A 56,787-nucleotide genomic window follows, 5' to 3' on the forward strand; every position below is an offset into this window, starting at 1 on the left:
AGCACAACGTGGAGCCCGACATCGTCTGCAACGTCGCCGACTACCCGACCCAGCTGGCCTTCGTGGCGGCCGACCTCGCCGCCGCGCTCATCCCCCGGCTCGGCCGCGACCCGATCCCCCACGGGGCCCGCATCGTCGCGACCCGGCCCGCCATCCGCCGCAAGATCTACGCGGTGTGGCGGGCGGGGTCGGACCGGCCGGCGGTCCGGGCGTGCGTGGAGGCGCTGCGGGCCGCCGCCGAGCGCCTGCCCGGCGCGCAGCCCGCCTCATGAGCGGGCGCGCCGCCGGCCGAGGCGGCCGCGGGGCTTGAACACCGAGAGGGCGGTCGCGGCGAGCAGCATCGCGAGCTGGCAGGAGACCACCGCGACCTGCTCCCACTGCCGCCCGGCGGCCGCGGCCGCCCCGCCCTTGGTCGCGTCCGCCATCGCCTGGGGCGTGAACAGCAGCATCCCGGCGAGGATCACCAGGATCAGCAGCACCAGCTTGGCGAACACCCAGGAGTGCCGCGCGAGGCCCCACGCGCTGCCCGTGGCGAGCGCGACGCCGGTGGCCAGGGCGGTGAGGCTGAGCGGGATGCCTCCCCGAACACCAGCACGCCCATCAGGCGGTAGGCGGAGTGGGCGAGCACCCGGTCCGCGGTCAAGGTGGCGGTGAGGTTGAGCAGCACGAGGCCCCACACCTCCCCCAGAAGCGCGACGGAGGCGACGACGTGCACGACGGTGACGGTCTTGCGGACCGGCGGCCCCGGCCGCCACCACTGCCCGGCGGCCGCCGGCCGCGACTGGACGCTCGACATCTCGGCGCTCCCGGTTCTCTCGACGACGGCCCGATCGTCCAACGGCGGCGCCGGAGGCGTCGTCGGCCGCCCGGAGGCTTTCCGCCTGCCCCGCCCGGGGCAGGCGCCCGCCGGGCGCCTGCTCCCGGCGTGGTATCCGGACCTCCGCGCCCCGGGAGGCCGAGACTTGACCCGGCGATCAGGTGTAGAGGCGATTCGGCGGGAATGATGCCCTTCGCCCGGTCTTCCGATCGCTGATGGGGACACGATGCGTCTTCTTGCCCGCGCTCACCAGATGCCCGTCCGGCTGGCCGTCGGAGCGTTCGTCCTGAACTCGGGCCTGTCGAAGCTCCAGGGGCTGGACGAGGCCGCCGACCAGACCCACGGGACGGCGAAGGCCGCCTACCCCTTCCTGGAGTCGCAGGACCCTCGCGACTTCACCCGCACGCTGGGCAGGGCGGAGATCGCCCTCGGCGCCGCGCTGCTGGTGCCGCTGGTCCCCTCCCTCGTCGCGGGCGCGGCGCTCACCGCGTTCTCGGCCGGGCTGACCGGCCTGTACCTGCGGCTGCCCGGAATGCGGCAGGAGGGCGGGCTGCGCCCCTCCCCGCAGGGCATCCCGCTCGCGAAGGACACCTGGCTGGTCGGGATCGGCGCCTCGCTCGTCCTGGAGGAGCTGGCGAAGGCGCGGGCCGAGCGCCGCGGCCGCGCGTGACCCCTCCTTGACGCGGGGCCGCGGGCCCGGTGAGGATCGGCGCGTCCCCGAGGAGGCCGCGCCATGACGTCCGAGCCCCGTCCGTCCCCCCTCGTCCGCGTCGCGGACGGCGCCGACGCCGCACCGATCGCGGCCGTCCTCGGACGCGCCTTCGACGACGACCCGGTCTGGCGCTGGCTCCTGCCGGACGACGCCTCCCGCGTGCGGCGGATGACCGCGCTGTTCGGCATCCTGCTGCGGCGGGTCCACCTCCCCCACGGGGCCACCGAGACCACCGGGCGCGGGGACGGTCCGGAGGCCGCCGCGCTGTGGGACCCGCCCGGCCTGTGGAGCGTGCCCCTGCGGTTGCAGGCGGCCCACGCCATGCCGCTGCTGCGCATCCTCGGCGCCCGGACGGCCGCCACCCTGCGCGCGCTCGGCGCGATCGAGAAGCACCACCCGCGCGAGCCGCACTGGTACCTGGCGGTGCTCGGCACGGATCCGCCCGCGCAGGGCAACGGACTGGGCGCCGCCCTCCTGCGGTCACGGCTCGACCGCTGCGACGCCGAAGGTCTGCCCGCTTATCTGGAATCGTCCAAAGCGCAGAACGTGCCCTACTACGAGCGATTCGGCTTCCGGGTGACGCGTGAGCTTCCGCTGCCGGGCAAGGGGTGCCCGCCGGTCTGGCTCATGTGGCGCGACCCCGAACGGTGACCCGGAGGATCCTCCACCGCGATTCGGCATCTTCGGTTAAGTGCTTGTCATGGCCGGAAAAGGCCAGTCGCGCGCCGGTGCCCGCGCGCGGAACCGTCCGGGCCGCGACCGTCCGCCGCAGACCCGGGCCGGGATCCGCCAAACCCGGCTGGCCCCATGCGGCCATGTGTCCGGCGGGTTTCGGGCGGTCCGCCGCGCGCGGCCGCTTCCGGGCCCGCCGCTGCCGCCTACCGTCGTAAGCGAGCCATTGCACCGATCCCCTCTGGTGAAGGCGACAGGTGAAGCACCATGCCCATGGCCGGCACGAGGGCGCCGGAGACCCCGCTCGCCCTGCACAGGCCCGGTCCGGCGCGCGTCCAGGACTACCTCCTCGGCGGCAAGGACAACTTCGCGTCCGACCGCGACCTCGCCCAGCGGATCCTGCGGGTGCTGCCGCAGACCGCCCGCGCCGCCCGGGGCGCCCGGGCCTTCCTCGCCCGCTCCGTCGCGCTGCTCGCCGGACGCGGCGTGCGGCAGTTCGTCGACCTCGGCTGCGGCCTGCCGAGGTCCGACAACCTTCACCAGATGGCCGCCGGGCGCTCCGGCGGCGCGCGCGTCGTCTACGTCGACCACGACCCGCTCGTCATCGCCCACGCCCGCGCGCTGCTCATCGACGGCGGCAACGTCGCGGCGCTGCGGGCCGACATCCGCGACCCGGCCGCGGTCATGGGCAGCCCCGAGGTGCGGCGGCTGATCGACCCGGCCGAACCGGTCGCGCTGGTGTTCTCCAGCGTCCTACACTTCGTGTCCGGCGCCGGGGACCTGGTCGCCGACCTCGCGGCGGCCACGGCGCCCGGCAGCGCCCTCGTCGTCTCGCACGCCACCGCGGACTTCGCCCCCGGCGCCGTCACCGAGGCCGCGCGCCTCTACGGCGAGGCGACCTCGGTCCCGGTGCATCCGCGCGGCGGCGCCGAGATCGCGCGGCTCCTCGGGCCGTTCCGCCCGCTGCCGCCCGGGATCACGCCGCTCGCCGCCGAGGGGCCGGCCGGCCCCCGCGAGGAGCCGGTCATGTACGGGGTCGTCGGCGTCCGCTGACGTCGATGTGGGGTTGATCACATTCATCCGGCACGCCGGGCCCGGCGGCCACCTCCGGTTCGCCGCGCTCGCCCTGCTCTCGCCGCTCATCCGGCGTCCGCGCCCGGTGACGCTGCGTCAGACGGCGGAGCCGCGATTAAGAGAAATCTCATTTGCTCGTTAGAAACGGTAACGGTTCGGCCCCTAGGGTGGCCCGGATGCCGACGAACACCCTGACTCCGCCTGACGCGACGATCGGCGCTCCCCCGGCGAAGGCGCCGCGCATGGGCTGGCTCGACGCCCTGCGCGGGCTCGCCGCCCTGGTGGTGGTGTTCGAGCACTCCCTCGACGTGCTGCTGCCCGAGGTCCGCCGGGCGACCGGCCCGTGGTTCGACTTCGGCCGGTACGGGGTCTTCGTGTTCTTCCTCGTCAGCGGTTACGTGGTGCCGTTCTCCCTGGAGCGGCGCGGCAGCGTCCGGCAGTTCTGGGCCGGGCGGTTCTTCCGCCTGTACCCGGCGTGGGGCGTGGCGGTGGTGCTGGCGCTGCTGCTCGGCGCGGCCGGGCTCTCCTACGGGCTGCCGGCGGCGATCGGCGACCGGCCCTGGGCGTCCGCGCTGGCGCACCTGACGATGCTGCAGGACCTGCTGGGCGTCCCGAACGTCGTCAACGTCTTCTGGACGCTGTCCTACGAGATGGTCTTCTACCTGCTCGTGACCGCGATGTTCGTCGCCGGCGTGCACCGCGCCAGCGCCCGGGTCGCCCTCGGCTTCGGCGTGGGCGCGGCCATCCTCGGGGTCGCGCTGCCGTCCGGGCTGCTCGCCTCCCGCTGGCCGGGCGGGACGATCCTCGCCGCCGCGCTGCTGCTCGCCGGCGGGCTGGCCGCCATGGTCAGCCGCCGCCGCGGGCTGCGGCGGGCGGGCGTCGCGGTGGTGGCCGCGCTGGCCCTCATCCTGCTCGTCCTGAACAGCCGTATCGGCGCCATCGAGAGCCTGTGCATCATCGCCACGATGTTCGCCGGGACCGCGATCCGCGGCATCCAGGACGGACGCCTCCGCCTCGGACCCGCCGCGGCGATGGTGGCGATCGTCCCCGCCCTGACGCTGGCGGCGGGCATGCGCACCCCGACCAGCTGGGCCCTGCACGCCAACCCGAACCCCCTCGGGCTCGACTGGTCCATCGCCGTGGGAGCCGCGTGGCTGACGTTCCTGGCCGGGCTCGCCCTGCGGAACCGCTCCATGCCGCGCGTGTTCGTGTGGCTGGGCCTGGTCAGCTACTCGGTCTACCTCCTGCACCCGCTGGTCATCCAGGCGATCTGGCACGCCGCCGGACGCGACACCTGGGGGTTGTCGGCGCCGGTCCGGGCGGCCTGGGGCGTGGTGCTGCTGGCGACCGTCCTCACCTTCGCGGCGCTGGCGCACCGCTACGTCGAACGGCCCGCGCAGAACCTCGGCCGGCGCCTGACCGCGCGGCGGCGTTCCTCCGCGACCCCCGCCACCACCGCCACCGCGCCGCAGCCCGCCCATCCCTGACCGTCCCGTCCGTCGGGTGATGACAGCGTTCGCTTTCTTGCCTAGGGTGATTCGCCCGAGCCCACCCCGCCGATCGGACAACGGATGACCGAAGGGCCGATGCCCGCCGAGCTGCCCGACGTGCTGAGGCAGCACCTCCAGGCCGCCGTGGACGAGATGGAGCGGGAGATCCGCGACCAGGTCCCCGAGTACGCGAGCGCCGACGGGGGCGAGTACGCCCGGAAGGTGGAGCGGACGGTCAGCGACACCGTCGCGTTCTTCGTGGACTCCGTCGACCATCCGACCGCGGACCCGCGCAGGATCACCGAGCTGTACCTGCGGCTCGGCGAGGAGGAGGCGCGGCACGGCCGGAGCCTTGCCGCGCTGCAGAACGCCATGCGCGTCAGCAGCCAGGTCGCCTGCCGCCGGTTCATCAAGGACGCCTACCGGCTCGGCTGGTCGCGCGAGACGCTGGGCCGGCTGACCGACTCGCTGTTCATGCTGCTGGCGCGGGCCGCCGACGCCGCCGCGCAGGGCTACGCCCGCGAGCAGGGCCAGCTGGCGACCGAGCGGGAGCGCCGCCGCGACCGGCTCCGCGACCTGCTGGTCGCCGAGCCCCCGCCCGGGCACGACGCCGTCGCCGAGCTGGCGGTCGCGGCGCGCTGGGAGCTGCCGAAGAGCATCGCGCTGGTGGCGCTGCCGGCGGGGGCGCCCTCCGGGGCCCGGATCCTGCCGCCCGCCGTGCTGGCCGACTGGGAGGCGCCGATCCCCTTCCTCGTGGTGCCCGACCCGGAGGGCCCCGGGCAGGACCGCCTGTGGCCGGCGCTGCGCAGGCTCGGCACATCGGCGCTCGGCCCGACCGTCCCGATCGGCCTGGGCGCGGTGTCGCTGCGCTGGGCCCGGCACGCCCTGACGCTGGCGGAGCGGGGGCTGCTGCCGGGCGACGGCCCGGTCCGGTGCGTGGACCACATCGCGTCCCTGGCCACGCTCGCGGCGGACGAACTGGTCGGCGCGACCGCCGAAGCCGTCCTCGGGCCGCTGCTGGAGCTGCCTCCGGCGCGCCGGCAGCCGCTCGCCGAGACGCTGCTGACCTACCTGCAGTGCGGCGACAACGCGGTGATCGCCGCGGAGCGGCTGCACATCCACGAGCAGACCGTCCGGTACCGGCTGCGCCGCATCACCGAGCTGACCGGCGGCCGGTTCACCGAGCCGGACGGCCGGCTGGACCTCATGCTGGTGCTGAGCTGGCTGGTGCGGACGGGCCGCGCCGAACGGGCCGACCACGCCGAACGGACCGCGTAGCCGCGGCTCACAGGAACGCGGCGACGCGGGCGGCGAACTCCTCCGGCGTGACGATCTCGACGCCGAGCTCCCCGGCCCTGGCCTTCTTCGATCCGGCCTTCTCCCCCGCGACGAGCAGGGACGTGCGGGCCGACACCGACGAGGACGCCCTGCCGCCGGCGCGTTCGATCAGCTCGTTCACCTGGGTGCGGGACAGGCCGTCGAGCGGGCCGGACATCGCTCCGGTCGCGACGACGGACATCCCGGCCAGGGGAAGGGCCGCGGCGCCGTCCCCGGCCTCCCGCGCGGCGGGGCCCCCGGCACCAGGCTCGGCCATGGTGACCCCGGCGGCGGCGAGCTTGTCGATCAGCGGGGCCAGCTCGGCGATCTCGGCGACCAGGACCGCGGCGCGCTCCGGGCCGACGCCCTCGACCTCCTGGAACGCCTCGGCGTCCGCGGCGCGGATCGCGTCCATCGCGCCGAAGTGGCGGGCGATGCGGCGCGACATCGACCGGCCGGTGCCGCGCAAGCCTAGCGCGCAGAACACCTTGCTCAGCGGCTTGGCCTTGGCGCCCTCGATCGCGGCGAGAAGGGCGGTGGTGCTGGTCTCCCCCATCCGCTCCAGGGCGATGACCTGGTCGTAGGTGAGGGTGAACAGGTCGGCGAAGTCGGTGATCAGCCCTGTGGCGATGAGCTGGTCGATGCGGCCCTCGCCGAGGCCCTCGATGTCGAACTGGTCGCGGGCCACCGCGTAGCGCAGGGAGACGACGGCGTGGCAGGCGCGCCCCCGCACGCACCGCCAGCGCTGCTGGGAGGCGTCGATCCCCTCGCCGCAGCGCGGGCAGGCCGCCGGGATCTCGATCGGCCGCTCCTCGCCCGTGCGCAGGTGGACGACGGGCGCCTCCACGCGCGGGATGACGTCGCCCGCCTTGTAGACGGTGACGTGGTCGCCGATCATCAGGCCTCGGCGCCCGATGTCGGCGGCGTTGTGCAGGGTCGCGTAGGTGACGGTGGAGCCGTCGACCTCGACGGGCTCCAGGACGGCGCGGGGCGCGATGACCCCGGTGCGGCCGACGTTCCACTCCACGTCCAGCAGCCGGGTGATCTTCTCGACCGCGGACAGCTTGTAGGCGACGGCCCAGCGCGGGGCGCGGGAGGACAGGCCAGCGTCGGCCTGGTCGGCCGCCGCGTCCGCCTTGACCACGATGCCGTCGATGCCGAAGGCGAGTTCCGCGCGCAGCGCGGCGATCTCCTCGACCCGCTCCAGCACCCGCGCGACGGTCGTCGCGATGATCCCCGGGGCGGACGTCGCGGCGGTGGTGTTGGCGCCGAGGCCGGCGACCAGCTCCATGATCTGGCCGTGCGGCAGGCCGCGCAGGCGCGCGGCCGTCTCGTCGTCGGTGCCGTCCATCGGGAGCGCGCCGTAGGCGAAGAAGGTCATCTCCACCTCGTAGGGGTGGTCCTTGGTGCGCAGGGACCCGGCGGCGGCGCTGCGCGGGTTGGCGAACGTCGTTCCCACCGCGGCGGTGCGGGCGGCGTTGGCGGCCTCGAACTGGGTCCGCGTCATCAGCACCTCGCCGCGCAGCTCGACGGTGAGCGGACGGGCGAGGCGCCCCGGCAGGCCGCGGATCATGCTGGTGCAGTGCGAGACGTCGTCCCCAACGGCGCCGTCGCCCCGCGTCACCAGCCGGACGAGCCGCCCGCCGCGGTACCGGGCCGAGATGGCCATCCCGTCCAGCTTCGGCTCCACGCTCCACTCCGCGACCTCGCGGCCCAGCCTGCGGGCCAGGCGCGCCGCCCACGTCTCCAGGCCCTCGGCGGAGAACACGTTGTCGAGGCTCAGCATCGGGACGGTGTGCGGGACGTCGCCGACCACCGCTCCCCCGGCGACCTTGCCCGTCGGGGACTCGGGCAGCACCTCGTCCGGGTGCTCGGCCTCGTAGGCGGCGATGCCGCGCACCAGCCGGTCGAAGGCGTCGTCGTCGAGCGGCGAGTCGCCCTCGCCGTAGTAGGCGGCGGAGGCGGCGACGGCGGTCTGGACGGCGGCGGCGTAGGCCGTCCGGTCGCCGATCTCGGTGCTGGCCGGTGTGGCGCTCATGACGCCATCATGCCTGGTGCCGCCGACGTCCCCCGGTGCTCAGCGGGCGGCCAGGCGGTGCCCGAGAAACGCCAGCTGGCGGTGGAGCCGCCGCCGCCAGAAGGCCGCGTCGTGGCAGCCGTCCTCCAGCCCGCCCTCGGGGCGGACCCGGTCGCGGAACTCGCGCACCCGGTCGGCGAAGGGGTCGCTCGTCCCGCAGTCGACGCGCAGCGGGATCCCCTTCAGCTCGCCCAGCGCGCCGAAGACGTCGTTGCGGTCGTAGTCCGCCGCGCCGTCGAACGAGCGCCGGTTGGCGGCGATCGCGTCCTCGTAGGAGGCGAACAGGGCCGGGGACGAGGCGACCACGGCGGCCGTGCGCGCACGGCCGAGGCGGCGGGCGAGCACGAGGGCGCCGAAGCCGCCCATCGACCAGCCGATGGCGCCGACGCGGCCGGTGCGGGCGCCGCGTTCCCGCAGCCGCGGCAGCAGCTCCTCCACGATCATGCCGACGGGGTCGTCGCCGGAGGCGCGGGGATGCCAGTAGGTGGAAGACCCTCCGTCCACGCTCACCAGGGTGAACGGGGGGACGCCGCCGCTCGCGACGGCGTCGGGCAGGTAGTGGTCCAGGGCCAGCTTCCGCACGAGGGCGGCGCCGTCGTCACCCGTGCCGTGCAGCGCGACGACCACCGGCAGGCCGCGCGGCGACCGGTTCGCGGCGGGCGGGACGATCGTCGCGGTGACGATCGTGCGGCGGTGCGCGGAGCGCCAGCTCAGCGTCTCGGGCCGTACCGACGCGGGCGGCGGCGCGGGCACGTCCCCGCACCTGCCGAGCGCGCGGTCCAGCCGGACCTTCCCGGGGAGGGCCTCGCTCTCGACCAGCGCGTAGCCGGTGCCGCCCGTGGCCGCGACGGCGCCGACGCCGCCGAGCCCGCCGAGGACGAGGGCGCGTCGGGTGATCAAAGCGGATCCTTTCAGGAGGGTCCGGGCACCGTATCGCCCTCGCGGGTCGCGTGCGCGGACCGCGACAGCAGCGCGACGCCCCCTGTGAGCAGGAGCACGCTGAACGACAGGGCGGTGAACGCCGCGGCCGTCCGGGGCGGCAGCGTCTGGAAGGCGAAGGCGGCCACGAGGTAGGACGCGATGGGGTTCGTCATCGTCATCGCGGTCATCGCGGCGGGCAGCGATCCGGCCGCGAACGCCCGCTGCTCGATGACCAGGCCGAGCAGGGTGCTGCCCGCCAGCGCGTAGCCGGGCCAGTCCACCGCGGTGGCCGCGACCCCGCGGTCGACCAGGTCAGCGGTGGTGAGCTTGATCAGCACGGCGGTCGCCGCGAAGCACAGGCCGGCGCAGACGCCGAGGAGCGCGGCCCGCACCGGGCCCCTGCGCAGCCAGGCCGCCCGGGACAGCACCACGATGACCGGCGCGGCGATGAGCCCGGCGAGCAGGATCCGCGGCCGGGACGGCTCGCCCTGCGGCGGGATCGCGCCCGGAACCGTGAACAGGACGGCGAGGCCCGCGGACACCGCGATGCCGCCGAACAGGTCCAGCCGCGCGGGCCGGCGTCCCGTGCCGATCGTCCCGAGCACGATCGTGAAGACGAGCTGGGTGACCAGAAGCGGCTGCACGACGGCCGTCGAGCCGAAGTTCAGGGCGACGGCCTGCGCGCAGAACCCGCCGAGGTTGACGCCCCACCCGGTCAGCCACACCGGGTCGCGGACCAGCCGGCGGATCAGGCCGTGGGCGGCCGAGGCGTCCGAGACGCCGCGCACGGCCCGCCTCGCGGCCCGGTACTGCAGGGCCGCCGCGGCGGCGAACAGGAACGCCGCGAGCAGGCTGAAGCAGACCGACCAGGCCATCAGACCGTCCCGCCCCTCCCGCATCGCGCATCGCGCATCGCGCATCGCGCATCGCACCGCACCACATCGCACCGCCACCACAGATCATCCTTCCCGCCACCGGACAGAACGACCAGGGCGGCCCGTCCGCTCTTGACCTCAGCCCAAAACGGATCTAAAACAAGAGAAACCAACTCAAACAGAAGGGAAGCCACATGGAGCCGGAGGCGGTCGGCGCATGATCGTCACGGTGACGCTCAATCCGAGCCTCGACCGGACGATCGAGGTGGACGTGCTGACCCGCGGCGCGGTCATCCGGGCCCGGTCCGCGCGGCTGGACCCGGGCGGCAAGGGCGTCAACGTGTCCCGGGCGCTGCTGGCCAACGACGTCGCGTCCGCCGCCGTGGTCGCGGTGGGCGGCGCGGACGGCGACCAGCTGCGCCGGCTGCTGGAGGCCGAGGGCATGCGCGTGCACGCGGTCCGCGCCAGCGGGCGGACCCGGTCCAACGTCACGATCGTCGAGCCCGGCGGCGTCGTCACCAAACTGAACGAGCCCGGCGGCCCGCTGTCGCCCGCGGAGCTGGACGAGGTCGGCGCCGCGATGGCCGCCGCGGCCGGCTCCGCCCGCTGGGTGGTCGGCTGCGGGAGCCTGCCGCCCGGCGTCCCGGACGGCACCTACGCGCGGATGTGCCGCCGGTTCGCGGCCGGCGGCGTCCGCGTCGCGGTCGACACCAGCGGCCCGGCGCTGCGCGCCGCCCTCGCCGCCTCGCCCGACCTGGTGAAACCGAACCGGGAGGAGCTCGCGGAGGCCGCGGGCGGCCCGGTCGACACCGTGGCCGACGCGGTCGAGGCCGCCGGGCAGCTGCGGGCCTGGGGAGCCCGCGCCGTCCTGGTCAGCCTCGGCGCGCAGGGCGCGGTGCTCGTCGACGACGACGGCGTCCTCACCGGCGAGGCGCCGGTCGCCCTCCCGCGCAGCACCGTCGGCGCCGGCGACGCCCTGCTCGCGGGGTTCCTCGCCGCGGGCGCCCGCGGGCCCCGCGCGCTCGCCGAGGGCCTCGCCTGGGGCGCGGCGGCCGTGCGGCTGCCCGCCAGCCGAATGCCCGGCGCCGCCGACGTGCGGCGCGACATCGTCCGCATCCATCCGCGGCCCGACCTCGCCCGTCCCCTCCCGACCTGACCCCGCAGAGCACGACCCCCCACCCCCCGAACGACAGGAGGCCGAGATGGCCACCACCTACACCCCGGAACCCGCCGGGAGCGGTTTCCGCGCGAACGTCCAGCGGCTCGGCGGCCGGATGGCCGGGATGGTGATGCCGAACATCGGCGCGTTCATCGCCTGGGGCCTGATCACCGCCCTGTTCATCCCGACCGGCTGGCTGCCGAACAAGGAACTCGGCGAGCTCGTCGACCCGATGATCAAGTTCCTGCTGCCACTGCTGATCGGCTACACCGGCGGCCGGATGGTGCACGGCCAGCGCGGCGCCGTCGTCGGCGCGGTCGCCACCGTGGGCATCGTCGTCGGCGCCGAGGTGCCGATGTTCCTCGGCGCGATGATCGTCGGGCCGCTCGCCGCGTACCTGCTGCGGCTGTTCGACGGCCTCGTGCAGGACCGCGTCCGGACCGGGTTCGAGATGCTGGTCGACAACTTCTCCGCCGGGATCGTCGGCGCCGCGATGGCCGTCGCGGGGAACCGGCTCATCGGCCCGGTCATGAACACCTTCACCGAGTGGGCCGGGGACGGCGTGGGGTGGCTGATCGACCACGACCTGCTGCCGCTCACGTCCCTGCTCATCGAGCCGGCGAAGGTGCTGTTCCTCAACAACGCCGTCAACCACGGGGTGCTCGGGCCGCTCGGCGTCCAGCAGGCCGCCGAGCACGGCAAGTCCGTGCTGTTCATGCTGGAGTCCAATCCGGGGCCGGGCCTCGGCGTCCTGCTCGCCTACTGGTTCTTCGGGCCGCGGCGGCTGCGCCCGAGCGTCCCGGCGGCCGCCGTCATCCACTTCTTCGGCGGCATCCACGAGATCTACTTCCCCTACATCCTGATGAAGCCGCGGATGATCCTCGCCGCGATGGCGGGCGGCGTGACCGGCGTGGCGATCTTCGTGGCCACCGGCGCCGGGCTCGTGGCGACCCCGTCGCCGGGCAGCATCTTCGCCTACCTCACGCAGACGCCCCGCGGCGCCGGCAACTGGATCGGCGTCTACGCGGGCCTGCTCGCCTCCGCGGCCGTCTCCTTCGGCGTCGGCGCCGCCCTGCTCGGCTTCGGCAGGCTGGCCGAGACCGAACCCGAGGACGGCGAGACCGGCCCGCAGGACGGGGAGGCGCCGGCCGCGGAGGCGCGGAGCGCCGCCGAGGAGACCGCCCCGCCGGAGCCCGCCGGCGGCGCGGCACGGGAAACGACCGCCCACTGATGGAAGGCGCATCCACGATGAACGGCAAGGACATCCGCAAACTCGTCATCGCCTGCGACGCCGGCATGGGCAGCAGCGTCATGCTCGCCGGGCAGCTCCGCAAGGCGCTGCGCAAGCAGGACGTCGCGGTCGAGCACACGCCCGTCGACGCGATCCCCGGGGACGCCGACGTGGTCGTCTGCCACACCGGGCTCGCGGCCCGCGCCCGGCGCGGCGCCGGAGACGCACCGGTGATCCCGTTCGAGGTCTACCTCGGCGACCCCGCCGTCGACCGGCTGGTCAAGGCGATCAAGGACGGCGGTGAGGTCGGTGCCTGACGGCGCCGCCGGCCTGCTCGCACCGGAGGCGATCCGGCTGGACGCGCGGGCCCGCGACCACGAGCACGCCGTCCGCGTCTGCGGGCAGGTGCTCGTGGACGCGGGCGCCGTCGACCCCGGCTACGTCGACGCGATGCTGGAGCGCGAGCGCTCCGTCTCCACCTACCTCGGCGAGGGCGTGGCGATACCGCACGGCACGTCCCGCGGCCGCGACCTCATCCGCCGCGACGCCCTCGCCGTCGTCCGCTTCCCGGAGGGGGCGGACTGGAACGGCGAGACCGTCACCGTCTGCATCGCGATCGCGACGCGCGGCGACGGCCACATGGAGATCCTCGCCGAGCTGGCGCAGGTCCTCATGGACCCGGGCCGGGCCCGCGCGCTGCGCGAGGCCACCGCCGCCGAGCAGGTCCTCGCCCTGCTCGCCCCGCGGACCGAGGACGAGGAACCGACAGGACAGGGAATCACCGCATGAAGGTCGCCCGCTTCTACGCCCCCGCCGACATCCGGCTGGAGGACGCCCCCGAGCCCGAGCCCGGCCCCGGCGAGCTGAAGATCCGCGTCCGCAACTGCTCGACCTGCGGCACCGACGTCAAGATCTCCCGGTTCGGGCACCACCACATCGTCCCGCCCCGGGTGATGGGCCACGAGATCGCCGGCGAGGTCGTCGAGGCCGGGGCGGGCGCCGGGGACTGGGCCGCGGGCGACCGCGTCCAGGTGATCGCGGCGATCCCGTGCGGGCGGTGCGCCGAATGCCGCCGCGGCCGGATGACGGTCTGCGCCGCGCAGGAGTCGATGGGGTACCACTACGACGGCGGGTTCGCCGAGTACATGATCGTCCCGGCGAAGGTGCTCGCCGTGGGCGGGGTGAACCGGATCCCCGAGGGCGTCCCGTTCGCCGAGGCGTCGGTCGCCGAGCCGCTCGCCTGCGTGCTGAACGGCCAGGAGCTGGCCCGGGTCGGCGAGGGCGACGACGTCGTGGTGTTCGGCTCGGGCCCGGTCGGCTGCCTGCACGTGCGGGTCGCGCGGGCCCGCGGCGCCGCCCGCGTGTTCCTCGTGGAGGTCAACGCCGAGCGGCTGCACCGGGCCGCCGCGCTCGTCAAGCCGGACGCCGCCCTCGACGCGGGGGCCGGCGACGTCGTCGAGGAGATCCTCGAACGCACCGGCGGGCGCGGCGCCGACGTCGCGATCACCGCCGCCGCGTCGGCCGCCGCGCAGGGCCAGGCGCAGCGGCTCGTCGCGCCGGGCGGCCGGGTCAGCCTGTTCGGAGGGCTGCCCAAGGACGACCCCGTCGTCCCCGTCGACGCCAACCGCGTCCACTACCGGGAGCTGTCCCTGGTCGGCGCGAACGGGTCGAGCCCCGCGCACAACGCCCGCGCGCTGGAGCTGATCGGTTCCGGGCGGGTCCCCGTCGAGGACCTCATCACCCACCGGCTCCCGCTGGACGCCCTGCACGACGCCCTCGACCTGGTCACCCGGGGCGCCGCCATCAAGGTCACGATCGAGCCCTGAAGGAGACGCCATGCCCGAACGGAACGTCGTCGTCGCCGCGGCGCAGGGGCTGCACGCCCGCCCCGCGCAGTTGTTCGTCCAGGCGGCCGCGCGGCAGCCGGTGCCGGTGTCCATCCGGGTCGGGGACGGCGCGCCCGTCCCCGCGAGCAGCATCCTCGGGGTGCTGTCGCTCGGCGCGCGGCACGGCACGCAGGTGACCCTGTCGGCGGAGGGCGAGCAGGCCGGCGGCGCGCTGGAGGAGCTCGCCGACCTGCTCGCCCGCGACCTGGACGCCGGACCACCCGCCTGATCGCGGCCCCGCCCCGGCCGCGGACTCGGCACAATGGACGCACCGCGACGCGGACGGAACGGGGGACGACGGTCATGTACGCCGAGGAACGGCAGCAGGCGATCCTTGCGCTGGCGCGCTCGAAGGGCCGGGTGGACGTGGTCGCGCTCGCCGAGGAGTTCTCGGTCACGACCGAGACGATCCGCCGGGACCTGACCGTGCTGGAGCGGGCCGGGACGGTCCGGCGCGTGCACGGCGGCGCGATGCCCGTCGAGCGGCTCGGCTTCGAGCCGGAGCTCGCGGCGCGGGACGCGGTGATGACGGAGGAGAAGCAGCGCATCGCCAAGGCGGCGCTGGAGGAGCTGCCCGCCGACGGGTCGGTCATCGTGGACGCCGGGACCACCACCTCCCGGTTCGTCCAGCTGCTGCCCACCGACCGCGAGCTGACGGTCATCGTGAACTCGCCGCCGCACGCCGCGGTGCTGGCCACCCGCCCCAACCTCACGGTGATCATCCTCGGCGGGCGGGTGCGCGGCCGCACGCTCGCCACGGTGGACGACTGGGTGCTGCGCCCGCTCGCCGACCTGTGGGTGGACGTGGCGTTCATGGCGACCAACGGCTGCTCGGTCGAGCGCGGGCTGACCACCTCCGACCAGGCCGAGGCCGCGGTGAAACGGGCGATGATCGCCTCGTCGCGGCGGCGCGTGCTGCTCGCCGACCGCACCAAGATCGGGCATGACCACCTCGTGCGGTTCGGCGACCTCGCCGACATCGACGTGCTGATCACCGACACCGGTCTGGACACCGACCTCGCCGCCGACATCGCCGCGACGGGCCCGGAGGTCGTCCGCGCCTGAACGCCGCCCGCGGCGGGACCCGTCAGCCCGCGGCGGGGACGCCGTTCGCGGGCGCCTGCGGCTGCGGGGTCGTGTAGGGCCGGATCGGGCCGTCACCGTCGTCGGTGGTCAGCGGCCGCCCCTCGGGCACGACGTTCTGCCCCTTGATCGTGCCGATGACGGCCCCGGTGTACCCGGCGTGCGAGTCCGGGCCGTAGGCGAACGGGACGACGCCCGGCCCCGTGAAGCGCGACTTCTCCAGCGCCTCCACGACGCCCTTGCGGGTCGGGTTCTTCCCGGCCGCCTGGAGCGCCTGCACGAAGGTGTAGGCGACCGACATCCCGTAGACGATGTTGCCGTTGAACGGCAGCTTCGGGATGTACCGGTCGTGGACCTTCTTGAACAGCGCCGTCCAGCTGCTGGAGGCGTCGCCCGGCGCGGCGAGGTAGCCGTCGGTCACCATGCCCTGGATGAGAGGGCTGCCCTCGACCTCGCTGCCTCCCTTCTTGGCGAAGCTCTCCAGCAGCCCCGTGAGGGTGATGGGATCGGACCCGACGTTGCTGACGACGAACGTCGGCTTGTAGCCCAGCTTCAGCGCGGCGAGCCGGAACAGCGCCGTGTAGGTGGGGATGCTGAACAGCACGACGACGTCGGCCTTGGACTGCGCGATCGCCTGCGCCTGCGCGCCGATGTCGGTGCTGCCCGGCTGGTAGGACTGCCGGGACACGACCTGGTCCTTCGGCAGGTACTTGTCGAGGCCCTTCACCCCGTCCTGGCCGAAGTCGTCGTTCTGGAAGAAGTAGGCGACCTTCTTCCCCGCGTAGGCCTTCCTGACGTGGTCACCGAGGATCTTGCCCTCGCGGATGTAGTCGACCTGCCAGCCGAACGTCTGCGGATGCTCGTCCGGCCGGTCCCAGCAGCCGCAGCCCGACGCGACGAACAGGTCGGGGACGCGCTGGGCGTTCAGGTAGCCGACCACCTTGGAGTGCGTGGGCGTGCCCAGCCCGTTGAAGATCGCGAAGACCCTGTCCTGGAGGACGAGCTTCTGCGTCACGCTCACGGTCTGCGTCGGGTTGTAGGCGTCGTCGACGTACTTGTAGACGATCTTGCGTCCGTGCACGCCGCCGGAGGCGTTCACGTGGTCGAAGAACGCCTTGGACGCCGCGGAGTTGGCGCTGTATCCGGGCGCGGCCGGCCCGGTCAGCGGCTGGTGGCTGCCGATCGTGACGGTGGTGGCGGTGACGCCGGGCGCCGCCGACCCGCCGCCCCCCGCGTCACCGCCGCAGCCGCTCGCCGCGGCCGCCAGCGTCACCGCGGTCGTCAGGGCGAGCGCCCGCCTCGTCCGGGGTCGCTTCATCTGCTCCTCCTGGGTGCGTTGTGGTGGGCCCCGATGTGTCGCTCGACGCCGGACCGCGCGCCCCGGGAGCCCGGTCGCGCCTCCCGCGTGCGCGGCGCTTGGCGGCGCCGCCGATGTCGCGCAGCCCTCCCTGGACACCGCGCGGGAAGGCCAGCGTCACCACGATGAGGACGAGGCCGTAGAGGGCGAGGGGCAGGTTCGACGCGATGTCGTGCGAGAGGCCGGACGAGGACGACAGGTCCGCCGCCCAGGTCGGCACGTAGACCAGGATCAGCGCGCCCCACACGGCGCCCGGCAGGCTGCCGAGCCCGCCGATGACGATCGCGGCGACGAGCTGGAGGGACAGCGTGAGCGGGAACGCGCCCGGCGCCGCCAGCGTGGCGACCACGGCGAGCAGCCCGCCGGCGAGCCCGGCGCAGGCCGCCGAGACGACGGTCGCGGCGATCCGCAGCCGGGCGACGCGGACCCCGCTCAGCGCGGCGGCGATCTCGTCGTCGCGGCTGGCGCGCAGCGTCCGCCCGAACCGGCCGCGGGTCAGGTTCGCGAGAAGGAACAGCGTGACGACGGCGCCGAGGCAGCAGATCCACGCCTGCCAGCGCTCCAGCGGGAACGTCTCGCCGAGCGCGGCGGGCGGGACCGGCGGGACGATCGTCAGCCCGTTCTGGCCGCCGAGCACGCGGGTGAGCGGCTCGTAGTTGGCGAGGCCGGGCAGCCCGACGGCGAAGGCGAGGGTGGCGCCGGCCAGGTAGGGGCCGTGCAGCCGGGCGGCGACGGCGCCGACCACCGCGCCGGCGACGGCGGTGGCCCCGGCCGCCGCCGGCAGGACGGCCGCGAGCGGCCAGCCCCAGTGGCCGATGACCAGCGCGGCGGTGTAGGCGCCGACCGCCATGAACGCGCCGTGCCCGAGGGAGATCTGCCCGCCGAGCCCGGTCAGCACCGTCAGGCCCGCGACCGCGCAGGTGAGGTAGGCGGCCTGCGCGATCTGCAGGTCCCGGTAGGGGGAGGCGGCCGCGGTCAGCACGTACAGCGCGGCGAGCGCGAGGACGGCTCCGGCCGCGTGCCGGGTCAGGGTGGAGCGGCGCAGGACGCTTCGCACGGGCGCGGTCACGACTCACACCCTCCGTCCGGTGCTCGCGGCGAACAGGCCGTTCGGTCTGACCATCAGGACGGCGGTGAGGGCGGCGAGGGCCCCGAGGGCGACGAGCTCCGAGCCGAGGTAGCCGGACACGTAGCTGAGGGCGCAGCCGAGCAGCAGCCCGCCGGTGACGGCGCCCGCGGGGCTGTCCAGCCCGCCGATCACGGCCGCGGTGAACCCGAGGACGAGCATCGCGTCGAACTGGGCGGGCCCGACGAACACCGACGGGGCGATCAGCACCCCGGCGAGCGAGCCGACGAGCGCGGCGAGCGCCCAGCCGAGGGTCAGCATCCGGCCGACGCGCACGCCCTGCAGCCGGGCGATCTCGGGCGCGAACGCCGACGCCCGCAGCCGCAGCCCGAGGTCGGTGCGGACGAACAGCAGTGTCAGCAGCACCATGACCGCGGCGACGGCGCCGATGACGAACAGGTCGAACGGCGACAGCAGCAGCCGCGTCCCGCCCGCGGACAGGCCCTTGATGGTGAAGGCGGGCGGGTAGGAGTGCGGCGTGTCGCCCCAGATCATGCCCGCGGCCGCCTGCAGCAGCACGAGCAGGCCGAGGGTGACGATCACCGCGTTCAGCGGCGGCTTGTCCTCGACGGGGCGGACCACGACGCGCTCGACGACGGCGCCCAGCACCAGCCCGGACGCCAGGGCGGCGCCGAGCGCGAGCCAGTAGGAGCCGCCCGCGTCGATGACGCTCCAGGCGAGGAACGTCGTGAACATCAGCATGCCGCCCTGCGCGAAGTTGACGACGCGGGTGGAGCGCCAGATCAGCACCAGGGCGAGCGCGACCGCCGCGAACACCGCCCCGGAGGTGATCCCGGCGAGCGTGAGATTGAGGAAGCGCACCATCAGAACCCCAGGTAGGCGTGGCGGAGGCGGTCGTCGGCGGCGACGGCGGCGGCGGGCTCGTCCGCCACGACGGAGCCGAGGTCCAGGACGACGGCGCGGTCGGCGACCGACAGGGCGCTGCGCGCGTTCTGCTCCACGAGCAGCACGGTCCGGCCGTCCTCGTCGCACAGCCGCCGCAGCACGGCCATGAGCTGGGCGACCACCCGCGGCGCGAGGCCGAGGGACGGCTCGTCCACCAGCAGCAGCCGCGGCCCGCCCGTGAGCGCCCGGGCCAGCGCGAGCATCTGCCGCTCGCCTCCGGACAGGGTGGCGGCGGCGCGGGACCGGCGCTGCGCGAGCGGCGGGAACAGCGCGTACATCTCGGCGACCCGGCGCGCGAGGGCCGCCCGGTCCCGCCGCCACAGCCCGCCGAGCCGCAGGTTGTCCTCCACGGTCAGCTCGGTGATCACGCCGCCGTTCTGCGGGACGTGCGCGACGCCGAGCCGGACGATCTCCTCGACCGCCCGCCCGGTGATGTCCGCGCCGTCCAGCACGACGCGTCCCGAGCGCGGCCGCAGGAGGCCGGAGACGGCGCGCAGCAGCGTGGTCTTCCCCGCGCCGTTCGCGCCGAGCACGGCGGTGACCGAGCCCTCGTCGACCGACAGGTCCACGCCGCCGAGCGCGCGGACCGCCCCGTAGGCGACGGTGAGGTCCCTCACCTCAAGCATCGGCGACCTCCTCGCCGAGGTAGGCGTCGAGGACGGCCGGGGCGTCGCGCACCCGCTCGGGCGGGCCGCTCGCGATGACCCTCCCGAAGTCCAGGACGACGACCTGGTCGCAGACGCCCATGACGAGGTCCATGTGGTGCTCGACGAGGACGACGGCGGGCCCGCCGCGCAGCCCGCGGATCAGCCCGGCCAACTCGTCCATCTCGGCCGCGGACAGCCCCGCGGCTGGCTCGTCCAGCAGCAGCAGGTCGGGCTCGGCCACGAGCGCGCGGGCCAGCGCGACCCGCTTCTGCACGCCGTAGGGCAGCTGCCCGGGCAGCCGCGCCGCCTCGCCCGCGACGCCCAACTCCGCGAGCCGGGCCATGGCCCGTTCGCGCAGGGCCGCCTCGTCGCGGTCGGCGCGCGGAAGCGCGAGAAGGCCGGACCAGAACCCGGTCCTGGCGTGCGGGTCGGCGCCGACCATCGCGTTCTCCAGCACGGTCAGCCCGGGGAACAGCCCGAGGCCCTGGAGCGTGCGGGCGATGCCGAGCCGCGTCAGGTCGTGCGGCCGGTGGCGGCCGAGGACCCGGCCCCGCCAGCGCACCTCGCCCGACTCCGGCCGGACGAACCCGCACACGGCGTTGAAGAGCGTCGTCTTGCCGGCGCCGTTCGGGCCGATCACGCCGGTGACCCGGCCCTCGGGCGCCGTGAGCGACACCCCGTCCAGTGCGACCAGCCCGGCGAAGCGGACGGTCACCTCTCGTAGTTCCAGGATCGCGGAGGAGCCGGACACGTCGCCTCACCTCGCCGATGAATCAGCGCGAATCCCCCGAGGCCCGAAAACACATACCGACTGGTCGGATTTTCCGAAGATAGAATCAGCGGGCACTCCGGTCAACAGCCGATCCGCCCCGTCCTCGCGCCCGCCGCGGCGGAACTCCGCCGGGGGTAGGCTGATCGGCGATCTGCGGGCGGCCGCGCCGGGGCGGCACGAGACCCCGGAGGGCCTTCCCGGACGGAGGTGGAGTGATGGCGCAGGCGCCCGCGGGCCGGATCCGCACCCTTCCGCTGCCCGACCGGCTGCTGGCCGTGGCGACGCGGATGTTCGCCGAGAAGGGCTTCGAGAACACCTCGGTGCAGGAGATCGTGAACGCCGCCGGGGTGACCAAGGGGGCCATGTACCACTACTTCGGCTCCAAGGACGACCTGCTCTACGAGATCTACCACCGGCTCCTCGGCCTGCAGACGTCCCGGCTGGAGCAGATCGCGGGCGGCCCCGGCACGGCCGCCGAACGGCTCCGCGCCGCCGCCGTCGACGTCCTCAACACCTCGTTCCTCTACCTGGACGACTTCACCGTCTTCTTCCGCTCGACGCACCTGCTCTCCCGCGACCGCCGCGAGGCCGTCCGCGCCGAACGGCGCCGCTACCACGAGCGCTTCCGCGCCCTGGTCGAGGAGGGCCAGCGCGAGGGCACGTTCCGCACCGAGACGCCCGCCGACATCGCCGTCCACTTCTTCTTCGGCACCGTCCACCAGATCGGCGCCTGGTACCGCCCGGGCGGCCGCCTCAAGACGGCCGCCATCAGCGAGCACTACGTGGACCTGTTCCTCCGCGGCCTGGAGAAGTAGCGGGCCCCGCCCGGCGTCAGCGCTCCACGTGCTCGATCTCGAGCGCCGCCTCCCTGTGCCGGGCGCGCAGGGGCTTCTTGTCGAACTTGCCGACCGTGGTCTTCGGGATCTCCTCCAGGAACGTCCAGTACTCGGGGACCTGCCAGCGGGCGACCTTGTCCGCGAGGAACGACGCCAGCTCCGCCGGGGCGGCCGACGCCTCCGGGCGCAGGACGACGCAGGCCAGGGGCCGCTCGTCCCAGCGGGCGTCGGGGATGCCGATGACGGCGGCCTCCGCCACGGCGGGGTGGGCCATGAGGTGGTTCTCCAGCTCCACCGAGGAGATCCACTCGCCGCCCGACTTGATGACGTCCTTGGCGCGGTCGGTGATCTGGTAGAAGCCGCGGTCGTCGACGGTGCCGATGTCGCCGGTGCGCAGCCAGCCGTCGTCGAACTTCCCGGGTGCGGGGTCGCGGTGGTAGGCGCCGGTGATCCACGGCCCGCGCACCTCGATCTCGCCGACGGACTCGCCGTCCCACGGCAGCTCGGCGCCGGCGTCGTCCACGATGCGCATCTCGACGCCGGCGGCGACGCGGCCGGACTTCAGCCGCCAGTACATGTCCTCGCCGGTGCCGGGCTCGACGCCGGGCGGCGGGAACGCCATGCCGCCGAGCGGGCTCGTCTCCGTCATGCCCCACCCCTGGATGATGCGCAGCCCGTACCGCCGCTCGAAGCGCTCCAGCAGCACACGCGGCGCGGCGGCGCCGCCGGAGGTGCCCGCCCGCAGCGACGACAGGTCGATCTCCTCCTGCTCCCCCAGGGCCAGGATGCCGTTCCAGATCGTCGGGACGGCGGAGGCGAGCGTGCTGCGCTCGGCGGCGATGAACTTCGCGAGGTGCTCCGGTTACATGAACGGGCCCGGCATGTGCAGCGTCGCATCGGACAGGAACGCCCCGTACGGCAGCCCCCACGCGTTGACGTGGAACATCGGCACGATGGTCAGGACGCGGTCGGCCTCGGTGATGCCCACCAGGGACGCCGACTGCACGGCCATCGCGTGCAGGAACGTGGAGCGGTGCGAGTACACCACGCCTTTGGGGTCGCCCGTGGTGCCGCTGGTGTAGCACATGGACGCGGCGGAGCGCTCGTCCACGTCGGGCCACGCGTAGCCGGGCTCCTCCGCGGCGAGCAGCTCGCGGTAGCGCAGGACCGGCGCCCCGTTGCCGTTGGCCTCCAGGGCCGAGGCGTCGCCGTCCCCGACGACGACGAACGCCTCGACGGCGGGGAGCTCGCGCACGACCCGCGCCAGCAGCGGGACGAGGCTGTCGTCGACGATGACGACCTGGTCGCCGGCGTGGTTGATGATGTGCGAGAGCTGCTCGGGGAACAGCCGGATGTTCAGCGTGTGCAGCACGGCCCCCATGGCGGGCACCGCGAAGTACGCCTCCAGATGCTCCTGGTCGTTCCAGCAGAACGTCGCCACCCGGTCGCCGGGCCGGACGCCCAGCCCGGCCAGGGCGGACGCGAGCCGCTCGGCGTTGCCGGCGATCTGCGCGAAGGTCGCCCGCCGGGGCTCGCCGCCGCCCGTCCACGTCACGCACTCGCTGCGGCCGTAGACGCGCGCCCCGTGCCGCAGGATCGCGGCGACGGACAGCGGAAAGTCCTGCATCGTGCTGAGGATCATGGCGTTTCTCCGAGAAGGCCCGCGGCGGAAACAGGAAGGGCCGGCCGCACATGAATGCGCACATACCGACCGGTCGGTTCACCATATTTTCGACACCGCCCCGCCGTCAATGATCCGTAGTCCGGGGTGGAGGAGCCGAGGGGCGGGGCGTGCCCGCGGCCTCCGCCCCGGCAGCGCGGGACCGCCCAGGTCGCCACCGGTACGCGGCTGGTACCGGCCCCGCGACGCCTACGGCCGAAGCCCCCGCCGTGAGGTTGTGAGAGGACCTCGCGTCCTGCTCCGTGCCGGCCGCCGGAGCGGGCGGGCGCGCAGATCATCTGTGCGCGGCGACCGGCGGGCCCGGGTGCTCGGAGCCGCGAAAGCCGGGTGCGCCCAGAGCCCGGCGAGAATGCCCATGAAGGCGTGCCCGTTCTGCCTTGTACCGTCCGGTCGGCATGGGCGCGGGATGTCGATTCTTGCCTGCGGTTGGAGCACACCACGGAGGCACAGCGGACGCCATCGCCGTGCGGGTCACCGCACGCAGGAAGTGCCATACCGACTGGTCGGTTTTGCCAGTCGAAGTTATTGCCATTTCGACTTCGCGGGTTTACGTTGACCGGACGGCGGCGAGCGCGCGGCGCCGCGTGCCGCCGCCCGGCTGTGGCGCCGCGACCTGCCGCACTACCCGGAGACGGGACGCCGCTACGCCTGTCTCGCCATCGTCGTCGTCACGGTCGTGCTGTACTACCTGCTCTACATCCAGTACGCCGTCGCGACGTCGATCATGTCCCACTACGGGATGTCGTTCGGCTTCTTCATCCTGCTGTCGGTCGTCGGCAACGCCATCGGCGCGTTCGCGTCACTGCTCGCCGGGCTCGCCGACCGGTGGGGCCGCGCGAACCTCGTGGTGTACGGCCTCCTCGTCGCCGGCCTGCTGGTCCTCGGGCTGCCGCACGCGCCGGACAAGAACACCTTCCTGGCGCTGTTCGCCCTGCTCAGCTTCATCGAGGGCATCGTGCTCGTCGCCACGCCGGCGCTGATCCGCGACTTCTCGCCGCAGCTCGGCCGCGCCACCGCGATGGGCATCTGGACGATGGGCCCGGTCCTCGGCAGCCTCGTCGTCACCACGGTCACCAGCGCGACCCTCGACACCTCCGGCCGGCAGGACGAGCTGCGCTACGCGGGATTCGCCGCGCCGGCGGTGTTCGTCGTCGCCCTGTTCGGCCGGCGGGAGCCGTCCCCCGCGCTGCGCGACCAGATCATGGTCAGCCTGCGGGACCGCGCGCTGGTCGAGGCGCGCCAAGGGCATCGACCCCGGCCGGCAGGCGTCCGGCCACTGGCGGCGGATGATGCGGCAGGACGTCGTCGGCTCCGCCTTCGCGATCAGCGTCCACCTGCTGCTCTACTACGCGGCCGTCGGCAACTTCGTCATACGTCGCGGTCGGCGTGTTCGGCGGCCTGGCCTACGCGCCGTGGATGGCGAGCTTCACCGAGACCGCCGAACGGCACGACCCGGCGGCCACCGCCACCGGCCTCGCGGTGTGGGGATGGATCCTGCGGATCGTCGTGGCGTGCTCGGCGGCGTTCGTCCCGGTGGTGGTGACCTCGGTGACACCGCTCGTGGAACACGGCCACGAGGTGCGGGCGGCGTCCGAGCAGGCGGCTCCCGCGCTCGCCGTCGTGAACGCGCATCCGCAGCTGTTCGCCGAGCTGGGCCGGTACCCGGAGGGCTCCGTACCGCCGGAGCTCCAGGCGCGCGCCGCCAAGGAGGTGGGCCTGCCGGGCCTCGCGGCCGTACAGAAGGCGCAACCGCAGCTGAAGGTGCTGGAGGAGCACGGCGCCGAGGTGAAGAAGGCCTCGGAGCAGGGCCCCGGCCAGTGGCGGAACCGGTGGTAGGTCTGCCTGGGCGGCCGGATCGTGTTCCTGCCGTTCGTCTTCGTCATGACCGCCGCTGGAGCCCCGGGCGCGCCCGGGAGGACGCGGAGGCGCACCAGCGCGCGATCGACAAGGAACTGGCCGCACTCGCCCGGGACTGACCGCGGTCCCGAAGATATTTAGCTGGGCGAACATATAGACGATTTATGTAAGCACGTGATACATGTCGGTTATGGATTCGCCGTCCTCCGCCGAGGAGCTGGAGCTGGCCGCGGGGCTGGGGCGCGTGTACTCGCTGATGCGGGCGCTGTCCCTGCCCCGCGACCTGTCGATGACGACCGTTTCGACGCTGGCCACGCTGGAGCGCTTCGGCCCCCGCCGGGTGACCGAGCTGGCCGCGTTCGAGGGCGTCACGCAGCCCGCGATGACGCAGCTGGTCTCGCGGCTCGAACGGGAGGGGATGGCGGAGCGCCGCACGCTGCCCGGCGACCGCCGGGTGGTCGCGGTGCACCTGACCGAGGCGGGGCTCGCGGAGCTGGCACGGCGGCGCGCGGCGCAGGCCAAGCGGCTCGCCGAACTGCTCGCCGGGCTGCCCGCCGCCGACCGCGCCGCGATCGCCGGGGCGCTGCCGGCGCTGGACCGGCTGACCGGAGCCGCCCTCGGCGTCCCCTTCCCCGAGACCGGCGGAGAGCACGGATGAGACCAGTCGCCGACGGGCGCGCGCCCGCGCAGAGCCCCTTCCGCCAGCCGAAGGCCGTGTGGGCCGTCGCCTTCGCCTGCGTCATCTCCTTCATGGGCATCGGGCTCGTCGACCCGATCCTGCCCGCGATCTCCGAGGACCTGAACGCCTCCCCCAGCCAGGTCACCCTGCTGTTCACCAGCTACCTGGTGGTGATGGCGGTGGCCATGCTGGTCACGGGCTTCGTCTCCAGCCGCATCGGCGCCAAGCGCACCCTGGTCGCAGGGCTCGTCCTGATCGTGGTGTTCAGCGCCCTGGCCGGGACGTCCGACAGCATCGCCGGGATCATCGGGTTCCGCGCGGGCTGGGGCCTCGGCAACGCGCTGTTCGTCGCCACCTCGCTCGCCGTCATCGTGGCCTCGGCGAGCGGCGGGTTCGGCGGCGCCATCATCGCCTACGAGGCCGCGCTCGGCCTCGGCATCGCCGTCGGGCCTCTGCTCGGCGGGGTGCTCGGCGACATCAGCTGGCGCGGGCCCTTCTACGGCGTCTCCGTGCTGATGACGATCGCGCTCGTCGCCACGCTCGTGCTCGTGCGGCCGCAGCCGAAGCCCGAGCGCCGCACCTCGATCGCCGACCCGATCAGGGCACTCCGGCACCGCGGCCTGCTGATCATGAGCCTGACCGCACTCTGTTACAACTGGGGCTTTTTCACAGTGCTCGGGTACGCGCCGTTCCCGATGCACCTGAGCGCCCTGAAGCTCGGGCTGGTGTTCACCGGATGGGGCCTGCTCGTCGCCGTGTTCTCGGTGTTCGGCGCGCCCTGGCTGCAGCGCAGGTTCGGGCTGGCGCGCACCCTGTACGGCAACCTGGCGCTGTTCGCGGTGGACGTGCTGGTGATCGCGCTGTTCGTGGACTCCCGGGCCACGCTGATCGTCGCCGTGATCGTCGCGGGGGTCTTCATCGGGGTGAACAACACCCTGACGACACAGGCGGTCATGATGGTCGCGCCGGTGGAGCGCCCGGTGGCGTCGGCGGCCTACGGGTTCGTCCGGTTCATCGGCGGCGGGCTCGCCCCCTACGCGGCGGGACGGCTGGCCGAGCACACCAACCTGCACGTCCCGTTCGCCGTCGGCGCGAGCGCGATCGTCCTCGGCATCGTGATCCTGACGGCGGGCCGCGGCGAACTCGCCGGCGCCGAGCGGCGGCAGGCCGAGCTGGACGCGCGGGCCGCCCGGGGCGAGCCGGACGCCGGGGTCGCCGAGGCGGCGGAGGCCGGCTCGGGATCGGGTTCGTAGCCCCCGCGGCGCTCCCCGCCGCGCGCCGCGGGCCGCCTGCGCGCCCGTGTGCCAAAAAGGGCCGGGCTTTTCTGCGCGCCGGTGCGTAGCCCGGCGGGGCGCGGCGGGCGTTAGATCGCGCTATGAAGATCGCCGTGCGGGCGGCGATGATCGTGGCGCTCCTCGCGACGCTCATCGCCCACCCCCTGCCCGCCGGAGCGTCCGAGGGCGCCCCGGGAACGTCGAAGCACACCATTGCGATGGGCGGCTGGAACCGCCCCTACCTGCTCCACGTCCCTCCCCAGCGTGAGGCGGGCGCGCCGCTGCCGCTCATCGTCGCGCTGCACGGCGGCCTGAACGACGCCGAGTACGTCCGCAGGCAGAGCGGGCTCGACGAGACCGCCGACCGCCACGGCTACGCGGTCGCCTACCCCGACGGGCTCCTCGGCACCTGGAACGCCGGGGCCTGCTGCTGGTTCGCCCGCTGGAGCGGCGTCGACGACGTCGCGTTCCTCGACAAGCTCATCGACACGCTGGTGCGGCAGGGCGTCGCCGACCCCCGCCGCGTCTTCGTGACCGGCTTCTCCAACGGCGGCGGCATGGCGTACCGGTACGCGTGCGAACGGTCGGACCGGATCGCCGGGATCGCGGTGGTCTCGGGGGCGCTCGCGATCGGCTGCACGCCCCGGAAACCGGTGTCGGTGCTGGCCTTCCACGGGACGTGGGACCCGTCGGTCCCCTATACGGGCGGCGGGAACATGGACGCGGACGTCCATTTCCCCTTCATCCCCGTCCAGGTGCTCATGGAGTTCTGGAGATGGACGGACAGGCTGCCCGCGCTCTCGTGGCCGGTGCCGGACGGGCCGGACGACTGCGTCGGCACGGGCCCGGGCCCCGTCGCCGTCGCACTGTGCACCCGGCAGCGCGGAGGCCACGAATGGCCGGATTATGCCAGCGAGCTCATGGCCAGGTTCTTCGCGGACAGGCCGTCCCTGCCGAAGACATGACCTCCGTTGAATTCAGATCGTCCCGCTACAAAGCGCTAAACTCTCCCCTCTGACGAGTAATGGGGAGCAATGCAGGAAATCGGCTTGGCAGAGGCAGTCAAAGCGATCCGCGACGAGCTGGCGCGGGCTCAACTCGAGGGCGCCGACGAGGAGATCCGCTTCAGCGTGGGGCCGGTCGAGGTCGAGTTCGAGGTCGCCGTGGTCCGGGAGGGCGGCGCCAACGGCAAGGTGAAGGTCTGGGTGGTCGAGGTCGGCGCCTCGGGCAAGCTCGCGCGGACCACCACGCACCGGGTGGCGGTCACGCTCGACCCGCGGGTCGACGGCAAGCCGATCGAGGTGGGTGACCGGCTCCGCAAGCCCGGCCGGTGATCCCTGACGAACCACGCTGGCGCACCGTCGAGGTGCTCGTCGGGGAGGGCGAGGAGGGCTACGGCACCGGCTACCGGGTCTCCGCCGGGCTGGTGCTCACCTGCCGGCACGTCCTGGCCGCCTCCGGTGCGGTGACGGTCCGGCTCACCACGCCGGACGAGTCGGTCTCCGTCCCCGCCGAGCGGGTCTGGACCGCCGAGGGCGCCGAGGTCGACCTGGCGCTGCTGCGGGTGGCGGACGGCGCACTGCCCGCCGTGGCCCCGGCGGCGCTGGCGGACGTCGACCCCTGGAGCACCGGGCGCGCCCGGTTCGTCTCGTGGGGCTTCCCTGCGTCCCACGACCGGGAGGGCGAGCTCGGCGGGGTCCGCGACGTCGACCAGGTGGACGGCGAGGTCCTCCTCGGCGCCAACGTCAAGACGGGCCTGCTCGACCTCCACCGCGACGACGCCCCGCAGCGCGCCGGCGTCCGGTACAAGGGCCTGTCCGGCGGTCCCGTCCTGGTCGGCGGCAAGCTGGTCGGCGTCGTGCGCTGGGCCGAGCCCGACGGGCCGCTGACCGCCTCCCGCGTGTTCAGCGCCGCCGGACCGCACCGGCCGCGGATCGCCGGCGAGTTCGTCGAGCCCCGCCCGAGCCGGGAGAGGCTGAACGCGCTGCTCGACGGCGCGGGCGTGCGGCTGGACCCGGGGAGCGCCGGCCCGTCCGCGCCGCTGCGCCGGTCCCGGTACTGGTCGACCATCACCAAGCTGCGGGCCCGCTGCCCCGACCCCGCCGACCGGGACGCCGAGCTCGGCCGGCTCCAGGAGTTCGCCACGAGCGGCACGCCGTACCTGTGGCTGGTGGGCGAGCCCTGGGCCGGCAAGACGACGCTCGCCGCCGCCTTCGCCGGGGACCCCGCCTCCGACGTCATCACGGTCGCGTTCTTCGTGTCGCGGTCGGCCGGGTCGCGGCTGGCCGACTACCGGGCCGCGCTGGCCGACCAGCTGGCCCCGCTGGTCGGCGAGACGCCGACGCCCGGGGTCGTCCCCACCGCGTTCGACCTGGACGACCTGTGGCAGCGCGCGGCCGAGCGGGTCACCGCCGACGGGCGCCATCTCATGCTCATCGTGGACGGGCTCGACGAGGACGACCACCTGCGGCACCGCGAGAGCAGCATCGCGGCGCAGCTCCCCGAGTACGTGCCGCCCGGCAGCCATGTGCTGGTGACCAGCAGGCACTTCCCCGAGGTGCCCGCCGACGTCCCGGACGGGCATCCGCTGCGCGGGTGCGAGCGCCGCACGCTCGCCGCCAACGAGGCCTCCCGCGCCTCGCGCAACGCCGCCGAGCGCGACCTGCAGCAGCACCTGAGCGACCGGACGAGCCGCGAGGTGCTCGGGCTGCTGGCGGCCTCCGGGGGCGGGCTGGCCGACGAGGACGTCGCCCGCCTCACCGGCCTGGACCTCTACGACGTCCGGGAGCTGGTCGAGCAGACCGTCGCCCGCCTGGTCGAGCGGCGGGAGGACGACGGCCGTGGCCGCTACTCCTTCGCCCACGACCTGATCCGGGAGACCACCACCGAGCGCCTCGGCGCCGAGGCGATGGACGGCTTCTGGGCGCGGGTGCTCGAATGGGCCGAGACCTACCGGGCCGGCGGCTGGCCCGCCGACACGCCCCTGTACCTCCTGGACCGGTTCCCGCAGGTGCTGGCCGACAACGGGGACCTGGACCGGCTGCTGCGGCTCAACGAGCCCGACCGCTGGAGCCGCCTGCTGGAGCGGACGGGCACGGTGGAGCCGGCGGTACTGACGCTGACCGACTCGATCCGGCTGCTGCTGGCGGCGGACTCCCCCGACCTCGCCGTGATCTACGTGCTGGCGCTGTGGCGCGACCAGCTCCGCCTGCCCGTCCGGGTCCATCCCGAGGTCATCGCGGTGGTCTGGACCGAGCTCGGCGAGCTGGAGCGCGCCGAGCGGATGGCCCGCGACATCTCCGTCGCCTCGATCAAGGCCAACATCCTGATCTCCATGGCGGAGGCGGCGGGCCGGGCGGGCGCCGAGACGGAGGCGGCGCTGTGGCTCCAGGAGGCGGAGCTGCTGGCGGGGGGCATCCTGAGCGGGGTGCGCAGGGCCCGGACCCTGGCCCGGATCGCGCTGGCCCTCGGCCCCGGCTTCACCCGCGCCGAGACCCTCCTGGACGAGGCCACCCGGCTGTTCACCTCCGTGGTGCCGTCCCGGCTCCGGCGCCGGGAGCTGATGACGGGCATGGCCTGCGACGCGGCCCGCGCCGGGCTGTGCGACTCGGTGGAGCGCATCGCGCGGTCGTTCGCCGACCGCAAGCACCAGTGGCCGATCATCGTGGCGGCCGCCCAGGCGGCCGCCGGACAGGGCCTGCAGGAGGACGCCGAGCGCCTGGCGGGCCTGCTGGCCCCGGACGACCTGCGGTGGGAGACGTTCGCCGAGCTCGTGCGGCTGCTGGCCGACCGGGGCGAGTTCGCGGCGGCGCAGGAGCTGGCGCTGACGTCGGTGAACGGGGCCCGGGCGTCCGCCCGGGCGCTCGGCGGCATCCTGCGGGCGCGGGCGCTGCGGGGCGAGCTCGACGCCGCGCGGGCGGTGCTCGCGACCGCGATCGAGACCGTCACGGCCAAGGGCGGCGCGTCCCGCCAGGCGGCGCTCGGCGAGCTGCTCGCCTCCGTCGCGGAGGCGGGGCTGCTCGACGAGGCCGAGCGGCTCATGGCGCTGCTGGAAGGCCACCGCCGGGCGCTCGCCGCGGCCCGCGTCGCCGTCGGCGCGCTCGACGCCGGCCGTCCGGACACTGCGGTCCGGCTGATGAGGACGGCCGCCGACCTCGTCACGCGCCAGCCGAGGCGGCAGTGGGCGCCGCTGGTCGAGGCGGCCTCCGGGATCGCGGCGGGGGGCGACCCGGACACGGCGCGCGGCCTGCTGACCCTCGCGCTGACCGTGGCCGAGGGGACGTCCCCCAAGGCGGCGCGGGCGGTCAACCTGCTGATCAAGTCCCACGTCGCCGAGCTCCGGGGCGACTCCGGCGTGCTGGAGGCGGGCATCGACGCGGCGCTGCGCCTCCCGTCCCAGCAGGACCTGCCGGCGGAGACGGCGAGGACGGCCACCGAGCTCGGCCTGACCGGGCCGGCCGTCCGGGCGGCGCTCTTCGTCATCGACGTGCACGAGCGCAACACCCTGCTCGGGACGATCGCGGAGCGGGCCGCGCGGGACGGCCGCCTGGACATGGTCCACCGCGCCCTGGCCGGCATGAGCCGCACCCGCAAGCAGCTGTTCGCCAGCGTCAACGCCGCCGAGGAACTGGCCAGGGCGGGCCGGCTCACCGAGGCCGAGGACCTGGTCGACCGGGTCCAGAACGGCTTCCGCAGGGCCACGGGCCTGGCCCGGCTCGCCCGGATCGTCGCGGGGCGGGGCGAGCGCGACCAGGCGGTCGCCTACCTCCTCGCGGCCGAGCAGCTGGCTCCCGCGGGCTCGGTGCGGCACCTGACCCAGTTCGAGATCACGGCCGCCGCCGCGGCCGCGGCCCGGCGGGGCCGCTACGGGGAGGCGGAGCGGATCGCCGCGGTCCTCGACGGTCCCCGGCGGCACGCGTCCGCCCTGGCCGAGCTCGCCGAGACCGCCTACGGCACCGGGGCCTACCCTCGCGTGGCGCGGTTCCTGACCGTCGCCGAAGGGCTGCTCGGCGACCTGGACGACGACTCCCGCGACGCCGTCGCGACGGAGCTCGCGGCGGCGGCGGCCCGGGCCACGGACCTCGACACGGCGCGGCGGCTGGTCTCGCTCGTCTCGGATCCGGCCATGAGGCTGTCCGCGCTGACCGAGGTCGCGCGCGCCGCCCACGGCTTCGGGAACGCCGCCGCGGCGGGGCGGCTGCTGGCCGAAGGGGAGAAGCGGCTGGCCGGGTTCGACGCCGACTCCAGCGAGGGGGTGGCGACCGAGCTCGCGGCGGCGGCCGTGGAGATCGGCGACCTGGACCTGGCGGAGCGGCTCGCGACCGGGCTGGCCGATCCGCGGCTGCGCGTGGAGGGCCTGCTGGCGGTCTGCCGGGCGAGCTCCGAGCGGCTGCGGGCGTTGCGCCGCCGGGTCGTGCGCGAGGCGGGCGGGGTGCGCAACATGCGGGTCCGCGGCGAGCTGATCGGTTCCCTGGCCGCCGCCATCGCGGCCACGGGCAACGCGAACCTGGCGGGCAGGACGATGGACGACGCCGAGAAGGCCGTCCGCACCATCGCGATCACCAATCCCGAGCCGCGGTGCCGCGGCCTCGTGGAGCTGGCCCTGCTCGCCGACGCGATCGGCGACGCCGACCGCGCGCGGCGGCTGCTGCGCGAGGCCGAGCAGCTCGCCGCGACCTACGTGGACGAGCAGCGCCACCAGCGGGCCCTGTCGCACATCGCCCACGCCGCCGCGCAGGTCGGTCTGCTGGACGAGGCGGAGCGGGTGACGGAGACCATGCGGGCCTCGCGGCTGCCGTTCCCCGCGTGGAACACCCTGACGGCCGTCGCGGAGCGGGCCGCGGCCCTGGGCGACGCCGGCCGCGCCGTCCGGCTCATCGAGGAGGCGCTGCGGATCGCCAGGAGCGTGCGCGACCCCAAGGTGCGCGGCGCGACGTTCGCCGGCATCGCCGCCGCGGCGCTGCGGGCGGGGCTGCCCGAGCAGGCGCAGGGCATCCTCGGCGAGGAGCCGCAGCACCACCACCGGCAGGGCCCGATCCTGCGGGACATCGCGCTGGCCACCGCCGCGGCGGGGCGGCTGCCGGAGGCCGAGCGGATGGTCGCCCGGATCCGGTCGTCCGCGCGCCGCCGGGAGGCCTGCGAGGGCGTCATCGCCCACCTGGTGGAGGAGGGCGACCACGCCGAGGCCGAGCGCCTCATCGTCCAGGGCATCCGGGAGGACGGCTGGCTGCCGCCCCCCGCCGTCATGATGGCGGCCCTGCCGGAGGCGGTCCCGCCGCTCGGCAACGTCCTGCCCCGCATGGCCGCGTTCGAGGAGGCGGCCAGGGCCGAGCGGTCGTGACCGGCGGAGGGCTCAGGGCGCCTCGGCCGCCAGGCTTCGGGGGCGGATGTCCTTCCAGTTGTCGGTGACGTACCCGATGCAGTCGGACCGGCTCTCGGGGCCGTGGACGATCGTCCAGCCGTCGGGGACGTCGGCGAACGCCGGCCACAGGGAGTGCTGGCCCTCGGCGTTGGCGAGGACGAGGAACGTGCCCTCGGGGTCGTCGAACGGGTTGGTCGCCATGGTCTTGCCTTCCTCTAGACGCCGGGGGTGACGCGGGCGGACCGCCGCGCCATGGACCGGACGATCTCCCCGGTGCGCACGGCGGTCATGGACAGCAGCGAGGAGGCGATCCCGTGGCTGTGCTCGGTGGCCCCCTGGAGGTAGACGCCCCACTCGGGGCCGGGCTCGGTGGCGATGCGGTAGTCGCGCTCGACGACCGGGCGACCGTCCGGGCCGGTGCGGCAGTGCGCGCCCGCCTCGCCGAGCAGTTCGAACGGGTCGCGCTCGCGGTAGCCGGTGGCGTAGACGACGGCGTCGGCGTCCAGGTCCGCGGACTCGCCGGTCGGCAGGAACGCGACCCGGACGCGAGCCCCGGCGGCGCCGCGGTCGGCGACGTCCAGGACGCGTGAGACGTTGAGGATGCGCAGCCGCTCGGCGCCCGCGACCTTCTCCGCGTAGGCGCGCCGGTACAGCTCGTCGATGAGGTCGAGGTCGACGACGGAGTAGTTGGTGTTGCGCGAGTACTCGAACAGCATGCGCTTCACGTCGCCCGGCGCGGCGTAGTAGTGGTCGACGGCCGCGGGGTCGAAGATGCGGTTGGCGAACGAGCTGTCGTCGGCGGGCGAGTACCCGTACCGCGCGAAGACCGCGCAGACCTCGGCGCCGGCGAACGTGCGGTGCAGGTACTCGACGGCCTCGGCCGCGCTCTGCCCGGCGCCGACCACGACGATCCGGCGCGGGTCCCAGTCACCGCGCCCGCCGAGCCGGGTGAGCAGGTCCTCGGTGTGCCAGATCCGCTCCCCCGCCTGGACGCCCTCCGGCAGGACGGGTTCGAGCCCAGCGCCGATGACGACGTTGCGGGCGAGGTGCGTCTCCAGCTCGTCGCCGCGGCGCACGACGACCTCCAGGGTCTCGTCGTCGTGCGGGCGGAGAGCGACGACCTCCGTCCCGTAGCGGACGCGCCCCTCGAACGCGGCGGCGGCCCATTCGAGGTAGTCGTGGAACTCCAGCCGCGTCGGGAACATCGTCTTGTGGTTGACGAAGTCGACGAGCCGGCCCCGGGCGTGCAGGTAGGCCAGGAACGAGTACGGGCTGGCGGGGTTCCGCAGCGACGCCAGGTCCTTGAGGAAGTGGACCTGCATGGTGGCGCCGTCGATCAGCATGCCGCGGTGCCAGCCGAACGCGGGCTGCTTCTCGAAGAACACCGCGTCCGCGCCGCCGTGCTCCTCCTCGAGGGCGACGGCGAGCGCCAGGTTGGACGGGCCGAACCCGATGCCGACCACATCGCGGACGGGGGTGTGCATGCGCTCCTCCGGCATCAGGCGGGCTTGGCCGCGCTCGCGGCCTTGGCGATCTGCGGGACGACCTGGTCGATCACGTAGGGGACGGCGAGCGGTGTGGGGGTGCGCAGCGGCCAGAAGGACTTCAGGTCCAGCGGCACGTAGGAGCCGCGCTTCACGGCGCCGAGCCCGGCGAACAGCTTGTTGCCCTCGATCTTCTTCTGGGTGGCGGGGTCGTCGTTGTAGTGGCTGATCAGGACGTCCACGTCCAGGACGGAGACCTTCTCCATGCTCAGCTCGGCGGCGAACCCGTCGCCGGGCAGCTTGCTCAGCGACTCCGGCAGCGTCATGCCGAACTGCTGGAGCAGCTTCACGCTGGTGTCGTCGGGGGACTTCATCACGCCGATGTTGCCGTTGGGGAAGACGCTGGTGAACGCGAACTCCTTGCCGCCCAGCTCGGGGTGCTTCGCCTTCACTCCGGCGATCTTCGTCTCGACGTCGGCGACGAGCTTCCCGCCGTCCTCGGGACGGCCGATCGCGGCGGCCACCTGCTGGGTGATCTGCTGCCAGGAGTCCTCGGCGGGGCCGTTCTGGTAGGCGAGCGTCGGCGCGAGCTTGGAGAGCTTGCCGTACTCCTTGTCGATGGCGAAGTCGCCGGCGGCGAGGATCAGGTCGGGCCGCAGCGCGGCCACCTCCTCCAGGTCGAAGCCCGCCTCGCCCGCCTTGAGCAGCTTGGGCCTGCCGCCGGTCAGCTCGGGCGCGCTCCAGGGGGCGAGGCCGTCGGGCTGGACGCCGGTGAGTTCGGTCATGCCGACCGGGGTGACGCCGAGGGCGAGCAGCGCGTCCTGGTCGACCTCGCCGAGCGCGACGATCCGCTTCGGCGCGGACTTCACCTCCGCGGAGCCGAGCTTGTGGGCGACGGTGACCGGGAACGCCCCGGCCGGACCGCCGGAGCCGCCGGAGCCGCCGGCGGGCTCGTCGTCGCCGCAGGCGGCGACCGATCCGAGTCCGAGGACGAGCGCGGCGGCGACCGTCAGGCGCCGCATCGTGGTGCGCATTGGCGGACCTTCCATGGTTGGGGGTGGAAAAGCCGGAGCAGTGTTGATCAGGGATATTAGGTTAGGCTTGCCTAACTAGGCAATGGCCGGGCGGGTATGAGCCGCCTCACTCCCGGTGGGCGGGCACGAGGCGGGCGAGCAGGCCCGCCACGGTGGGCGCCGCCATCAGCGTCGCGATCTTCAGGTCCGCGCAGCCGGGCTCCCGCCGGGCGCGCCGCACCAGCTTCATCGCGAGCAGCGAGTGCCCGCCGAGGTCGAAGAAGTCGTCGTCCGGGCCGACCTCGGGGACGCCGAGCTCCTCGGCGAAGATCCGGCACAGGGCCGCCTCCCGTTCGTCGTCCCGGCGCGCCGCCCGCGGCGCCGCCTCCGCGGTCACGGCGCGGGCGGTCAGGACGGACGGCAGCGCGCCGACCCTGACGCCGGGGTCGTCGGCGACGGCCGCGAGCAGCGCGACCAGGCCGTCGGCCAGGGCGGCGACCGTGGCGCGGTCGAACAGGTCGGCGGAGTAGTCGACGATGAGCCGGAGCCCCTCCGGGCCCTCCCGGAAGATGAAGTCGAGGTCGAACTTCGCCGAGCCCGGCCCGAACAGCGCCTCCCGCTGCTCCAGGCCGGGGAACCGCACGTCGCCGGTGCCCTGGTTCTCGTAGCCGACCATCACCTGGAACAGCGGGTTGCGTCCCGGCACGCGGCGCGGGCGCAGCGCCTCGACGACCGCCTCGAACGGCAGGTCCTGGTGGGCGAGGCCGCCGAGGTCGGCCTCCCGGACGCGGGCGAGCAGCTCGGCGAACGCCGGGTCGCCGGACACGTCGGCGCGCAGGACGAGCGTGTTCACGAAGAACCCGACGAGGTCCCGCGCGGCCTCCTCGGTGCGTCCCGCGACCGGGCTGCCGAGGGGGATGTCGTCGCCCGCGCCCGTGCGGTGCAGCAGTGCGGCGACGGCGGCCTGGCAGACCATGAACATGCTGGCGTTCGCGTCCCGCGCGACGCGTCCCAGCCGGCCGGTGAGACCGGGCGGCAGGTCGGCGGTGAGGGTGCCGCCGCGCTGCCCGACGGTGCCGGGGCGCGGCCGGTCCACCGGCAGCGGGATCTCCTCGGGCAGGTCCGCGAGCGCCCGCGCCCAGTGGTCGAGCTGCCGGGCGTGGACGCTGCCGGGGTCGGCCGGATCGCCGAGCAGCTCCCGCTGCCACAGGGCGTGGTCGGCGTACTGGACGGGCGGCGGCTCCCAGGCGGGCTCCTTGCCGTCCAGCCGCGCCGCGTACGCCTCCGCCACGTCGCGGGCGAACGGCCCGAACGACCACTCGTCGAACGCGATGTGGTGGAAGACGGCGAGCAGCAGGTGCTCGCGCTCGCCCTCCGGGAAGACCGCGACCCGCAGGGGGATCTGCTCGGCGAGGTCGAACGGCCTGGCGATGACGTCCTCGGGCGCGCAGGTCGCCGTCTCCAGGACGGGCCGCGCCTCGTCCGGGCCGAGGATCCGCTGGTAGGGGACGCCCTCGTGCTCGGTGAAGACCGTCCGGAGGCTCTCGTGCCGGGCGGTGACGTCGCCGATCGCCGCCTCCAGGGCCGCGAGGTCGAGGTCGCCCCGCAGGCGGACCGCGAGCGGCAGGTGGTAGGCGTCGCGCGGCCCGTCGTCCTCGCGGAGCAGCTGGTCGAGCATCCACAGCCGACGCTGCGCGGACGACAGCGGCACGCGCTCGGGCCGTTCGGCCGGTTCCAGGACGGGCCGGGGCCGCGCCTCGGCGGCGCCGTGCAGGCGCCCGGCCAGTTCGGCGACGGTCGGCGCCTCGAACAGGTCGCGGATGGCCAGCTCGGCGCCGAGCACCGCCCGCGCCCGGCCGACGAGCCTCGTGGCGAGCAGCGAGTGGCCGCCGAGGTCGAAGAAGTCGTCGTCGATCCCGGCGCCGGGCGCGTCCAGGACCTCGGCGAACAGCGTGCACAGCAGGCGCTCGACGGGGGTGCGCGGAGCCCGCCCCGAGCGGCGCGGGCCGTCCTGCCCGGGATCGGGGAGGGCGCGCCGGTCGAGCTTGCCGTTCACCGTGAGCGGCAGCGCGTCCAGCGTCATGATCGCGCTCGGCACCATGTAGCCGGGCAGGCGCGCCTTGAGGCTCTCGCGGACCCGCGCGGCCAGCACGCCGTGGTCGCGCGCGGCGACCGGATCGTTCGCGTACGAGGCGGGCGCGCGTCCGGGCCCGGCCGGCGGGCAGGCCGCTCCCCCGCCGAACACGGCGTCGTAGCGGCCGGGCCGGTCGGACGGTGTGAGCACGACATCCGGGAACATCTCGTGCAGGGTCTCGGGCTCGATCCCCTCCGGGGGCGAGGCCAGCGCGGCCCTCGCCTCGTCCGGCGAACGCCCCTCGCGCAGCGCCCGCAGCGCCGCGACCTCGCCGGACGACCTCGGGTCCGGGATGCCCCGGACCCGCAGCGGTCCCGCGGGCCTGGTCCCGAGGTCGTCGAGTGCGGTCCAGTCGACGGCCGGGGTGGGCGGGGCCGGGGCGGCGTCCTTGCGCAGGACGACGTCGTACCGGTGGCGGGTCAGCTCGTTGCGGCGGGTGCCTCGTTTGACGAGGACGTCCACGCGGGCGGGGACGTCCAGCGCGGCGAAGAAGGACGGGTCGAGGAGGAGTTCCTTCTCCAGCCGGACGGCGCGCTCGATCAGCTCCGGATCGCCCGCGCCGCGTCCGAGCTGGACCGCGGCGTGCAGGCAGCGGACCGTGCGCAGGTCGCGGACGTCCCCGACGAACAGCGCGCCGCCCGGGGCGAGCAGGCGCATCGCCTTGGCGATGACGTCCTCCAGGTAGGCGGCGCCCGGGAAGTACTGCACCACCGAGTTGATCACGATGGTGTCGAAGTGGCCCTCGGGCAGGCCGCCGGTGTCGTGGGCGGGGCGGCAGCTGAGGCGGACGGGCGAGCCGGGGCCCACGGCCCGCCAGTCCCGGGGCGCGGGCTCCACCGCGTTCCCGCCGAGGTCCCCGCCGAGGTCCCCGCCGAGGTCCGCGCGGAGCTTGACGATGACCGGCTCGGAGAAGTCGCTCCCCCAGTACTCCTCGCTGCCGGGCGCGAGGCGGGTGAGGAGGAGGCCCGCGCCGACGCCGATCTCCAGGACGCGGCGGGGGCCGAGCGCGCGGATGCGCTCGACGGTGGTCTCCCGCCACTCGCGCATGTCGTCCAGCGGGATGGGGGCGCCGTCGTAGCTGCTGTCCCAGCCCGCGAACTCCTCGGCGTGGACGACCGTGCCGACCTCGGTGTACTCGGTGTCGTAGATCTGCCGCCACTCGGCGAGCCGCTCCTCGGCGGCGCCGTCGCGGGAGCCGTCCGGGACGACGTAGCCGACGAGGCGCCTCACGCCGGGGACGCCGGTCTCGGCGGCGACGACGGCGGCCTGCCCGACGCCGGGCTCGGCGGCGAGCGCCGTCTCGATCTCCTCCAGCTCGACCCGGTAGCCGCGGATCTTCACCTGGTCGTCGGTGCGGCCGAGGAAGTCGATGTTGCCGTCGTCGCGGACGCGCACGAGGTCGCCCGTCCGGTACATGCGGGATCCGGGCGGTCCCGACGGGTCGGCGACGAAGCGCTCGGCGGTCAGGTCGGCGCGGCCGAGGTAGCCGCGCGCCAGCCCGGCGCCCGCGATGTACAGCTCGCCGGGCGCGCCGGGCGGGACGGGGCGCAGCCAGGCGTCCAAAACGTATCCGCGGGTGTTCCAGATCGGCTTGCCGACGGTGGGGGTGGCGCTGTCCTCGGTGCCGCCGCCGAGCGTGTTGATCGTGTACTCGGTCGGGCCGTAGAGGTTGTAGCCGAGGACGCCGCCGGCGCGCGCGAGCCGCTCCCACACGTTCGTCGGGACGGCCTCCCCGCCGAGGAGGACGAGGGGCGGCCGGTGCCCGCCGTCCAGGAGCCCCTCTTCGAGGAGCTGCTGGGCGTAGGTCGGCGTCACGTTGATGACGTCGATCTCGTGCCGCCGCAGGTAGGCCGTGAGGGCCTGGGCGTCGCGGCGGAGGTCCTCGTCGCAGACGTGCACCTCGTGGCCCTCGATGAGCCAGAGCAGCTCCTCCCACGACATGTCGAAGGAGAAGGAGACGGTGTGGGCGATGCGGAGGCGGCGCCCCGCCGAGGCGACCACCGGGTCGAAGATGTTGGCGCGGTGGTTGAACTGCATGTTCGTGAGGCCCCGGTAGGGCGTCACCACGCCCTTGGGCCGCCCGGTGGAGCCCGACGTGTAGATGACGTAGGCGGGGTGGTCGAGCCTGCCGGGCGTGCCGGGCGCGAACCCGGGGACTTCGGCGGGCGCGAGGTCGTCGGCGGGCTGCGCGGCGAGGGCCTGCGCGGTCGCCGGGTCGTCCAGCGCGAGAGTGGCCCCGGCATGGGTCAGGCCGTCCGCGATGTCGCCGTGCGACACCAGGCAGACCGGCGCCGCGTCCTGGAGCATGTAGTCGAGCCGGTCGGCCGGGTAGTCGAGCTCCAGCGGCAGGTAGGCGGCGCCCGTGCGCAGGACGGCGAACAGCGCGACGACCATCTGCGCCGAGCGCGGCAAGGCGAGCGCGACGACCTTCTCCGGGCCCGCCCCGTGGGCGAGCAGGAGCCGCGCGAGCCGGTTGACCTCGGCGTTCAGCTCGCCGTAGGTGAGGCGGACGTCCGGGAGCGAGACGAGCGCGGGGTCGCCGGGCCGTTCGGCCGCGCGCTCGGCGAGCAGCTCCGCGACCGTCAGCTCGGGCACGGGATGCCGCGCCTCGTCCCAGTCGCGCCGGAGCCGGTCGTGCTCCTGCGGGACGAGCAGGTCGAGGGCGTGGCACGGGGATCCGGGCGCCTCGGCGAGCCGCCGCAGGACCTGGACGTAGCGGTCGGTGACGCGCTCGGCCTCGGCCCCGGTGAACGCGTCGCCCCGGTACATGACGCGCAGTCCGGCGTCCGGCTCGACGACCATGGTCATCGGGTAGTGCGTGGCGTCGCGGACCCCGCGCCCGAGGACCCGCAGGCCGCCGTCCGGGCCGAAGGCGCGGTCGGTCGGCATGCCCGGGAAGTTCTGGAAGACGAACAGCGTGTCGAACAGGGTGCCGAGCCCGGTCGCGCGCTGGACGTCGGCGAGCGCGACGAAGGAGTGGTCGAACAGGTCCGACTGCGCGGCCTGGACCCGGTCGAGGACCGTGGCGAGGGCGTCCGCCGGGCCCGCCTGCACGCGGACGGGGACGGTGTTGAACAGCAGGCCGACCATCTCCTCGACGCCGTCGACGTCGGGGTGGCGTCCGGAGACCGAGGCGCCGAACACGACGTCGTCGCGCCCGGTCAGACCCATCAGGACCAGGCCCCACGCGGTCTGGAAGAGGGTCCCGGGCGTGACGCCCCGGTACCGCGCGACCTCGTCCAGGCGCTCGGCGAGCCCGCCGGGCAGCACGCGGTGCACCTCGCCGGCGCCCGCGAGGTCGGCGGGCGCGTCGACCAGGCCCGGCCTGACGAGGGCGGGCTCGTCGAAGCCGTCGAGCGCGCGCCGCCAGGCGTCCGACGCGGCGGCCCTGTCGCGGCCGTTCACCCAGTCGAGGAACGCGCGGAAGGGCGGGACGGCGCGGCGGGCCTCGGCGCCGGCGTCGGTGTAGGCGCCGAGCAGCGAGGTGACGAGCAGCCCGCCGGACCAGCCGTCCAGCAGGATCAGCTCGGAGGTGAGGACGAGCCGGTGGTCGTCCTCGGCCAGGCGGGCGAGGGCGAACCGGATCAGCGGCGGCGCGCCGGGGTCGAACGGCTCGGCGCGCTGGGCGTCGACGAACGCCTCCAGGTCCCGCGGGGCCACGTCGGCGTGCGCCCACGGCGTCGCGAAGTCGTCCGGGACGAACTGGACCGCGCGGTCGCCGTCGGTCCGGAACCCGGCGCGGAGGTTGGGGAACTTCTCCAGCGTGGCGCGCACCGCCCGCGCCATCCGCTCGGGGTCGACCGGGCCGGACAGCGTCACCACGGCCTGCTGCACGTAGATGTCGCGGTCCTCGCCGGCCAGCATCAGGTGGTAGAGCAGGCCTTCCTGGAGCGGCGAGAGCGGAAGCTCGCCGGCGGGGTCCGCCGCCTGGGCGGTCTCCGTCTCTTCGGAGGGCGCCGCGGCCCTGGCGAGGGCCTCGACGGTCCGCAGCCGGAAGACGTCCCGGACGGTGAACGACAGGCCGGCGCGGCGGGCGCGGGCGACGAGGAGCGCCGCGCTGATGCTGTCGCCTCCAGTGCGGAAGAAGTCGTCGTCGGCCGCCACGGGGTCGCGGCCGAGGACGCTCGCGGCGAGGCGGGCGAGGACGCGTTCGGGCTCGGTCGACGGGGCCCGCCCGCCGGACGGGCGTCCGGGCTCGGGGAGGGCGCGCCGGTCGACCTTCCCGTTCGGGTTGAGGGGGAGCTCGTCCAGGACGACCAGCTCGGCGGGGACGAGGTAGTCGGGCAGCAGGGCGCGCAGCGCGGCGTCGAGCGCCTCCGGCTCGACGCCGCCCGCGACGTAGCCGACGAGGCGGGATCCGCGCGCGGCGACGGCGGCGCGCCGCACCCCGGGCTGGGCGGCGAGCGCGGACTCGACCTCCCCCGGCTCGATCCGGAAGCCGCGGATCTTGATCTGGTCGTCGGCGCGGCCGAGGAAGTCCAGCCCGCCGTCCGGGCGGCGCCGGACGCGGTCCCCGGTGCGGTAGAGGCGGGAGCCGGGCGGGCCGAACGGGTTCGCGACGAAGCGCTCGGCGGTGCGGGCGGGCTCGCCGAGGTATCCGCGCGCCAGGCCGTCGCCCGCGAGGTACAGTTCGCCGACGGGGACCTCGCGGAGCGCGGCGTCCAGGACGTGGGCGCGGGTGTTGGCGATGGGCCGCAGCCCGCCCGCCTCGGCGACGAGGCTGTCCCCGGCGGCCTCCGAGCACCCGTACAGGTCGACCAGCCGCGCCGGCACCTGGTCGGCGAGCGCGCCGGGCAGCGCCTCCCCGCTGCTGATCCACGTGGTCACCGAGGACGGCAGGCCGTTGTCCGCGAGCGCCGCCAGCAGGCTCGGGACGAGCGTGACGAGCCCGATGCCGTGGCGGTCGACGAAGTCGGCGAGCGCGACGGCGTCGGCCGCCGTCTCGTCGTCGGCGATGACGACCGTGTCGCCCGCGACGAGGCCGCCGAGCAGTTCTGTCGTGCCGTCGATGAACGCGGGCGAGCTCTTGGCGGCGCGGATCCCGGGCGCGGCGAGGCCGGCGCCCCAGGCGAGCCGGTTGGCGAGGGCGCGCTGGGTGCCGGCGACGGCCTTGGGCGTCCCGGTCGAGCCGGAGGTGAACACGACGTAGGACGTGTGGTCGGGGCGGACGTCCGGGCGTTCGCGGCGGGGCGCGGCCGGCGGCGGCTCGTCGCGTCCGAGGACCAGCAGCGGCCGGACGGCGTCGAGCATCGCGGCGACGCGGGCGGGCGGATACGCCAGGTCGATCGGCAGGTAGGCGGCGCCCGTCTTGAGCACCGCGAGCAGCGCGACGGCGAACTCCTCCGAGCGGGGCAGCGCGATCGCCACGACCTGCTCGGGGCCCGCCCCGGCGGCGGCGAGGCGGTCGGCGAGGGCCTCGGCCCGGCGGTCGAGGCCGGCATAGGTGAGGGCGGTGTCGCCGAACACCACGGCGGTCCTGTGCGGGGTGCGCGCCACCTGCGCCTCGACGAGCCCGGCGACCGTCCGGGCGGGGAACTCCTGCGCGGTGTCGGGATGCTCGACGGGCGCGCCGAGCGAGGACAGCCGCCGCCCGGGATCGGCGGTGACCTGGTCGAGCAGCGCGCCCAGGTCGTCCATCAGCCGCTCGACGGTCGAGGCGTCGAACAGGTCGGCGGCGAACGCGGCGAACCCCTCGACCTCGTCGTCGCCTTCCGCGAAGTACAGGTCGAGGTCGAACTTCACGCCGCCGGTCTCCGGCAGGAACGGCTCCGCGCGCACCCCGGGCAGCGCGAGACGCACGTCGTCCAGCCGCTGATGGACGATCATCACCTGGAACAGCGGGCTGCGGGCGAGGGAGCGTTCGGGGGCGAGACGGTCCACGACCCGCTCGAACGGGACGTCGGCGCGGGAGAACGCGACGAGGTCGGCGGCCCGGACCCGCCGCAGCAGCTCGGCGAACGTCGGGTCGCCGGACAGGTCGGTGCGCAGCACGAGCGGGTTGACGAACACGCCGACGAGGTCGGCGAGGTCCTCGTCGGCGCGTCCCGCGATCGGGGAGCCGAGCGCGATGTCGTCGCCCGCGCCGGACCGCTGGAGCAGCGCGGCGACGGCGGCGTGCAGCACCATGAACACGCTGGCGCCGGTGTCGCGGGCCAGCCGCCGCGCCCCCTCCGCCGGAATCCGGAACGGCACCAGCCCGCCGCGGCGGCTCGCCTCGGCCGGGCGGGGCCGGTCGAAGGGCAGCACGGTCTCCTCGGGCAGCCCGGCGAGCGTCTCCTCCCAGAAGTCGAGCTGGGGCGCCGTGCCGGGGGCCGCTTCGCGCTGCCAGGCCGCGTAGTCGGAGTACTGGACGGGCAGCGCGTCCCAGCCGGGGGCCCGTCCGTCCTGCCGGGCCTCGTAGGCGCGGGCGAGGTCGGCCAGCAGCGGCGTGAACGACCATTCGTCGGCGGCGGCGTGGTGCAGGAGGAGGATCAGCGACCGGTCGGCGTCGCCGGTCCGGACGAGGGTGCCGCGGACGGGGAGGTCGCGCCCGATGTCGAAGACGTGCGCGGTGGCGTCCGTCTCGATCGCCGCGCGCCCCTCCGGCGTCTCGTCCCGCGCGTCGACGACGGCGAGGCGCACGGGGACGTCCGGGTCGAGGACGCGCTGGACGGGCAGGCCGTCCGGTCCCTCGACGAGCAGCGTGCGCAGCGCCTCGTGGCGGGCGACGACATCGGCGAACGCCTGGTCGAGCGCGTCCTCGTCGACCGGGCCGCGCAGGCGGATCCCGAGCGGCAGCGAGTAGGAGGCGGACGGGCCGCGCAGCCGCTCCTCCAGCCAGAGGCCGCGCTGCGCGGCCGACGCCGGCACGACCTCGGGCCGCGCGACGTCGCGGACGCGGACGGCGCCGGTCGCGACGAGGCGGGGCGCGAGCGCGGCGACGGTCGGCGCCTCGAACACGTCCGCGATGGACGGCTCCGCGCCGAGGACGGTGCGGGCCCGGGCCGCGAGGCGCGCCGCCAGCAGCGAGTGCCCGCCGAGCGCGAAGAAGTCGTCGTCGACGCCGACGCCCTCGACGCCGAGCAGCTCGGCGAAGATCGCGCAGAGGGCGGCCTCGCGGGCGTCGCGCGGCGCCCGTCCCGACACCTCGGCCTCCGGCGCGGGCAGCGCGGCGCGGTCGAGCTTGCCGTTGACCGTCCGGGGCAACCCGTCAAGGGCGACGAGGGCGGACGGCACCATGTACTCGGGCAGCGCGCCGGCGAGCGCGTCGCGCAGGGCCGCCTCGTCCAGGCCCGCGGCGGGGACGTAGTAGCCGACCAGACGGGGATCGCCGGGACGGTCCTCACGGACGACGACCGCGGCCTGCGCGACGCCGGGCTGCGCGGCGAGCACGGCCTGCGCCTCGGCGGGCTCGATCCGGAACCCGCGGATCTTGACCTGGTCGTCGGTGCGGCCGAGATACTCCAGGGCCCCGTCGCGGGCCCTCCGCGCGAGGTCGCCCGTCCGGTACATGCGGGATCCGGGCGGGCCGGACGGGTCGGCGACGAAGCGTTCCGCGGTGAGGTCGGGGCGTCCGACGTAGCCGCGGGCGAGCTGCGCGCCCGCCAGGTACAGCTCGCCCGGGACGCCGGGCGGGACCGGGCGGAGGGCCGCGTCCAGGATGTGGGCGCGGGTGTTCCAGAAGGGGGCGCCGATGCCGTCCGCGGGCAGGTCCGCGGACGTCGCCCAGATCGTCGCCTCGGTCGGCCCGTACATGTTGGTGGCGAGCGTCGCCGACGCCGCGAGCGACGCGGCGAGCGCCGCCGGGAGCGCCTCACCGCCGACCAGGACGCGCAGGCCCGTCAACGCCTCCGGATCGAGCGTGCCGAGCAGCGACGGGGTCCCCTGGACGATCGTCGCGTCCGCCAGGAGCCTGGCGAGGGCCACCGGGTCGCGGACGGTCTCGCGGCCGGCGAGGACGACCGTCGCGCCGCTGATCAGCGGGACGAACAGCTCCAGGGCGGCGATGTCGAACGCGACGGTCGTGACGGCGACGAGCCGGTCGCCGGCGCCGATGCCCAGCTGCGCACGGGTGCCGAGCAGGAAGTTCGCGAGCGCGCCGTGCGGGATCGCCACGCCCTTGGGGCGGCCGGTGGAGCCGGAGGTGTAGATGACGTAGGCGAGGTCGTCCTGGCGCGGGGGCGCGGTGCGGGTGCTCCCGGCCTCGCGGAGGGGGTGGTCGACGACGAGGACGGCCGTGCCCTCGGGGAGCAGCGGCGCGGTGTCGCGGGTGACGATCGCGCAGAGCGGCCCGGCGTCGTCGAGCATGTAGGCGAGCCGGTCGGCGGGGTGGTCGAGGTCCAGCGGCAGGTAGGCGGCGCCCGCCTTCAGGACGCCGAGGAGGGCGGCGACGAGGTCGGGCGTGCGCGGCAGCGCGAGCGCGACGACGCTCTCCGGCCCGGCGCCCCGGGCGCGCAACTCGGCGGCGAGGGCGGACGCCCGCTCCTCCAGCTCGGCATAGGTGAGAGCGGAGTCGCCGGCCTCGATCGCCGTGGCGCCGGGGGTCCGGGCCGCCTGCTCCTCGAACAGCGCGACGACATCGGTCGCCGGCAGGGCGCGGCCGGTGGCGTTCGCCTCGCCGATCAGGGCGCGCTCGTCCGCGCTCATGACCTCCAGCGCGCCGACGGGCCGGTCGGGGTCGGCCAGCGCGTCGCTCAGCAGCGTCTCCAGATGGGCGAGCAGCGCGTCGATGCGCTCGTCGTCGAACAGCTCGCGCCGGAACGTCGCCTCGACCGTCATCCCCTGCGGCCGGACGAACGCCTCCAGCGAGAGGTCGAAGTGCGTGGTGCCGTTGTGGACGTGCGTCCAGCTCGACGCGACGCCGGGCAGGTCCAGCTCGCCGATCTCCTGGGCGAGGAACAGCAGCATCGTGTCGAAGAACGCCGAGCGCCCCCGTCCGCGCGCGGGCCGCAGTTCCTGGACGAGCCGGTCGTACGGGAGCGCCTGGTGCGCGAAGGCCTCGGTGACCGTGCGGCCGGCCCGGCGCAGCGCCTCCCGGAACGTCGGCGCCCCGGACAGGTCGGTGCGCAGCACGAGCGTGTTGCCGAAGTTCCCGACGAGCCGCTCCACCTCGGCGTGCTCGCGGTTCATCACCGACGACCCGATCGCCACGTCGTCCGAGCCGGTGTAGCGGTGCAGCAGGACCGCGTACGCGGCCGTCATCACCGTGTACGGGGTGAGGTTCTCCTCGGCGGCGAGCTTGCGCATCCCCTCGGTGACGGCGTCGTCGAAGCGGCGCGCCCGCCGTCCCCCGCGCTCGGACACGACCGCGCCGCGCGGACGGTCCGCGGGCAGGTCGAGCGAGGCGGGAGGCGGATCGAGGCGCCGGCGCCAGTAGGCGAGATCGTCCTCGGAGACGGGCCGCCGCTGCTCCCACTCGGCGTAGTCGGCGTACTGGACGTCCAGCGAGGGCAGCCCGTCGGGGGCGCCGGCGACGGCCGCGCGGTAGAGCGCGGACAGGTCGCGTGAGAGCGAACCCCAGGTCATGCCGTCCCAGGCGATGTGATGCACGACGAGCACCAGCGCGTGCTCGTCTTCACCGAGCCGGAGCAGTTCCAGCCGGATCGGCCGCTGCGCCCGAAGGTCGAACGGGAGCGCGGCCAGCTCCGCCGCGCGCGCGTCGGCATCCGCGCACCGGACCGGGGTCAGGTCGAGGTCGTCGTCGTCGGTGACGATCTGCAGGGCCTGCTGCTCGGGGCCGTCCGCGTAGACGGTGCGGAGGACGGCGTGCCGCCGGATCAGCCCGCGCAGCGCCTCGCCGAGCGCCGCGGCGTCGAGCGGGCCGGACATGCGGACGAGCAGGCAGACGTTGTAGGCGGGGCTCTCCGGGAAGGCGCGGTGGTGCAGCCACATGCTCTGCTGCGCGTAGGACAGGGGGGCCGGTCCGTCCGATCCCCGGGGGGCGAGCCGGGCGGTGTCGGCGCCCAGCCCGGCCTCGGCCATCATCCGCCGCGTCAGTTCGCGCCGCCGCGCCGCCGTCGTCGTCTGCTCCACGCTCAACTCTTTCGTCGTCGGCTTCGCCACCGCGGGTTAGGTTAGCCTTGCCTATAAAAAACATGCAAGGTTAGCCTTACCTAAGTTTGACCTTCCGGCCGCGAAAGGGAGCTGCCTTGTCCACTGGTCCGCGCACCGATGCCCACCCCGTCGAGCTGGTCGTCGAGCATTCCTCGGCGCCCCTCGCCCTCATGGCCCGCCTGGCCGGATCGGGCCTGTTCGGCGACTACGTCGTCTACGAGCGTCCCGGCTCCTGGACGTTCGCGGGAGGCATGCTCGCCGAGGTCGTCCTCGACGCCGACGCCGTCCGCGCCCATTGGCCCGGCCAGGCCCCGGTCACCCGTCCGTGGACCGGACGTCCCGCCGACGTCCTCCGCGACACGTTCGCCGCCGCACCCCTGCCCACCTGGAACGCCTACGGCTGGATCGCGTTCGAGTTCGCCGCGGCTCGTCCCTCGGGGCGGCTGGCGCACCTGATCGTGCCCCGCACCGAGGTACGGGCCGAGAACGGCGGGGTCACCGTCACCGGTGTGGACGAAGCGGACATCGAGCAGGTCGTCAAGCTCCTGGCCAAGCCGGACGGCCACCCCGTCGGCGAGCCCTCGCCCGTCGACGTCAACGTCGGCGGCGCCCCCTACCGCGAGCGCGTCGCCAAGGCCGTGGCCGAGATCCACGCGGACCGCTACCAGAAGGTCATCGTGTCGCGCCGCCTGGACGTCCCCTATCCGGTCGACGTCGTCTCGACCTACGTCCGGGGACGCGAGGCCAACACCCCGGCCCGCTCGTTCCTGCTCGACCTGGGCGGCTTCCAGGCCACCGGGTTCAGCCCCGAGGTGCTCGCGAGCGTCGACGCCGCGGGACACGTCATGACCCAGCCCCTCGCCGGCACCCGCGCCTTCGGCCTCGGCGCCGACACCGACGCCCGCACCCGCCACGACCTGGAGACGGACCCCAAGGAGATCTACGAGCACGCCGTCTCCGTCCGCACGTCGCAGGAGGAGCTCTACCGGGTCTGCGACCAGGAGAGCGTCCGCGTCACCGGCTTCATGACGGTGAAGGAGCGCGGGAGCGTCCAGCACCTGGGCTCCAGCGTCAGCGGCGCCCTCTCCCCCGGCCGCACCGCGTGGGACGCCCTGGACGCCCTCTTCCCCGGCGTCACCGCGTCCGGCATCCCGAAGCCCGAGGCGATCGAGGCCATCACCCGCCTGGAGGACCACCGCGGCCTGTACTCGGGAGCCGTCGTCGCCGCCTCCCATGACGGCGCGCTGGACTCCGCCCTCGTCCTCCGCGCCCTCTACGCCGAGGACGGCCGGGCGTGGCTGCGCGCCGGCGCGGGCATCGTCAGCGCCTCGACCCCGGACCGCGAATACGAGGAGACCTGCGAGAAGCTCTCCAGCATCGCGCCGCACGTCGTCCCGCAGACCTGAGCCGGCTGCGGGCAGGAACCCGCCATGCCGGAACCTCCCGACGTCGAAGGCTTCCGCCGGGTGCTCGCCGAGCACACCGGCGAGCCGTTCGAGGAACCGCACCACCACGGGAAGTGGCCGCCGGCCCCGGCGCAGGGCCCGGTCGCCCTGGACCTCACCAGCGACGCGCGGCGTCCTCCGCGACTCCGTCGAGGCCGAACGCGTCCCGCCCCGCAGAACCTGGCCGACCGGAGCCCGAGACACCCCGGCCGCCGTCTGCCCCCACTGCGGCCCCCCTCTGGAAAGTCGCCGCGTCTCCGGCAGCAGAACGGTCTGGTGCCCCGACGTGCCAACCGGACGGGGCATGGCGACGCGGCATCGGTGAAAGCCGCGATCCTCGCCCACCTACCGCTTGCCACCGGAGTCGCGGTGCGGACGGTGACTACCAATGCGCGCGAGTACCGGTGCGCGCTTCACGCAAATCAGAGGCATACACACTGAGGAGCTCGGTATGCGAGTTACCAGGGAATACGAGCCTGTGAAAATGGGGGATCGCCCCGTCATCATCTCCGGTGGACTCGTCGACGTGCGCATCATCGGCGAGGAGCGCGAGGACGTGGCCGTCACTCTCGACGGCCCCATCTGGGCGCTCGGAATGCCCCGCAGGTGCATGCGCGGCTATGACGAGATGGTCCTCGTGGCCTGCGGCTGGTGGAACGCCCTTCTCCCCTGGGGAAAGACGATCACCGTCCGCGTCCCGCGAGACGCCAAGGTCGAGGTGCGCATCGCCCGCCGGGTCTACACCGAAGGCGATCTGGAGACGCCCCCTCACATCGGCGACGCGATCGAAGTCAAGTAGGAGACGGAGAAGGCCTCTCGGGGCCGACTCCATCTGCATCGCCGGAAGCTTTCTACAGCAGGTGACGTCGTCACCTGCCGCAACCAAGGGCCCTGGTACCCACCAGGACCCCTCACCCGGAGGGCCCGGCACAGCCGGGCCCTCCTCTTCCTGAAAAGGTCGAAGGGATCATCGATGAGTAAGCGCGAGGTGTACATCTCGGTTGATGTGGAGGCGGATGGGCCTATTCCGGGGCCTTACTCCATGCTGAGTTTTGGTATGAGCGCGTGCGGGAGCTTTGGCGGGGGCGAGTTCGAGGCGGCTGATCCGGCTGCGAGGACGTTCTATGCGGAGTTGAAGCCGATCAGTGAGGACTACGTTCCGGAGGCGTTGGCGGTCAGTGGGTTGGACCGCGATCGGCTGGCCGTCGAGGGGCGCGAACCTGGTGAGGCGATGGACGCGGCCGTTGACTGGGTGAAAGGCGTGGCGGCCGCGGCGGGTGCCTCACCCGTGCTGGTGGCCTATCCGCTCGGCTTCGACTGGATGTTCCTGTACTGGTACTGGACGCGGTTCGCCGAGGCCGGGTCTCCGTTCGGGCACTCCCGGCACCTGGATCTCAAGAGCGTGTACGCCACCAAGGCCGGGACTTCGGTCGTCAGCTCGACCAAGCGCCAGATGCCTGCCGAGCTGCTGTCCGATCGACCGCACACGCACAACGCGCTGGACGACGCGATCGAGCAGGCGGAACTCTTTCAGAACCTGGTCCGCTGGCAGGGCATCCGCTCCGACCAAGCGTGAGTGCATCCGCTGGAGCCGGTATCTTCTCGCGAACATCTCGCCTCGCCCCTCAGCCGATCGGACGTCGCCACCGATGGTCAGTGTCTCCTCGCCCGTGCCGGAACTGAGCCTGCTCGCCGAACTCGAGAGGCGGCTCGAAGGAGAGTTCATCTCGGACGGGTTCGAGCTGTTCGAATTCGGAGAGCCGAAGCACGACGGATGGTCGGACGCCCGGGAGTTCGTCGAGGCGGTCCTCCCCTTCGCCCAGGCCAACGGCTCGGGCTCGTTCTATGCCATGTGGCGCATCGACGACCGCGCGGACCTCGCCACCCTGCCGATCGTGGTGTTCGGTGACGAGGGAGGCGTCCATGTCACCTCGCGCAACCTCCGGGACCTGTTCCGCCAGCTCGCGAGCGACCGGCCACTGTACGTGGACTGGAGCGATGCCTACTTCGGAGAGTACGAGGGATACCACCGCGAACGCGACGGCGCCCCCGAGGCGCACCAGGCTTACGTCGCCTGGCTGGACCAGCATTTCGGCCTGGGTCCGGCGAGCGACCCCAATGAGCTGGTCGAGGCAGCCCAGAAGGATTTCGGGGCGCGGTTCGAGACCTGGCTCGGACCACTCACGCAAGAAACATGAAAGTGAGAGTTCGGGCCGCCCACCGGACGCGGATGGTCGGGTCGCTCAGCCGTCGTGGGTGACGCCGCGGTCGGGGGCGGTCATGTCGCCTGTCTTGGGTGTGCCGTCGCCCAGGCCGTAGCGGAGGTACACGGTGCCGTTCGGGGCGGCGGACGGTGGTTCCAGGAGAGTGAGGTTCGTGGGAACCTCGCCACCGTCGAAGACCTTCTTTCCGACGCCGAGCACGATCGGGTGCACCCAGAGGTCGAGGCGGTCGAAGAGCTTCTCGCGCAGGAGGGTCTGCACCAGGTTCAGGCTTCCGACCACCTTGATGTGCTCGTGCCGATCACGGATTTCGCGCACCGCACCGGCCAGGTCCCGGCCGAGTTGCTCGGACCCGGACCAGGAGAGGTCGGGCCTGCCGCGTGAGACCACGTACTTCGGAACGCGGTTGAAGAGCGCGGCGATGTCGTTGTCCTCGCCGCCCTCCTGGTGCGGCCAGTAGGCGGCGAAGATGTCGTACGTCCGCCGGCCGAGGAGGAGGGCGTCCGTGCCCTCGTACGCGGCACCGACCTGCGCCCCGGTGGCCTCGTCCAGCAGGGGCGCCTGCCAGCCGCCGAACGGGAACCCGGCCGGGTCCTCGTCGGGGCCGCCGGGCGACTGCCCGACGAGGTCGAGGGTCGCGAACAGCTCTATGTGGATGAGGCCCATGTCCTGCTCCCGATGATCGGTGGTTGGTCGCGGGGGTCGGGAGGTAGACCTGCGGGCGCCGGCAGACTCATCGCCGCGACGGCATCCCCAGCCCCTCTTTACCCGCACGGCCGATCCCTCGAACAGCGCATGCCGAGGTCCGACGCTGGGCGGCCCCGACATCCAGGGGCCAGGAGGCTCGGTCCTAGACTTCGCGGATGACCAGCGATCTTCTGGGTTTCACCGTTCTGGGTTCTGCGACGCCGTACCCGAGTGTGGACAACCCGTGTTCTGGCTACCTGGTGTCCAGTGGGGACACCCGGGTGTGGGTGGACGCGGGCACCGGGACGCTGGCTCAGTTGCAACGACACATCCGGCTGGACGAGCTGGACGCGATCTGGATCTCGCATCTGCACGCCGACCACAGCGCGGACCTGCTCACCGCCTACTACGGCGCCTTGTACGCCGACGTCGAGCTCGCCGCCCCGATCCCGCTGTACGGTCCGGCCGGCACGGCTGACCGGCTGGCGCACTTTCTGACGAACACCTCCACACGCAGCCCCGTCGAATCCGCCTTCGCCATTGACGAACTGCACGACGGGCACCGGGCGCGTGTCGGGCCCCTGACGCTGACCAGCCGGGCGGTGGCACATGGCATCCCGGCCTTCGCGCTGCGGGTAGAGGTCGCGGGACGCTCGCTGGTCTACTCCGGAGACACCGCGCCCTGTCCCAGTCTGACGCAGCTGGCGGAGGGGTGTGATGTGCTGCTCTGCGAGGCAGAGAACGCGCAGGTACCGAGTGGCGAAGAACGGGTACATCACACGCCGGAGGACACCGGCGACACCGCGGCCCGCGCCGGGGCGGGGCGGCTGGTCGTCACGCATGTCGGACGTTCTCTCATGCCGCGGGAGGCGGTAGCCCGCGCCTCGACCCGGTTCGATGGCCCCATCGACTTCGCCGCGCCTGGCACCACCTTCTCGGTCGGTTGAGCTACGACGGGTGCCGCACGCCGTCCGGCCCGGTCCGTCTGACAGCGGTCCGGAACCGCAGCTCTCTGTACCCGGACGTACGGCAGCGCAGGCGGTCGGGTGCTGGCTGCGGCTGTTGCGTTGGGGAATGTAGGGGCGCGCTAGGGAAAGTGGATGTCGAACCCATGACGCTATGGGTGGACGTGCGGTTGGACGGTCTTGCGCAAGGAGAACTGGAAGTCGCGCTAATGCACGTTCAGGGCATGCACGTTCGACCTCCGTCTTTTTTAGCGCTTGTGGACCTGTTCGACACAAAATTGTCACTCCGTTCGGGCTGACCAGCCGTTCATTTTCAGGGGCTCCTTCGAACACTTCATGTACACACGGTGGTGACACGGTCACGATTCTACTTTCGGGGGTCATCATGGTCAGCCCGTATGTACGACGCCAGCGTCTGGCGGCCGAGCTCCGCAGGCTCCGCGAGGAGCGCGGCATGATGGCGGAGGAACTCGCCAAGCGCATCCACTACTCGCGCACGAAGATCAGCCGCCTGGAGAACACCGTCGGCCGTCCGGACGTCGCCGACGTGATCACCATTCTCGATGCGCTGAACATTCCGGACGCACAGTGGAAGGAGATCGTCCGGCTCGCGCACGAAGCGGCGATCAAGGGCTGGCGGGACAGGCCATGGGGGCACGTCAGCGGCTGTACGCGGATATCGAGTCCGGGGCCGCGACCATCCGCGAGTACAACCAGAGCGCCATGCCCGGCGTCCTCCAGACCCCGGACTTCATCGCCGCTCTGATCAGCCTCACGGAGCCCGAAGGGCCCCTCGACTTCGATCCGAAGAAGATGACGGACGCTCGTCTCCAACGTGTGAAATCGATCTTACGGGCGGACGGCCCGAGCTATGAGGTGGTCGTCGACGAGGTGTTGATCCGGAGACTCACCGTCCCCGACGAGATCATGAGAGCGCAACTCCGGCATATCATCCAGACGCTGGACCAGGAGTCTCAGTTGACCTTTCGGGTCCTGCCGGTCAACGCGCGGCTGGTCGGCACGCTCCTTCCGCGGTCGACGTTCACCCTCTACACCTTTCCCGACGGGGACGACCCGCCGATGGCGGTGGTGGACACGATCACAACCGATCTCGTCTATCTGGAGCCTCGCGAGGTTGAGCGGTATACACGAAGGTACGAATACCTTCGTCAGGCAGCGCTGTCGCCGGAGGACGGCAAAATGCTCCTGATCGAAGCGGCGAAAGAGCCGAACGACCAGACGGGACCCCCATGAGCAGCCGTTTCACCAACTGGCGCAAGTCTCGGCACAGCGAACCCAACGGAACCTGCGTGGAGGTCGGGCGGGCAGCGGACGGGACTGTCGGCGTCCGGGACACCAAGGCACAAGGCCGGGGCCCGATCCTGGAACTGACTCGCCAGGAGTGGGCCGCCTTTCTCGACTCCGTCCGACTGAGGTAGATCCGACGTCCTAGCCGCAGCGCCCTCGTCCGCGTGGTTCGGACGAGGGCGGCCCGACGATCTCGGTCTACGTTCGCGGCCCCGGACTCGTCGGTGGGATTCGCGCACCAGGCCTCATTGGGGGCAGGTGGGGCGGTAGTCGAGGGTGGGGAGGTTCTGGTTCCATTCCCTTCTTGTCAGGCCGCCCGCGGTGCTCTGGCAGAGGGCCGCTCTGGTGAGCGCGGGGGCCAGGTCGTGGGTGAGGACGGTCCCGGCTTCGGCGGCGCTGGTGAGGGACCTGCCGTCCGCGGAGAACGCCAGGGCGCCGATCTCGGTCTGGTGGCCGCGCAGGATCAGGCCGCGCGAGCGGAGGGTCCTGCCGTCGGTGAGGAGGACTTCTGGTCCGTCTCGGTTCCCTCGGCGCTCACGATCGTGCGTCCGTCCCGTCTCATGGCGAGAAGGGTGATGAGGAACGTGTCGTCGCTTCTGGCGAGGATTCGTCCGGACGGGTACTCGACCAGACCTGACTTGCCGTCCGTCATCAGGGCCTTGCCGTCCGGACGGAAGACGATGCGCTTGACGAAGGTGCCGACCGACGAGGGCGCCGCGCGGATCCGCCGGAACGTCCTCGTGTCCCAGAACTGGAGTTCTCCCGCGGTGCCACGGCGCACCAGGAGGGCGAGGCCGCGGCCGTCCGGGGACAGGGCCATCGCCTGGATCCTGTCGGTGGGCTGGGGCAGCGTCACGTCGCCGAGCTTCGCGAACTTCTCGGCGTCGGTGACGGTGACCGTGCGGGCGTTCTTGTAGACGGCGAGCCGCCCGCCGTCGGCGCTGAGGGCGAGATCGTTGCCGTTGCCGGAGTACTCGTAGTCGGACGACAGGCTGAACCCCCGGTCGACGGCGCGCTTGCGCCGGACGTCCCAGAAGTGCACCGAGCCTCCGCTGCGGTACGCCATGGACGAGGCGTCCGCGGAGATGGCCGTGTTCTGGAACAGGCCGCTTCCCTGGATGACCTGGGTGCTCAGGAAGACGCTGATGTCGAGGGACGAGACCTGGCCGGTGGCCGGCTCGATGCACCGCAGGGCACGCTGCTCGACGAAGCGGACCAGGGCGCAGCCGGCGTCCGGCGCATAGCGGATCACGGGTTCGTCTGGGGTGGACTGGGCGGCGCCGCCTTCCTTGAGCCGCCACATGGTTCTGGCCTGTGCCAGGTAACGGCCGTCCTGGCTGAAGGCCAGGGCGGAGTACGAGTTCGCGAGCGCGAGCCTGAGGAACTGCTCGTCCGCGCCAAGCTTCCAGAGCAGGACCTCTGTCTTCTTGCCCGCGGCCGGGGTGGCCGCGACGGCGAGCAGCGATCCGTCCGGACTCACCTTCGCCGCGCTGACGTACCTTCCCTTGAGCGCCTTGTTGAGGCGGGGCAGCGCGATCGTCGTTCTGGCCGCCAACTGGTCGACGTGCACCGCGCCCTGGGGCGTGACGCCCGCGATGAACTGGTCGCCCGCGTCGGCCGTGAGCATGTCGACGCCGTCCTTCGGGCGCGTCCAGCTCAGCGGGACCTGCCGGAGGGTCCGCAGGCCCCAGACGGTGCGGGCGTCGTCGGTGACGACGAGGTCGAGGGTGCCGGGGCCGGTGATGGCGAACTCGTGGAGCTCGGCGTGGGTGTCGATGTTCCAGACACCGGCCTTCTGGCCGTCCACGATGTTCGAGAGGGCGGCGGCGACGGCCAGTCGGCGGGCGGTCCTCGGGTCGCTCTTGCGGGTGGCCATCGCGACCGCCGCCAGGCGCCGGGCCTCCGCGTCGTCGTGCTGCCGCGCCACGGTGCGGCTCTGCTGGAAGACGAGGACGCCCGCGACGAGCGTCACCAGCAGCAGGACGGCGAGGACGCCGGAGACCGCGGTCCGCAGGGTGGACCGGCGCCGGACGGACGCGCGCCCGGCGTCCAGGAACGCCTCCTCCAGCGTGTTCGGCCGCAGCGCGCGGCCGCCGCCGACGGCCCAGGTCACCGCGCGTTCGAGCCGGGTCCCCTGGAGGACGTCGCCGGCCTTGCGGCCGTGCGCGTCCCACAGGCGCGCCCCCTCCGCGAGTTCCTGGTGGACGTCCAGGCCGGGGCCTTCGGCGGCGGCCCGTTCGCGCAGCCGCGGCCAGGCGCGCAGCAGCGCCGGTGAGGCGAGGGCGAGGCGCTGCTCGTCCCAGGTGACCAGGCCCGCTCCCGTGAACGCGGACAGGACGGCGTCGATCACGGGTTCCGGCGTGCGGCCGTCGCCGAACTCGGCGCGCGCCGCCGGGCGGGCGAGGTCCTCTCCGGCCGAGACCATCCGCAGCAGGATCTGCGGGACGGCCTGCCGCGCCTCCGGGGTGAGGCTCCACAGCACCGCTTCGGCGCGCTCGCCCAGCGGAGGGGACACGATCTTGGGCATGCGGACGGCGCGGGCCTCCCGCTCCCCCTGCTCCAGGAGGTCCGCGTCGAGCCCCCCGCCGAGCAGTCGAGCAGCAGGTCCGGCGCGTCGGGGCGCAGCCCGGGGTCCTTGGCCAGCGCGGCCTCGACCATGGGCCGGAGCCGCTCGGGCACCGGCGAGG

Annotated in this window: 46 protein-coding genes and 1 pseudogene (1 of these 47 cut by a window edge); 29 read left to right on the plus strand and 18 right to left on the minus strand. The window is 73.9% G+C overall.

The features are described 5' to 3' along the window. On the plus strand, nt 1-272 hold the 3' portion of the coding sequence (locus ACQEU6_RS10235; RefSeq protein WP_499330975.1) for a LysR family transcriptional regulator. 649 nt of this gene lie to the left of the window's left edge; the window shows 272 of its 921 coding nt (coding positions 650-921); the start codon falls outside the window, past its left edge; it ends in the stop codon at nt 270-272. Here ACQEU6_RS10235 and ACQEU6_RS10240 read toward each other — a convergent pair. Further along, the gene (locus tag ACQEU6_RS10240; protein ID WP_499330976.1) at nt 267-494 is read right to left on the minus strand and encodes a hypothetical protein; all 228 of its coding nucleotides are present in this window, start codon (nt 492-494) and stop codon (nt 267-269) included. The two genes, ACQEU6_RS10235 and ACQEU6_RS10240, sit on opposite strands and share 6 nt — an antisense overlap. Next, a complete protein-coding gene (locus tag ACQEU6_RS10245) occupies nt 470-796 on the minus strand; it encodes a hypothetical protein (protein ID WP_499330977.1) in 327 nt (108 codons plus the stop codon). The genes ACQEU6_RS10240 and ACQEU6_RS10245 overlap by 25 nt, the downstream gene beginning before the upstream one ends. A gap of 247 nt (nt 797-1,043) precedes the next feature. Between ACQEU6_RS10245 and ACQEU6_RS10250 the strand changes: the two genes are divergently transcribed. The 5 genes from ACQEU6_RS10250 to ACQEU6_RS10270 all read left to right on the plus strand — a co-directional run bounded on the left by ACQEU6_RS10250 (nt 1,044) and on the right by ACQEU6_RS10270 (nt 6,043). Beyond that, nucleotides 1,044-1,487, plus strand: coding sequence for a hypothetical protein (locus ACQEU6_RS10250; protein WP_499330979.1), 444 nt, complete (start codon nt 1,044-1,046; stop codon nt 1,485-1,487). A gap of 63 nt (nt 1,488-1,550) precedes the next feature. Then, nucleotides 1,551-2,180: a GNAT family N-acetyltransferase gene (locus ACQEU6_RS10255; protein WP_499330980.1), complete on the plus strand. Its 630-nt coding sequence runs from the start codon at nt 1,551-1,553 to the stop codon at nt 2,178-2,180. 294 nt (nt 2,181-2,474) lie between these two features. After that, nucleotides 2,475-3,254, plus strand: coding sequence for an SAM-dependent methyltransferase (locus ACQEU6_RS10260; protein ID WP_499330982.1), 780 nt, complete (start codon nt 2,475-2,477; stop codon nt 3,252-3,254). A gap of 197 nt (nt 3,255-3,451) precedes the next feature. Then, a complete protein-coding gene (locus ACQEU6_RS10265) occupies nt 3,452-4,762 on the plus strand; it encodes an acyltransferase family protein (protein WP_499330984.1) in 1,311 nt (436 codons plus the stop codon). Nucleotides 4,763-4,846: 84 nt separating this feature from the next. Further along, nucleotides 4,847-6,043 carry a PucR-like N-terminal domain-containing protein gene (locus ACQEU6_RS10270; protein ID WP_499330986.1) on the plus strand — a complete coding sequence of 399 codons (1,197 nt, stop codon included), beginning with the start codon at nt 4,847-4,849 and terminating at the stop codon, nt 6,041-6,043. A gap of 7 nt (nt 6,044-6,050) precedes the next feature. Here the strand turns inward: ACQEU6_RS10270 and ligA are convergent, their stop codons facing one another. From ligA to ACQEU6_RS10285, 3 genes are read right to left on the minus strand one after another with little or no spacing between them, the layout of a single operon-like run. Continuing rightward, nucleotides 6,051-8,120: an NAD-dependent DNA ligase LigA gene (ligA, locus tag ACQEU6_RS10275; protein ID WP_499330987.1), complete on the minus strand. Its 2,070-nt coding sequence runs from the start codon at nt 8,118-8,120 to the stop codon at nt 6,051-6,053. Between the two features lie 39 nt (nt 8,121-8,159). Then, nucleotides 8,160-9,059 carry an alpha/beta hydrolase gene (locus ACQEU6_RS10280; RefSeq protein WP_499330988.1) on the minus strand — a complete coding sequence of 300 codons (900 nt, stop codon included), beginning with the start codon at nt 9,057-9,059 and terminating at the stop codon, nt 8,160-8,162. A gap of 11 nt (nt 9,060-9,070) precedes the next feature. Beyond that, the gene (locus ACQEU6_RS10285) at nt 9,071-10,000 is read right to left on the minus strand and encodes a DMT family transporter (RefSeq protein WP_499330990.1); all 930 of its coding nucleotides are present in this window, start codon (nt 9,998-10,000) and stop codon (nt 9,071-9,073) included. Nucleotides 10,001-10,172: 172 nt separating this feature from the next. On the opposite strand from ACQEU6_RS10285, the gene pfkB reads away from it, so the two are divergent. From pfkB to ACQEU6_RS10320, 7 genes are all read left to right on the plus strand, one after another. Continuing rightward, nucleotides 10,173-11,111, plus strand: a complete 939-nt coding sequence (gene pfkB, locus ACQEU6_RS10290; protein ID WP_499330992.1) for a 1-phosphofructokinase — start codon at nt 10,173-10,175, stop codon at nt 11,109-11,111. A 46-nt stretch (nt 11,112-11,157) separates the two neighbouring features. Beyond that, nucleotides 11,158-12,345, plus strand: a complete 1,188-nt coding sequence (gene mtlA, locus ACQEU6_RS10295) for a mannitol-specific PTS transporter subunit IIC (protein WP_499330994.1) — start codon at nt 11,158-11,160, stop codon at nt 12,343-12,345. 17 nt (nt 12,346-12,362) lie between these two features. Then, nucleotides 12,363-12,662: a PTS lactose transporter subunit IIB gene (locus ACQEU6_RS10300; RefSeq protein WP_499330995.1), complete on the plus strand. Its 300-nt coding sequence runs from the start codon at nt 12,363-12,365 to the stop codon at nt 12,660-12,662. Beyond that, the gene (locus ACQEU6_RS10305; RefSeq protein WP_499330997.1) at nt 12,646-13,134 is read left to right on the plus strand and encodes a PTS mannitol transporter subunit IIA; all 489 of its coding nucleotides are present in this window, start codon (nt 12,646-12,648) and stop codon (nt 13,132-13,134) included. Before ACQEU6_RS10300 ends, ACQEU6_RS10305 begins: the two co-directional genes overlap by 17 nt. After that, nucleotides 13,131-14,171, plus strand: a complete 1,041-nt coding sequence (locus tag ACQEU6_RS10310) for an alcohol dehydrogenase catalytic domain-containing protein (protein WP_499330998.1) — start codon at nt 13,131-13,133, stop codon at nt 14,169-14,171. The genes ACQEU6_RS10305 and ACQEU6_RS10310 overlap by 4 nt, the downstream gene beginning before the upstream one ends. Before the next feature lie 10 nt (nt 14,172-14,181). Continuing rightward, complete coding sequence (locus tag ACQEU6_RS10315; RefSeq protein WP_499331000.1) at nt 14,182-14,460, plus strand: HPr family phosphocarrier protein; 279 nt, start codon at nt 14,182-14,184, stop codon at nt 14,458-14,460. Nucleotides 14,461-14,534: 74 nt separating this feature from the next. Next, entirely contained in the window at nt 14,535-15,296 is a 762-nt protein-coding gene (locus ACQEU6_RS10320) for a DeoR/GlpR family DNA-binding transcription regulator (protein ID WP_499331001.1), read from the plus strand. A 22-nt stretch (nt 15,297-15,318) separates the two neighbouring features. Here the strand turns inward: ACQEU6_RS10320 and ACQEU6_RS10325 are convergent, their stop codons facing one another. The 5 genes from ACQEU6_RS10325 to ACQEU6_RS10345 are packed head-to-tail and all read right to left on the minus strand — an operon-like array spanning nt 15,319 to nt 20,101. After that, a complete protein-coding gene (locus ACQEU6_RS10325; protein WP_499331002.1) occupies nt 15,319-16,632 on the minus strand; it encodes an ABC transporter substrate-binding protein in 1,314 nt (437 codons plus the stop codon). After that, on the minus strand, nt 16,550-17,740 hold the full coding sequence (locus ACQEU6_RS10330) for a branched-chain amino acid ABC transporter permease (RefSeq protein WP_499331004.1): 1,191 nt from the start codon (nt 17,738-17,740) through the stop codon (nt 16,550-16,552). The genes ACQEU6_RS10325 and ACQEU6_RS10330 overlap by 83 nt, the downstream gene beginning before the upstream one ends. Nucleotides 17,741-17,743: 3 nt before the next feature. Beyond that, on the minus strand, nt 17,744-18,622 hold the full coding sequence (locus ACQEU6_RS10335) for a branched-chain amino acid ABC transporter permease (protein ID WP_499331005.1): 879 nt from the start codon (nt 18,620-18,622) through the stop codon (nt 17,744-17,746). Next, nucleotides 18,622-19,329, minus strand: coding sequence for an ABC transporter ATP-binding protein (locus ACQEU6_RS10340; RefSeq protein WP_499331007.1), 708 nt, complete (start codon nt 19,327-19,329; stop codon nt 18,622-18,624). The genes ACQEU6_RS10335 and ACQEU6_RS10340 overlap by 1 nt, the downstream gene beginning before the upstream one ends. Beyond that, nucleotides 19,322-20,101, minus strand: a complete 780-nt coding sequence (locus ACQEU6_RS10345) for an ABC transporter ATP-binding protein (protein ID WP_499331008.1) — start codon at nt 20,099-20,101, stop codon at nt 19,322-19,324. Before ACQEU6_RS10345 ends, ACQEU6_RS10340 begins: the two co-directional genes overlap by 8 nt. A 236-nt stretch (nt 20,102-20,337) precedes the next feature. Here ACQEU6_RS10345 and ACQEU6_RS10350 point away from each other — a divergent pair, with 236 nt between their 5' ends. Further along, nucleotides 20,338-20,937 (plus strand): TetR/AcrR family transcriptional regulator, encoded by a 600-nt coding sequence (locus tag ACQEU6_RS10350; RefSeq protein WP_499331009.1) that lies wholly within the window; start codon nt 20,338-20,340, stop codon nt 20,935-20,937. Nucleotides 20,938-20,953: 16 nt separating this feature from the next. Here ACQEU6_RS10350 and ACQEU6_RS10355 read toward each other — a convergent pair whose 3' ends face one another. Both ACQEU6_RS10355 and ACQEU6_RS10360 read right to left on the minus strand, forming a co-directional pair. Continuing rightward, a complete protein-coding gene (locus ACQEU6_RS10355; RefSeq protein ID WP_499340120.1) occupies nt 20,954-21,424 on the minus strand; it encodes an AMP-binding enzyme in 471 nt (156 codons plus the stop codon). Further along, nucleotides 21,407-22,600 (minus strand): annotated as a pseudogene (locus tag ACQEU6_RS10360) (AMP-binding protein); the annotation flags it as partial. The pseudogene ACQEU6_RS10360 and the gene ACQEU6_RS10355, both read right to left, overlap by 18 nt. A gap of 715 nt (nt 22,601-23,315) precedes the next feature. On the opposite strand from ACQEU6_RS10360, the gene ACQEU6_RS10365 reads away from it, so the two are divergent. The 7 genes from ACQEU6_RS10365 (at nt 23,316) to ACQEU6_RS10395 (ending at nt 32,789) form a co-directional block, all read left to right on the plus strand. Further along, complete coding sequence (locus ACQEU6_RS10365; RefSeq protein ID WP_499331011.1) at nt 23,316-24,182, plus strand: MFS transporter; 867 nt, start codon at nt 23,316-23,318, stop codon at nt 24,180-24,182. 5 nt (nt 24,183-24,187) lie between these two features. Next, nucleotides 24,188-24,475 (plus strand): hypothetical protein, encoded by a 288-nt coding sequence (locus tag ACQEU6_RS10370; RefSeq protein WP_499331012.1) that lies wholly within the window; start codon nt 24,188-24,190, stop codon nt 24,473-24,475. Between the two features lie 211 nt (nt 24,476-24,686). Then, nucleotides 24,687-25,154, plus strand: coding sequence for a MarR family winged helix-turn-helix transcriptional regulator (locus ACQEU6_RS10375; protein ID WP_499331014.1), 468 nt, complete (start codon nt 24,687-24,689; stop codon nt 25,152-25,154). Continuing rightward, nucleotides 25,151-26,428 carry an MFS transporter gene (locus tag ACQEU6_RS10380; RefSeq protein ID WP_499331016.1) on the plus strand — a complete coding sequence of 426 codons (1,278 nt, stop codon included), beginning with the start codon at nt 25,151-25,153 and terminating at the stop codon, nt 26,426-26,428. Before ACQEU6_RS10375 ends, ACQEU6_RS10380 begins: the two co-directional genes overlap by 4 nt. A 122-nt stretch (nt 26,429-26,550) precedes the next feature. After that, complete coding sequence (locus ACQEU6_RS10385) at nt 26,551-27,414, plus strand: CE1 family esterase (RefSeq protein ID WP_499331017.1); 864 nt, start codon at nt 26,551-26,553, stop codon at nt 27,412-27,414. 84 nt (nt 27,415-27,498) lie between these two features. Next, on the plus strand, nt 27,499-27,783 hold the full coding sequence (locus ACQEU6_RS10390) for a trypco2 family protein (RefSeq protein ID WP_499331019.1): 285 nt from the start codon (nt 27,499-27,501) through the stop codon (nt 27,781-27,783). Then, nucleotides 27,780-32,789: a trypsin-like peptidase domain-containing protein gene (locus ACQEU6_RS10395; protein ID WP_499331020.1), complete on the plus strand. Its 5,010-nt coding sequence runs from the start codon at nt 27,780-27,782 to the stop codon at nt 32,787-32,789. Before ACQEU6_RS10390 ends, ACQEU6_RS10395 begins: the two co-directional genes overlap by 4 nt. 12 nt (nt 32,790-32,801) lie before the next feature. On the opposite strand, the gene ACQEU6_RS10400 is transcribed toward ACQEU6_RS10395, so the two are convergent. The 4 genes from ACQEU6_RS10400 to ACQEU6_RS10415 all read right to left on the minus strand — a co-directional run bounded on the left by ACQEU6_RS10400 (nt 32,802) and on the right by ACQEU6_RS10415 (nt 47,482). Further along, on the minus strand, nt 32,802-33,011 hold the full coding sequence (locus tag ACQEU6_RS10400) for an MbtH family protein (protein WP_499331021.1): 210 nt from the start codon (nt 33,009-33,011) through the stop codon (nt 32,802-32,804). 14 nt (nt 33,012-33,025) lie between these two features. Next, nucleotides 33,026-34,294: a lysine N(6)-hydroxylase/L-ornithine N(5)-oxygenase family protein gene (locus tag ACQEU6_RS10405; protein ID WP_499331023.1), complete on the minus strand. Its 1,269-nt coding sequence runs from the start codon at nt 34,292-34,294 to the stop codon at nt 33,026-33,028. Nucleotides 34,295-34,308: 14 nt separating this feature from the next. Beyond that, nucleotides 34,309-35,328 (minus strand): iron-siderophore ABC transporter substrate-binding protein, encoded by a 1,020-nt coding sequence (locus tag ACQEU6_RS10410; protein ID WP_499331026.1) that lies wholly within the window; start codon nt 35,326-35,328, stop codon nt 34,309-34,311. Nucleotides 35,329-35,434: 106 nt separating this feature from the next. Continuing rightward, a complete protein-coding gene (locus tag ACQEU6_RS10415) occupies nt 35,435-47,482 on the minus strand; it encodes an amino acid adenylation domain-containing protein (RefSeq protein ID WP_499331027.1) in 12,048 nt (4,015 codons plus the stop codon). An 86-nt stretch (nt 47,483-47,568) separates the two neighbouring features. Here ACQEU6_RS10415 and ACQEU6_RS10420 point away from each other — a divergent pair, with 86 nt between their 5' ends. The 4 genes from ACQEU6_RS10420 to ACQEU6_RS10435 all read left to right on the plus strand — a co-directional run bounded on the left by ACQEU6_RS10420 (nt 47,569) and on the right by ACQEU6_RS10435 (nt 51,116). After that, nucleotides 47,569-48,879: a salicylate synthase gene (locus ACQEU6_RS10420; protein ID WP_499331028.1), complete on the plus strand. Its 1,311-nt coding sequence runs from the start codon at nt 47,569-47,571 to the stop codon at nt 48,877-48,879. 523 nt (nt 48,880-49,402) lie between these two features. Further along, nucleotides 49,403-49,717, plus strand: coding sequence for a hypothetical protein (locus tag ACQEU6_RS10425; RefSeq protein ID WP_499331030.1), 315 nt, complete (start codon nt 49,403-49,405; stop codon nt 49,715-49,717). Between the two features lie 174 nt (nt 49,718-49,891). Then, nucleotides 49,892-50,494, plus strand: coding sequence for a 3'-5' exonuclease (locus tag ACQEU6_RS10430; protein ID WP_499331031.1), 603 nt, complete (start codon nt 49,892-49,894; stop codon nt 50,492-50,494). A 73-nt stretch (nt 50,495-50,567) separates the two neighbouring features. Then, nucleotides 50,568-51,116 carry a hypothetical protein gene (locus tag ACQEU6_RS10435; protein ID WP_499331033.1) on the plus strand — a complete coding sequence of 183 codons (549 nt, stop codon included), beginning with the start codon at nt 50,568-50,570 and terminating at the stop codon, nt 51,114-51,116. A 45-nt stretch (nt 51,117-51,161) separates the two neighbouring features. Here the strand turns inward: ACQEU6_RS10435 and ACQEU6_RS10440 are convergent, their stop codons facing one another. Beyond that, nucleotides 51,162-51,806: a dihydrofolate reductase family protein gene (locus tag ACQEU6_RS10440; RefSeq protein ID WP_499331035.1), complete on the minus strand. Its 645-nt coding sequence runs from the start codon at nt 51,804-51,806 to the stop codon at nt 51,162-51,164. A 197-nt stretch (nt 51,807-52,003) separates the two neighbouring features. Between ACQEU6_RS10440 and ACQEU6_RS10445 the strand changes: the two genes are divergently transcribed. The 4 genes from ACQEU6_RS10445 (at nt 52,004) to ACQEU6_RS10460 (ending at nt 54,231) form a co-directional block, all read left to right on the plus strand. Further along, entirely contained in the window at nt 52,004-52,774 is a 771-nt protein-coding gene (locus tag ACQEU6_RS10445) for an MBL fold metallo-hydrolase (protein WP_499331036.1), read from the plus strand. Between the two features lie 475 nt (nt 52,775-53,249). Beyond that, a complete protein-coding gene (locus tag ACQEU6_RS10450; RefSeq protein WP_499340121.1) occupies nt 53,250-53,558 on the plus strand; it encodes a helix-turn-helix domain-containing protein in 309 nt (102 codons plus the stop codon). Then, complete coding sequence (locus tag ACQEU6_RS10455) at nt 53,441-54,046, plus strand: DUF5753 domain-containing protein (RefSeq protein ID WP_499331038.1); 606 nt, start codon at nt 53,441-53,443, stop codon at nt 54,044-54,046. Before ACQEU6_RS10450 ends, ACQEU6_RS10455 begins: the two co-directional genes overlap by 118 nt. Beyond that, the gene (locus ACQEU6_RS10460) at nt 54,043-54,231 is read left to right on the plus strand and encodes a DUF397 domain-containing protein (protein ID WP_499331040.1); all 189 of its coding nucleotides are present in this window, start codon (nt 54,043-54,045) and stop codon (nt 54,229-54,231) included. Before ACQEU6_RS10455 ends, ACQEU6_RS10460 begins: the two co-directional genes overlap by 4 nt. A 332-nt stretch (nt 54,232-54,563) precedes the next feature. On the opposite strand, the gene ACQEU6_RS10465 is transcribed toward ACQEU6_RS10460, so the two are convergent. Next, nucleotides 54,564-56,627 (minus strand): WD40 repeat domain-containing protein, encoded by a 2,064-nt coding sequence (locus tag ACQEU6_RS10465; protein ID WP_499331042.1) that lies wholly within the window; start codon nt 56,625-56,627, stop codon nt 54,564-54,566. Nucleotides 56,628-56,787 lie beyond the last annotated feature (160 nt).

The organism is Spirillospora sp. CA-108201, assembly GCF_050936235.1.
GTDB lineage: Bacteria > Actinomycetota > Actinomycetes > Streptosporangiales > Streptosporangiaceae > Spirillospora.

Coding starts and splice junctions, on each gene's coding strand:
- ACQEU6_RS10245 (WP_499330977.1), bottom strand. CDS start 796: ATGTCGAGCGTCCAGTCGCGGCCGGCGGCCGCCGGGCAGTGGTGGCGG.
- ACQEU6_RS10250 (WP_499330979.1), top strand. CDS start 1,044: ATGCGTCTTCTTGCCCGCGCTCACCAGATGCCCGTCCGGCTGGCCGTC.
- ACQEU6_RS10255 (WP_499330980.1), top strand. CDS start 1,551: ATGACGTCCGAGCCCCGTCCGTCCCCCCTCGTCCGCGTCGCGGACGGC.
- ACQEU6_RS10260 (WP_499330982.1), top strand. CDS start 2,475: ATGGCCGGCACGAGGGCGCCGGAGACCCCGCTCGCCCTGCACAGGCCC.
- ACQEU6_RS10265 (WP_499330984.1), top strand. CDS start 3,452: ATGCCGACGAACACCCTGACTCCGCCTGACGCGACGATCGGCGCTCCC.
- ACQEU6_RS10270 (WP_499330986.1), top strand. CDS start 4,847: ATGACCGAAGGGCCGATGCCCGCCGAGCTGCCCGACGTGCTGAGGCAG.
- ligA (WP_499330987.1), bottom strand. CDS start 8,120: ATGAGCGCCACACCGGCCAGCACCGAGATCGGCGACCGGACGGCCTAC.
- ACQEU6_RS10285 (WP_499330990.1), bottom strand. CDS start 10,000: ATGCGCGATGCGCGATGCGCGATGCGGGAGGGGCGGGACGGTCTGATG.
- pfkB (WP_499330992.1), top strand. CDS start 10,173: ATGATCGTCACGGTGACGCTCAATCCGAGCCTCGACCGGACGATCGAG.
- mtlA (WP_499330994.1), top strand. CDS start 11,158: ATGGCCACCACCTACACCCCGGAACCCGCCGGGAGCGGTTTCCGCGCG.
- ACQEU6_RS10300 (WP_499330995.1), top strand. CDS start 12,363: ATGAACGGCAAGGACATCCGCAAACTCGTCATCGCCTGCGACGCCGGC.
- ACQEU6_RS10310 (WP_499330998.1), top strand. CDS start 13,131: ATGAAGGTCGCCCGCTTCTACGCCCCCGCCGACATCCGGCTGGAGGAC.
- ACQEU6_RS10315 (WP_499331000.1), top strand. CDS start 14,182: ATGCCCGAACGGAACGTCGTCGTCGCCGCGGCGCAGGGGCTGCACGCC.
- ACQEU6_RS10320 (WP_499331001.1), top strand. CDS start 14,535: ATGTACGCCGAGGAACGGCAGCAGGCGATCCTTGCGCTGGCGCGCTCG.
- ACQEU6_RS10325 (WP_499331002.1), bottom strand. CDS start 16,632: ATGAAGCGACCCCGGACGAGGCGGGCGCTCGCCCTGACGACCGCGGTG.
- ACQEU6_RS10335 (WP_499331005.1), bottom strand. CDS start 18,622: ATGGTGCGCTTCCTCAATCTCACGCTCGCCGGGATCACCTCCGGGGCG.
- ACQEU6_RS10340 (WP_499331007.1), bottom strand. CDS start 19,329: ATGCTTGAGGTGAGGGACCTCACCGTCGCCTACGGGGCGGTCCGCGCG.
- ACQEU6_RS10350 (WP_499331009.1), top strand. CDS start 20,338: ATGGCGCAGGCGCCCGCGGGCCGGATCCGCACCCTTCCGCTGCCCGAC.
- ACQEU6_RS10375 (WP_499331014.1), top strand. CDS start 24,687: ATGGATTCGCCGTCCTCCGCCGAGGAGCTGGAGCTGGCCGCGGGGCTG.
- ACQEU6_RS10380 (WP_499331016.1), top strand. CDS start 25,151: ATGAGACCAGTCGCCGACGGGCGCGCGCCCGCGCAGAGCCCCTTCCGC.
- ACQEU6_RS10385 (WP_499331017.1), top strand. CDS start 26,551: ATGAAGATCGCCGTGCGGGCGGCGATGATCGTGGCGCTCCTCGCGACG.
- ACQEU6_RS10400 (WP_499331021.1), bottom strand. CDS start 33,011: ATGGCGACCAACCCGTTCGACGACCCCGAGGGCACGTTCCTCGTCCTC.
- ACQEU6_RS10405 (WP_499331023.1), bottom strand. CDS start 34,294: ATGCACACCCCCGTCCGCGATGTGGTCGGCATCGGGTTCGGCCCGTCC.
- ACQEU6_RS10410 (WP_499331026.1), bottom strand. CDS start 35,328: ATGCGCACCACGATGCGGCGCCTGACGGTCGCCGCCGCGCTCGTCCTC.
- ACQEU6_RS10425 (WP_499331030.1), top strand. CDS start 49,403: ATGGGGGATCGCCCCGTCATCATCTCCGGTGGACTCGTCGACGTGCGC.
- ACQEU6_RS10430 (WP_499331031.1), top strand. CDS start 49,892: ATGAGTAAGCGCGAGGTGTACATCTCGGTTGATGTGGAGGCGGATGGG.
- ACQEU6_RS10435 (WP_499331033.1), top strand. CDS start 50,568: ATGGTCAGTGTCTCCTCGCCCGTGCCGGAACTGAGCCTGCTCGCCGAA.
- ACQEU6_RS10440 (WP_499331035.1), bottom strand. CDS start 51,806: ATGGGCCTCATCCACATAGAGCTGTTCGCGACCCTCGACCTCGTCGGG.
- ACQEU6_RS10445 (WP_499331036.1), top strand. CDS start 52,004: ATGACCAGCGATCTTCTGGGTTTCACCGTTCTGGGTTCTGCGACGCCG.
- ACQEU6_RS10450 (WP_499340121.1), top strand. CDS start 53,250: ATGGCGGAGGAACTCGCCAAGCGCATCCACTACTCGCGCACGAAGATC.
- ACQEU6_RS10455 (WP_499331038.1), top strand. CDS start 53,441: ATGGGGGCACGTCAGCGGCTGTACGCGGATATCGAGTCCGGGGCCGCG.
- ACQEU6_RS10460 (WP_499331040.1), top strand. CDS start 54,043: ATGAGCAGCCGTTTCACCAACTGGCGCAAGTCTCGGCACAGCGAACCC.
- ACQEU6_RS10465 (WP_499331042.1), bottom strand. CDS start 56,627: ATGCCCAAGATCGTGTCCCCTCCGCTGGGCGAGCGCGCCGAAGCGGTG.